The following is a 57,671-nucleotide window of genomic DNA, read 5'->3' as shown; positions in this document are numbered from 1 at the left end:
GACCGAGCAGCCCGAATCCACCGTTCCCGCAGACACCGCCAGCACCGATCCGGAGCTGAGCGCCCACGAGCTCAACGATCAGATGGCCGTGCGCGCCGCCAAGCGCCAGGCAGCGCAGGACGCCGGGATGGCGCCCTATCCCGTGGACGTGCATCGCACCACGACCCTTGCCGCGGTCCGTGAGCAGTTCGGTCAGCTCGAAGCCGGGGAGGAGACCGAGCACGTCGTGACCGTGGCCGGTCGTGTGGTCCACGTGCGCAACACCGGCAAGTTGTGCTTCGCGACCCTCCAGGAGGGGGACGGCACCCGGCTGCAGGCCATGCTCTCCAAGGTCAACGTGGGGGACGAACCCCTCGCGCAGTGGAAGGCCCTCGTGGACCTTGGCGACTTCGTGGCCATCACCGGTCGCGTGATCAGCTCGCGGCGCGGGGAGCTGTCCGTGATGGCGGACTCGTGGACCATGGCCTCCAAGGCCCTGCGCCCCCTGCCCACCATGCATAAGGAACTCAACGAGGAAACCCGGGTGCGCCAGCGCTACCTGGACCTGATCGTGCGCCAGGAGGCCCGCGACGTCGTCCTCACGCGCTCCACGATCACGCGCACCGTACGCCGTGTCATGGAGGAACAGGGGTACGTGGAGATCGAGACCCCCGTGCTCCAGCTCGTGCACGGCGGGGCCGCGGCGCGCCCATTCGGTACGCACCTCAACGCGTTCGACCAGGACATGACGCTGCGTATCGCCACCGAGCTGTATCTCAAGCGCGCGGTCGTGGGCGGTATCGACAGGGTTTTCGAGATCGGCCGGGTCTTCCGTAACGAGGGTGTGGATTCCTCCCACAGCCCGGAATTCACCACGCTCGAGGCGTATGAGGCCTATGCCGATCAATTCGTGATGGCGCAGCGGATCCAGGAGATCATCCAGGAATGCGCCCGCGCGCTCGGTGTGGACGAGGTGGACACCGAGGACGGCCGCATTGATTTGTTCGGGGAGTGGGCATGGGTTTCCGTGTATCCGGGACTGTCCGAGGCCGTGGGACGGGAGGTCACCCCGGACACGGATGTCACGGAACTGCGAAAGATCGCCGCTCAGCGCGATATTCAGGTGAATCCTGCATGGGACGCACAGAAACTCGTCATGGAACTCTTCGAGGAAATCGTGGAGCCCACCCTGATCCAACCCACGTTCGTGTACGACTACCCGCCGGCCGCACAACCGCTCGCCCGGCCCCACCGCGAGAAGCCGGGGTTGATCGAGGCGTGGGACCTGATCATCGGGGGGATGGAGCGTGGCACCGCGTTCTCCGAGCTCGTGGACCCGGTGGTGCAGCGCGACCGGCTCACGGAGCAGTCCCGGCTCGCCGCGGCGGGGGACGACGAGGCCATGCAGTTGGACGAGGACTTCCTGCGGGCCCTCGAATACGGCGCGCCGCCCATGGGCGGGCTCGGCCTGGGGCTGGACCGGCTCATCATGCTGTTCACCAACCTGGGCATCCGGGACACCATCCTCTTCCCACTCATGAAGCCCGAGTGAACCGGCCCGGCGCAGTACCGCGTCCAGCCGCTGTCCAGTCCTGGAGAGGATGATCACCGTCATGGATTACCTGGCCGTCTTCGTACCCTCACTCGGTGTGGGTGTGGTCTTCTACCTCGTGATGCGCTGGTTGCTGCGCGGGGACAGGACCGAGCGCAATGCGCAGGCACAGGCCCGCGACGACGCCGAGCAGTGGTACCGCTCGGTACGCGAACGCGAGGGGGACAAAGTCCCGTTCGGATATCAGGAGGATAAGCCCCGGCAACAACGGGGTCTGGGCTTACGCAACAGCATTCCTATTCGTGAATCCCCGGAAGATCCCAATAGCCCGTGATGACAATTATTCGAATATCTGCCATGATAGGACCGTGAATCCGCGGTTCCTGCATTTCATTCCGGGGACGTTCCCATGGGTGAATCCGAACAGTTTCCATGAGGAATGGAGATCGGAATCACACGGGGGACAAATTCCTGTGTTTCACCCCACAGCATGAATTTGCTAGCGCGAATAATTGATCGACGAGCCCGTAGGGCGTTTGGAGGAGCTGGAGCATGGCTCAGACCGTGAAAATCATTCTTGAAGACGATATCGACGGCGGCGAGGCCAATGAGACCGTGCGTTTCGGTCTGGACGGCGGCCAGTACGAGATCGACCTGAGCTCGGCCAATGCCACCAAGCTGCGCGACGCCCTGCGTCCCTACGTCGCGGCCGGTCGCCGCGCGTCCGCCAAGAGCGGGCGCAGCCAGAACACCACCACGCGCCCGAACCGCTCGGGCAACCCCGAGACCCCCAAGATCCGCGCGTGGGCCAAAAAGCAGGGCCTGCAGGTCTCGGACCGCGGCCGCATCCACCAGGACATCCAGGACAAGTACTACGCCGCTCACAACGACTGAGTTCGTAGCACACCCCGGCATCACGGCCGGAACACGCCGCAACAGGCGTGTTCCGGCCGTTGTCGTCGGTACCGGGGAGCACGGGACGGGGGAGTTGCGGAAAGCCCCGCGGGGGGAATTTTGCTGAGGGCTGGATACCGTGCGCCAGTGGCGAACAGTACCGGAAACGCCGCGGGGGATGCCTAGCATCGTTGGCAGAGATCAATGAAGGAGTATCCATGTTCGAACGCTTCACCGACCGCGCCCGTAGGGTCGTCGTGCTGGCCCAGGAAGAGGCCAGGATGCTCAACCACAACTACATCGGGACCGAGCACCTGCTGCTCGGCCTGATCCACGAGGGTGAGGGCGTCGCCGCCAAGGCCCTCGAGTCCATGGGCATCACCCTGAGCGCCGCCCGCGAGCAGGTCCAGGACATCATCGGCCCGGGCCAGCAAGCGCCCTCGGGCCACATCCCGTTCACGCCCCGCGCCAAGAAGGTGCTCGAGCACTCGCTGCGCGAGGCCCTGCAGTTGGGGCACAACTACATCGGTACCGAGCACATCCTCCTCGGGATCATCCGTGCCGGCGAGGGCGTGGCCTCCCAGGTGCTCGTCAAGCTGGGTGCGGATCCCGGTAAGGTCCGCGCCACGGTGCTGGAACTGATCTCCGGCTACCAGTCCGGCAACGCCGGCGGGGAGAAGGAAGCTGCCGGCGTCGGCACCGGTGGCCGCGCGGAGGGCACTCCCGCGGGGTCGGCCGTGCTGGACCAGTTCGGTCGCAACCTCACCGCCGCCGCGCGCGAGTCCACGCTGGACCCCGTCATCGGGCGCTACCGCGAGATGGAGCGCGTGATGCAGGTGCTCTCCCGGCGCACCAAGAACAACCCGGTGCTGATCGGTGAGCCCGGTGTCGGTAAGACCGCGGTCGTGGAGGGCCTGGCCCAGGCGATCGTGCGCGGGGACGTCCCCGAGACGCTCAAGGACAAGCAGCTCTACACGCTGGACCTGGGATCGCTCGTGGCCGGTTCCCGCTACCGCGGTGACTTCGAGGAACGCCTCAAGAAGGTGCTCAAGGAGATCCGCACGCGCGGGGACATCATCCTGTTCATCGACGAGATCCACACGCTCGTGGGTGCGGGTGCCGCGGAAGGCGCGATCGACGCCGCGTCGATCCTCAAGCCCATGCTGGCGCGCGGCGAGCTGCAGACCATCGGTGCCACCACGCTGGACGAGTACCGCAAGCACATCGAGAAGGACGCCGCCCTCGAACGGCGCTTCCAGCCCATCCAGGTGGACGAGCCCTCCGAGGCCCACGCCGTGGAGATCCTCAAGGGCCTGCGCGACAAGTACGAGGCGCACCACCGCGTGTCCATCTCGGACGACGCGCTGGAGGCCGCGGTGCACATGTCCGCGCGCTACGTCTCGGACCGGTTCCTGCCCGACAAGGCCATCGACCTGATCGACGAGGCCGGTGCACGTCTGCGCATCAAGCGCATGACCGCGCCGCCGGAGATCAAGGCCCTGGACCAGAAGATCGCGGACACCAAGCGTTCCAAGGAAGCCGCGATCGAGGGCCAGGACTACGAGAAGGCCGCGTCCCTGCGCGACACCGAGCAGAAGCTCATCGCCGAGCGTGACGAGAAGGACACCGCGTGGCGCGAGGGCGACGACCAGATCTCGGAGGTGACCCCGGAGGTCATCTCGGACGTCCTGTCCGCCTCCACGGGTGTGCCCGTGTACAAGCTCTCCGAGGAGGAGTCCGGGCGGCTGCTGCACATGGAGGACGAGTTGCACAAGCGCGTCATCGGGCAGAACGAGGCCATCAAGGCCCTGTCCCGCTCCATCCGCCGTACCCGAGCTGGTCTGAAGGACCCGCGCCGCCCGGGTGGCTCGTTCATCTTCGCCGGGCCCACTGGTGTGGGAAAGACCGAGTTGGCCAAGGCGCTCGCGGAGTTCCTGTTCGGTGACGAGGACGCCCTGATCACGCTGGACATGTCCGAGTACCAGGAGAAGCACACCGTCTCTCGGCTCTTCGGTGCCCCTCCGGGCTACGTGGGGTACGAGGAGGGCGGTCAGTTGACCGAGAAGGTCCGCCGCAAGCCGTTCTCCGTGGTGCTGTTCGACGAGGTCGAGAAGGCCCACCAGGACCTCTTCAACTCGCTGCTGCAGATCCTCGAGGACGGTCGCCTGACCGACTCGCAGGGCCGTGTGGTGGACTTCAAGAACACCGTGATCATCATGACCACGAACCTCGGTACCCGGGACATCTCCCGCACGGTTCCCGTGGGCTTCCAGGCCAGCGGGGACGCGGCCACGTCCTACGACCGCATGCAGGCCAAGGTGCAGGAGGAGCTCAAGGAGCACTTCCGTCCCGAGTTCCTCAACCGCGTGGACGAGATCATCGTGTTCCCGCAGCTGAGCGAGAGTGAGATCGTGCAGATCGTGGACCTGTTCGTCGCGCGCCTGCAGCGGCGGTTGCGTGAGCAGGACATGTCCATCTCGCTGTCCGACGCCGCCAAGCAGTTGCTCGCCAAGAAGGGCTACGACCCCGCGATGGGTGCCCGGCCGCTGCGCCGGACCATGCAGCGCGAGATCGAGGACCAGCTCTCCGAGCGGATCCTGTTCGGCGAGATCGCCTCGGGCGAGAAGATCTCGGTGGACGTCGAGGGTGAGGGCGACGACGCCACCTTCACCTTCTCCTCCACGCCCATGTCCGAGCTCTCCGACGACGAGATCCGGGAGATCGAGAACACCCCGGCGTTCTCGGACGACGCCGACAGCCAGTCCGGCAAAGACGTGCCGCGCTCGCCCCACTCGGGGCCCGACAGCGGCGGGGGAGCGGCCCAGGCGCAGGCCTGAGCCACCCCGCGCGGTGCCCGGCACCGCGGCGCCTCCGCGAGCGGACGCGTACAGTCGTGGGCATGGTAGAGATCCGCATCCGCCCCGCCCGGACCTCGGACGTCCATGGCATCAAGGAGCTCGTGGCGCCCATGGCGGCCGAGCGCATCCTGATCACCAAGGACACGGTGACGTACTTCGAGAGTATCCAGGAGTTCGTGGTTGCGGAGGACGACGCCGGGAACCTCGTGGGCTGCGGGGCCTTGCACGTGATGTGGGAGGACCTCGCGGAGGTGCGCACCCTGGCCACGTCCCCCGCGGCGCGCGGTCATGGCGTGGGCGGGCGGATGATCGAGGAACTGCTGGCCCGTGCGGCTCGGCTCGGGGTCGGCCGGGTTTTCTGCCTGACCTTCGAGGTGGCGTTCTTCGCGCGGCACGGATTCGCCGTGATGGAGAACCAGGAGACCATCGAGCCCGAGGTCTTCGCAGAGCTGTTGCGTTCCCACGACGAGGGTGTCGCCGAGTTCCTGGACCTGGCCCGGGTCAAACCCAACACGCTGGGCAACACGCGGATGATCCGCGCGATCACCCCGGAAGGCTGACCGCGCCGTCGTTCGAGGTGGCCAGACCGTCCGCGAGCAGTCCGTTCAACGCACGCTCCCGTTGTTCGGCGGGCGCGGGCAGCCGCCACAGGGCCCCGAGCCGTTCGATCACCACGGCGGGTGGGGCCGCGTGCTCCCCGGCGATCTGTTCCGAGCTCGCGAGGTCCGTGAGCAGCAACTGCGCGGGCACGGGCTCGTCCGCGGCGCGCAGCACTGCCATCATGGCCCCCCGGACCTGGCGGTCCGTGCCGTGCCACAACTGGCCCCTGGGCGTCTCCTGCGCGGGAGGGCTGCCAGCCGCGACCCACGCGCAGTCCCGCCGCACGGGGCACTCGTCGCAGCGCGGGGAACGCGCGGTGCAGATCAGTGCGCCCAGTTCCATCACGGCCTGGTTCCACGCGACCGATTCCGCGACGTCCTGCGGCAGGACGTCCTGCGCCAACCGGGTCTCCGCCGCGGTGAGGGAACGGGACGGCAGGGCCCGCCCGGAGAACACCCGGGCCTCGACCCGGCGGATGTTCGTGTCCACGACCGTGTGGCGCTGACCGAACGCGAACACGGCCACTGCCGCCGCGGTGTACGCGCCGATCCCGGGCAACGCCAACAGCTGTGCGTGGTCCTCGGGCACCCGCCCGTCGTGCTCCGCGGCGATGTTCTGGGCAGCCGCGTGCAGCCGCAGCGCGCGGCGCGGGTAGCCGAGCCTGTCCCACGCGCGCAGGACCTCCGCCGGCGACGCCGCCGCGAGATCGCCCGGTTCCGGCCACTGTTCGAGCCACCGGCGCCACACCGGCAGGACGCGCCCCACCGGGGTCTGCTGCAGCATGATCTCGCTTACGAGCACCTGCCACGGTGTGCGTTCGGGCGCGCGCCACGGCAGGTCGCGGGACGCCCGCCGGTACCACTCGATCACGGCTGCGTGAGTGCCGTGAAGTCGCTCGTCGCGGGCTGGTGTGCGGCTCGAGTTCATAACTGTCCACGGTAGCCTGGAGACCATGGCTTCCGGTTCCGAACAGCACGATCCCCCCACGTCCCCCACGGAACCCGCGGACACCGGGGGCAGGCTCCCGGAGCACGTCTATCGGCGACGCCGCATGGTCGCGCTCGCCGTGATCGTCGTCCTGGCACTGGCCCTGCTGTGGGCAGTGGTCTCGGGCGTGCGCGCACTCACGGCACCGGACGCCGACGACACGAATGCCACGCAGCAGCCCGACGCCGCGGCGCAGCCGAGCACGGATCCCCAGAACAAGTTCGCGGACTTCACTGCCCGGCCCACACCGTCCGGGTCTGGTGCACCCGGTGCGTCCGGCAGCCCGAGTGCCAGCAGGACGGCGGCGCCGGAATGCGGCGCGGATCTGGCGGTGAGTGCCGCGACCGACAAACAGAGCTACGCGGCGGGCCAGAACCCGGTGCTCGAACTGACCCTCGAGAACAAGGGCCAGCACCCGTGCCGCGTGGACGCCGGTAGCAATCACATGGCCTTCGTGGTGACCTCCGGTGCGGACACCGTCTTTGATTCACGGCACTGCGCGGCAGCCGGTGAGGACCGTCAGATCACCCTGGACACGGGGCAGAAGGAGACCGCACGGCTCACGTGGAACCGGGTGCGCACCGCGGAGGGCTGCCCGGCCAGCCAGTCCGAGGCGCTCGCCGGGTACTACAACCTCACGACGTCGCTCGGGGACGTCGCGAGCCAGCAGGCCGTTTTCAGTCTGCAGTGAGTGGGCGACGGGCGGCTCGCGGCTTGCGCAGATCCACCGGCGACGGCGGTCCCGAGCTTCGCGCGGCCGGCTGGCGGCCCTCGAGGTGACCATCGGTGGGCGATGCCCGGGCGGTGCACGGGCCGCGTCCGCGACCGGGCCACCCGGACTGCTACATGAACCGTTCCAGCAGGCTCGTCTCGGCCATACGGGACAAGGACTCGCGTACGGTGCGGGCACGCTGCTCGCCGATGCCCTCCACGGACATCAGGTCCTCGAGGTTCGCGGCCATGAGCGACTGCAGGCCGTCGAACTGGGCCACGAGCCGTTTCGCCACCGCACGCGGCATGGACTTGATGCCCTCGAGCAGCCGGTAACCGTGGGGGTGCAGGTCCACATCCAAGTTGCCCTGCGGCCCGGTGAGACCCGCGGCCACTGCGACCCGCTGCAGATCGATCAGTTCGGTGGACGACAACCGGGCGAGCCGGTCCAGGGACTCCGCGATCACCTCGGGCGTCGTGGCCTCGGGCAGGTAGTCCCGCAGGACTACGCCGGGCCCCGGTCCCGTCCCGGCCGTGAGCTCCTCGAGCTGCAGGGAGATCAGACGCCCGTCCGAGCCGAGTTCCAGGACGTACCACCCGATCTCGTCCGAGATCCTGCGCACCATCTCCATCCGCTGCAGCGTCAGGGCCACGTCGCGGGCGGTCACGGCGGCTTCGATCTCGAGCGCCGAGAGGCTGCCCAGGACCTGCTCGAGGCGGTTGCTGTAGTGCTCCAGGGTCTGCAGGGCCTGGTTCGCGCGGGCCATGATGGCCTGGGAACCGTCGATCGCGTAGCGGTAATCGGCCACGTAGATCGTGATGACGCTCATGGACTGGCTGACCGAGATCACGGGAACACCGGTCTGCTTGGCGGTGCGCTCGGCGGAGCGGTGACGCGTGCCGGACTCCTGGGTGCGGATGGACGCGTCCGGCATGAGCTGGACCCCGGCCTTGAGGATGCGGGTGGCTTCCTTGTCGCACACGATCGCCCCGTCCATCTTGGCGAGTTCGCGCAACTTGGTGGGGGTGAATTCGGTGTCGATGTCGAACCCGCCCGAACACAGCGACTCCACGGAGCGGTCGAATCCGAGCACGATGAGCGCGCCTGTGCGGCCCCGGAGGATGCGCTCCAGCCCCGTCCTCAGTTCGGTACCGGGGGAGACCCTGGCAAGGGTCCGTCTCAGGGCAGTCTCGTGCGATTTCACCACGGCCTCATTCTATGTGCGCTCGCCCCGCCCGAAGGCCAACATGCCCCGCGTGGCATGTGTGTTCGGACTCGGCCCTGCCCCGGCGAACTCGGCCGTACAGCGTCGGATTCAGCCCTGCCGCGGCGGGAAGAGCAGCTCCATGGCCTGTGAGACGGTGGTGACCTCACGCACGGAGAAGCCCGGAGGGATCTTGCCGGGTCCGTTGGGGGATGCCGGGACCACGGCGTGGGTGAAGCCCAGCCGGGCGACCTCCTGGATCCTGCGGTTGATCTCGGGTACGGGGCGGACCTCACCGGCCAGTCCGATCTCCCCGAAGCACACGAGCCGCTGGGGCAGCGGTCGATCCTGGGCGGCGGACGCGAGCGCCATGCACACCGCGAGGTCCGTGGCGGGTTCGGTGAGCCGCACACCGCCCACGGTGGACACGTAGCAGTCCATGGTCGCGAGGGCCACGCCCGCCCGGCGCTGCAACACCGCGAGCAGCATGGCCACCCGGGAACCGTCCAGGCCGGAGGTGGCCCGTCGGGGTTGCGCGGTGCTGGACTTGTCCAGCAGGGCCTGGACCTCCGCGAGCAGCGGCCTGCGCCCCTCCACGGTGACGCTCAGACATGTTCCCGCGACCGGGACGGGGGTGCGGGAGACGAACAGGCCGGACGGGTCCGAGACCGAGCGGATACCGTTCTCCTCGAGATCGAAGCACCCGACCTCGTCCGTGGGGCCGAACCGGTTCTTCACGGCCCGCAGTAGGCGGATGCGCGAGTGTTTGTCCCCCTCGAACTGACACACGACGTCCACGAGGTGTTCGAGCAACCGGGGACCGGCGATCGAACCCTCCTTGGTCACGTGGCCCACGAGCAGGGTGGTCATGTTCCGGGTCTTGGCGGCGTGGATGAGGCTCGCCGCGACCTCCCGCACCTGGCTCACCCCGCCCGCCGAACCCTCGATCTCCGGGCTCGCGAGGGTCTGCACCGAGTCCACGATCAACAGTTCCGGTTTTAAGTCCTTGACCTGCGCGAGCGCCGCGGAGAGGTCGGTCTCCGCGGTGAGGTACAGCTTTTCCGAGAGGGCATCGATGCGCTCGGCCCGCAGTTTGACCTGCGCCGCGGACTCCTCCCCGGTCACGTACAACACGGTGCGGGGATCGGGCCCGCCCGCCACCTTGGCGGCTGCGTCCAGGAGCAGCGTGGACTTACCCACGCCGGGTTCCCCCGCGATCAGGATGACCGCACCGGGCACGAGTCCGCCGCCCAGGACGCGGTCGAACTCGGTGACGCGCGTGGGGGTGAAGCGGGCCACCGAGGAATCCACCTGGCCGATGGGTTGAGCGGGCACCGCCACGCTGGCCGCGGCCCGGGTGCGCCCGTGTTCCAGGTTCGTGGAGATCTCCTGCACGGTGCCCCAGGACTGGCACTCACCGCACCGGCCCACCCATTTGGCCGTGGTCCAGCCGCATTCCGTGCACCGGTAGGAGACGGACGGCTTCCTGGTCTTCGCGCTCATGCTGTCACCGTAGGGGGCGGATCTGACGCGCATAAGCGGCACGGATCCGTGGCTCGGTCACCGACCGCCCAGCGTGGGCAGGTGCCGGATCGCCTCCTCGTGGGTGAGACCGGTGGACTCCAACAGGTCCACGACCAACGGACGGATCAGCAGCACGAGTGCCTCGCCCTCCATGGTCCGCACCCCCATGAGCCCGGGTTCCAGGCGACCGGCCACGGAGATCAGTTCATTGCGCGTCTGGCGCAGGTAGCTTTCACGGGTCTGGGGGTGACTCGCGGAGAACGTGTGATCCAGGCTCAGGATGGCGTCGGAGAGATCGGCGAGGGCCTCGGAGAGGGAGGCCACGGCGTCGTCGGACAGGGAGACGCGGTTGAGGACGGACGCGAGGCGGCGTGCGAACACGCGCGAGTTGCGCACGGCGAGGTCCACGTACCGGATGCTCTCGCTCAGGTCGTCGATCTCGCGGCGGTGCCGGCGGTGCAGAGGGGATGCGTGGGCGATCTCCCGGGAGGCCGTGAGCCCCGAGCGTACCGAGTCCACGAGCGGCTGCGTCTGACGAGCCCGCACGAGGGCGTGCCACGCGAGGCGCGAATCGGTGTCCGAGACCGCACGGGAGCAGTCCGTGAGCACCTGGGTGAACTCCACGATGAGCTTGCTGAGGTCCTGGCGCGGTTCGCGGCGCGGGTCTTGGGGAATCACGTACGCGAGGAGCAGCGCGCACAGGCACCCCACCACGGCGTCGAAGGACCGCGCGAACACGCCGTCCTGCGATGGCGGGAGGAGCACCACCAGCACGGACTGCAGCCCCATCTGCGTGGTGAAGATCGCGCCGTTGTCAAGGAACCGGGCGAGCAAGAGGGACAGGAGCAACACGAGGGCCGCTTGCCACTCACCATGGCCCAGGACCTGGATGAGCAGATCGCCCATCACGATCCCCAGGGTGCACCCGATCGAGACCTCCAGCACCCGGCGGTAGCGCAGCCCGCCCTTGGCGTACCCCAGGGACACGAGCGCGGCGGTCGCGGCGAAGATGGGGCCTTGATGGCCCAGCAGCCGTTCCGCGATCACGTACGCGCCAACGGCCGCCACGGTCATCTGCACGGCCTGGAAGAAACCGGACGTCATGCGTGCCCAGCCGGAGCGCCCGCGCTTGCCCACGACCTCGGGAACACGACGGAATCGGGAGCGGTACGGAGCTGCTTCCGAGGACGTCATGGCTCCCATCCTAGGCGGGCGCCTCGGACGGACGCGTACCGCGCGGGACGCGTGACCGGGCGGCGCCGTGGCCAGGGGTGGCGCCGGTCACAGGGGTTGTTAACCGCCAGTTCACCTTCCCGGCCGCATCTGTCAATATCGCCTGCCTACGGTAATTCCCGGGCGCGCTGCGGACGCAGCGGCGTTGGACTCCAAGATCCGGTTGTCCGCACCCACCGGGCTCTCCGGTTCACGCTTTCGAAGGGAAATACAGTGAAGGTTTCGCATGTCGGCCGTTCGGCCGCAGTCCTGGCCATTGGTGCCCTCGCTCTGACCGCTTGCGGTTCCGACAACGCCACCGGCAACACCAACAGCGGCGGGGGCTCGGGCGAGAGCAGCGGCGTGTCCGGAACGCTGACCGGCATCGGGGCGTCCTCCCAGCAGGCCGCCATGACCGCGTGGCAGAACGGCTTCCAGTCCGCTAACAGCGGCTCCACCGTGCAGTACTCCCCGGACGGCTCCGGCGCCGGGCGCAAGGCGTTCCTGGCGGGCGGCGCGAACTTCGCCGGCTCGGACGCCTACCTCTCCGACGACGAGGTCGAGCAGGCCAAGCAGCAGTGCGGCCCCGACGGCGCCATGGACCTCCCGGTCTACATCTCCCCGATCTCCGTGGCGTTCAACCTGCCCGGTATCGAGTCCCTGAACCTGGACGCCCCCACCATCGCCAAGATCTTCAAGGGTGAGATCAAGCGCTGGAACGCGGAGCAGATCAAGCAGCAGAACCCGGACGCCGATCTCCCGGACACCCCGATCACGGTGGTGCACCGCAGCGATGACTCCGGGACCACCGAGAACTTCACCGACTACCTGCACAAGGCCGCTCCGCAGGAGTGGACCAAGGACCCGGCACAGGCCTGGCCCTCCGAGTACGCGGCGGAGAACAACAAGGGCACCTCCGGCGTGGTCTCCACGACCTCCGGCACCGAGGGCGCCGTGACCTACGCGGACTCCTCCGCCGTGGGCGATCTCGGCACCGCCGCGATCAAGGTGGGCGACCAGTACGTGACCCACTCGCCCGAGGCCGCCGCCAAGGCCGTCGAGGTCTCCGCCCAGGCCGAGGGCCGCGGCGAGCACGACCTCGCGATCAACATCGGGCGCGACACCAAGGAATCCGGTGCGTACCCGCTCGTGCTGATCTCCTACCACATCGTGTGCTCCCAGTACGACTCCCAGGAGACCGCGGACCTGGTCAAGGCCTTCGAGAACTACGTGATCTCCGAGGACGGGCAGAAGGCCGCTGCGGACTCCGCCGGTTCCGCCCCGCTGAGCCAGACCCTGCGCGACCAGGCCAAGGCGGCCGTGGACTCCATCACCGCGAAGGGCTGATCCGCCCCGACGACGTGTGAGTGCGGCGCCGGCGTGTCATCGCGCGTCGGCGCCGCAGCCACGCACGCGGTCATCTCGGACCGCCACGTCCTACGCTGTCCGAATTCACCGCTCAGCTCGTTCCACACCTTGATCGAAGGGACTGGTTCATGTCCACCACCATCAGCGCCCAGAAACCGGGGACCCGGCAGTCCTCGGCCGGACGTGCCGGTGACTCCGTCTTCTCCGGACTCAGCCTGGCCGCCGGCATCCTGATCTTCGCGGTGCTCGCGGCCGTCGCGCTATTCCTGTTGCTGCAGGCGCTGCCCACGTTCGCCGCCCCCGCCGAGGAGATCACCGGTGGGCAGGGCTTCTTCCACTACATTTGGCCGCTCATCGTGGGCACGCTCATCGCCGCGGTGATCGCCCTGCTGATCGCCACACCCGTGGGCATCCTGGTGGCGCTCTACATCTCCCACTACGCACCGGCCAAGATCTCCAAGCCGGTGGGCTACGTGATCGACCTGCTCGCGGCCATTCCCTCCGTGATCTACGGCGCGTGGGGTGCCACGGTGCTCGCGCCGGCGCTCGTACCGCTGTACAACTGGCTCACCGAGCACCTGGGCTTCATCCCCATCTTCGACGGGCCCGCGTCCCAGACGGGTAAGACCATGCTCACCGCAGGCATCGTGCTGGCCATCATGATCCTGCCGATCATCACGTCCATGTCCCGCGAGATCTTCACGCAGACGCCCAAGCTCCACGAGGAGGCCGCGCTGGCACTGGGGGCCACGCGGTGGGAGATGATCCGGATGGCCGTGCTGCCGTTCGCGCGCCCCGGGATCATCTCCTCGATCATGCTGGCCCTGGGCCGCGCGCTCGGCGAGACCATGGCGGTGGCCCTGGTGCTGTCCTCCGGGCCCATGATCGCGTCCCTGATCAAGTCCGGTAACCAGACGATCGCCGCGGAGATCGCGCTGAACTTCCCCGAGGCCTACGGCCTGCGGTTGTCCGAACTGATCGCGGCCGGTCTCGTGCTGTTCCTGATCACCCTCGTGGTCAACATGATCGCCCGCGCCATCATCGCTCGCTACAAGGAATTCTCGGGGGCCAACTGATGACCACGTCCACCCAACCCGGAACCTCACCCGTCCGCCAGTCAAGGCTCACCCGCGGTCAGCGCCCCAAGTGGCTCGTCCCCGTCATCGGCGTGGCCGCGATCGTGGCGGGGGCCGCGCTTGCCGCTCTGGTGGGGTTCAGTATCGCGCTGTGGGCCCTGTTCGCCACCGTGATCTTCCTGGTGGTCGGCCCGCTGGCCGTGGGCATGATCGAGGGTTCCCGCGCCGGGGCCGATTCGCTCATGACCTTCCTGGTCTATGTCGCCTTCATCCTCGCGGTGATCCCGCTGATCTCCGTGATCTGGACGGTGCTCGCCAACGGCATCCCCGGTCTGACCTCCAACATGTTGTTTACCTCCATGAACGGGGTCACGGGCTTCCACGACAACCAGGCCGATGCGCCCAGTCAGGTGATGGGCGGCGCCTACCACGCGATCATCGGTACGGTGTCCATCACGTTCTGGGCCACGCTTATGTCCGTGCCCGTGGGGTTGCTCACCGCGATCTACCTCGTGGAGTACTCCCGGGGCGGCTGGCTCGGCAAGGCCATCACGTTCTTCGTGGACGTCATGACCGGTATCCCGTCCATCGTGGCTGGTCTGTTCGCGGCCGCTCTGTTCGGCATGATCTTCGGCCCCTCGACCCGTACCGGGTTCGTGGCGGCGGTCGCGCTGACCGTGCTGATGATCCCCACGGTGGTCAAGAACACCGAGGAGATGCTGCGGATCGTGCCCAACGAACTGCGCGAGGCGTCCTACGCGCTGGGTGTGCGCAAGTGGCGGACCATCCTCAAGGTGGTCATCCCCACGGCCATCTCGGGTATCGCCTCGGGTGTGACCCTCGCGATCGCCCGTGTGATCGGTGAGACGGCGCCGCTGCTCGTGACCGCGGGCTTCGCCACGGCCATCAACTGGAACTCGTTCTCCGGCTGGATGACCACGCTGCCCACGTTCATCTACTACCAGATCATGACGCCCACCTCGCCCACGAACCCCGATCCGTCCCTGCAGCGGGCCTGGGCCGCGGCGCTGATCCTGATCGTGATCGTGATGCTGCTCAACCTCGTGGCACGCTTGATCGCCAGGGCCTTCGCTCCCAAGACCGCCGGCCGCTGAGTGCTGGCCGACCATTCGATCTAAGGAAACACACCCATGTCGAAACGAATCGACGTCGAAAACCTCAACGTCTACTACGGCGATTTCCTGGCGGTCCAGGACGTCAGCATGAACATCGAACCCCGCTCGGTCACCGCGTTCATCGGTCCCTCCGGTTGCGGCAAGTCCACGTTCCTGCGCACCCTCAACCGCATGCACGAGGTGATCCCGGGTGCTTACGCCCAGGGCAAGGTGCTGCTGGACGGGGACGATCTCTACGGCAAGGGCGTGGACCCCGTGACCGTGCGCTCCATGGTGGGCATGGTGTTCCAGCGCCCCAACCCGTTCCCCACGATGTCCATCCGCGACAACGTGCTCGCGGGCGTGAAGCTCAACAACAAGCGCATCTCGAGCAAGGACGCGGACGAGCTCGTGGAGAGCTCGCTGCGCGGCGCGAACCTCTGGAACGAGGTCAAGGACCGTTTGGACAAGCCCGGTTCCGGTCTCTCCGGTGGTCAGCAGCAGCGGCTGTGTATCGCCCGCGCAATCGCGGTCAAGCCGGACGTGATCCTCATGGACGAGCCGTGCTCCGCGCTGGACCCCATCTCCACGCTCGCGATCGAGGACCTGATCAACGAGATCAAGACCGATTACACCGTGGTGATCGTGACCCACAACATGCAGCAGGCGTCCCGTGTGTCGGACAAGACCGCGTTCTTCAACATCGAGGGCACGGGCAAGCCCGGCCGTCTGATCGAGTACGCGCCCACCACGGACATCTTCAACAACCCGCAGAAGAAGGACACCGAGGACTACGTGTCCGGCCGCTTCGGCTGATCCGCGTCCTCGCGCACGCGAACGGTGCCCTCCGTCTCGGAGGGCACCGTTCGCTGTGCACGCCCGGGGGTACGACGGCGCTCCGGCCGGACCCGGGGGTACGACGACGCACGCACCGGGAGCGCGCAGCGATCCGCACCGTGCGACGTCGTCAGCCTCCGCGTGCCCCGATCGTGACGCGTGCCCCGAGCGAACCGCGGGTGCGGATCAGGCCGCGGGGACCTGGATCAGCGGGGAGGCCGCCAGGAACAGGATGGCGGAGACCACGCCGCACACGGGGACTGTGGCGACCCACGAGGCGACGACCCGCAGCACGGTGGCGTGATACACGGTGCGGAACTTCTGGGCGGAACCCGCGCCCAGGATCGCCGCGGTGGTGGTCTGGGACGTAGAGAGCGGAATGGGGGAGAGGAACCCCCCCACGAACAGCAGGGCGCCGGACACCGTTTGCGCCGCCGCTCCGCGCAGGGGATCCAGCGTCACGATGCGTGCGGAGAGGGTGTAGGAGATCCGCCAGCCGCCCAGCAGGGTACCGAACGCGAGACACGCCCCCACGAGCACCGTGAGCCACACGGGGATGCTGTCCCGGGAGAGGTTGGGGTTCACGATCAGCAGGAGGACCAAGAGGATCCACAGCGTGCGCCGGGCGTGCTGGATCCCGTGTCCGAAGTGAATGGCCGCGGCACCCGTGGCCTGCACGACCCCGGCCCGGAAGTTCACGCGTCCCGGGGTCTCGTGGCGTACCAGGTACACGATGGGCACGACCAGCAGGAACGCGAGCCCGAACACGATCACGGGGGAGATCAGCAGGGGGAGCAGCACGTTCCAGGAGAAGTAGGAGCCCATGGCCAGGTGCTCGTCGTAGAGCCCCGCGGCGCGTGCTCCGAGCAGAGCACCCACCACGGCGCCGCCGATCGCGGCGGTGGAGGACGTGGGCATGCGCCACCACCACGTGAGGAGGTCCCACCCGATGGCCGTAAGCAGGGCGCACAACAGGGCCACCACGCCCGCGTCGTTGAGGGGGATGGGGATCTCGAACGAGATCAACCGGTCCAGGACCAGCCCCACCAGGAGGGCGCCCATGAGGTTGAACACCGCTCCGGTCCACAGGGCCACACGGGGTGTCAGGGCGTTGAACCGTACGGGCAGGGCCACGGCGTTGGAGGCGTCGTGGAAACCGTTGACGACCGTTAAGACCAGGGTCAGGAGGATGCCTACGACGGCCAGTAACTCTGTCACGGCGCGTCAGGACTCTGCCACGAGGATCCGGCCCACCTCTGCGGAGACCTGGCCCAGGGCGCGTGCGGCATCGAAGAGCTGGCGGGCGGCGTCCATGCGGCGGATGGCCTGGGCCGTCTTGAACTGCTCCAGCAAGCTCGCGCGGTACACCCGGTGGGTCCGTTCGGCCTGGCGTGTGAGACGGATCATCTCGAACCAGTAGTCGTCCAGCTCGTTCAAGCTGGTCAGCCGGCCCATGGCCTTGGTGGTCATGAGCGACATGTGCTGGATCACCGCGAGCTGCTCGGTCGCGTGCGAGGTGGGCCGCTCCAGCTTGTACAGCTGGTGGGTCTCGGCACTCGCCACGAGGCACTGGACGGCTCGCAACAGCCACTGCCCCAGGATGTAGACGTCCTGACGCGGGATGGGCACCACGTACGAGGAGCGCGTGGTGGTCATCAGGGAGAAGTAAAGGTTGGTGCAGCGGTCCTCGGTGTCCAGGAGGTCCGTGATGGGGCGCTGCCAGGTCTTGTCGATCTGCCCGATGTGTTCGGCGAGCTGATCCACCGCGGTGCCCACGCACTGGGACATCTGGACCAGGAGCTCGGTTACCCGCTCGTCCTCCGGGAAGATCCGAAAGACCATCCGTTCGTCCTCCCGTCGAACCGTTCACTTTTCGGCCGTCACTGTACCGAACGAAAGTTAACCGGGGAGACATGTGGATCTTGTTGAGGGGGGCGGTGCCGGACCGGGAGCGCCTCTCGGCGGAAGGCCGCTCGTAGCGGCTAAATGATGGAGCCCGGGGCTGCCACGGCCCGACACCTGCCTCCATTATAATCCTCGGCCCCGGGGGCGCCGCAAAGCGGCCCGTCCGGACGAGGACGCCCCGCGGGGGCAGTCCCTTACTCGAGCGCACCCCTGCGCCACGCGGCGGCCGCGGACTCGAGTTCCTCCGCGGTGCGGATCAGGCGGGGGATGCGGCGCCACGGATCGCGCACGCCGAGGCTAGAGATGTCCAGCGTGCGTTCCTGGCCCGTGGCGATCACGCGGCAGAACGCGGCGGAGCGTTCGAGAGCGACGTCGAACTCGCCGTCGAACGCGCCGGAGAGGATGGCGTCCGCGACCTCGCAGATCTCCTCCGCGCCGGGCGGGTCCGCGACGCCCGCGACCACGTTGGACACCTGCGCGGTCTGCTTGCCCGCGGCGAACCAGCGGCCCATGCGGTAGGGGTCCTTGCGGGCGGCGGCGCGCAGCGCGTAGAGCCGCCACAGCGCACCCGGGAGGGACACCGCGGGGGCCTGCGCCCACATCTCTGCGATCCCCTCGAGACCCTGCTCGTCCGTGAGCCGAACGAGGCGATCGTGGACCACCGGATCCGCGGATTCCCGGCCCCGCGACACGAGCGCCTGCGCGGCCAGGTGGGCCGCCTCCGACACTCGGGCGGGGTCCGTGCCGCCCTCGTGGGCGTCGAACTTCTCGGGGGAGAACTTCACGGGCGAATGATGCGTGCGGCGTTCGGACATGCGCCCGAGTGTACGCCGCGCACCTTTCACGGGGCTCGGCGGATCAGTCGACCGTGTGCGTCTCCCCGGCCTGCTGACGCCAGCGTTCCTCGATGCGCAGCAGGGCCTGCTGGGACACCGCGCGCCACCACCGCAGGGCCAGCCGGGGGTCCTCCTCCTCGATCTCCTGGATCGCCTCCGGGGAGAGCCTGCGCGCGGAGACGTCCGTGAGCGCGGTGAAGCTCACCAGGTGGCGCATATTGGTACCCAGGGCGATCTCACCGAAGCTCATCCCCGGGCCGATCACCTCCAGTTCCACGCGGTCACCCTGCGGTGAGCGCCGGGAGACCTCCACGTTGCCGGACGTGACCATGTACACGCCGTTGAACTTCTGGCCCGTGCGCAACACCGTGGTCCCGGCCTTCCAATCCACGGACTCGGTGCGTGAGCGGATGCGCTCCACGTCCTCCTCGCCGAGCGTGCTCAGCAGTTCGGAACGGGTGGAGTGCACCTTGTCCGGGGTGCACTCGGGGCCGCCGAAGCGCTCCAGGATCTGGTCCTCGGCCCACGTGAGGGCCTCGGCGCGCGTGGCGAAGACCGTGAGCGGGTGTTCGAGGTTCCGCGTGTTCTCACCGCTCTTCTCCGCGACGAGCACCATGTGGTGGCCCGTCTTCTCGATCTGTTCGGCGGTGCGGCTGAGCATGGGCAGGACGAAGCGGGCCATATCGTCCACCTGCCGGATGTCCACGAGCACGTAACTGGACCTGCGGGCGGCGTCGCGCACCGTGCGCACCGCGGTCTCGGCCCCGGCGAAGCGCAGATCGCCCTGCAGCTCGATGATCCGAGCGTCCTCGCCGTGCGCGTCGAGCACCTCGGTGGCGGCCTCGTTGCGCCGCACCAACGACGGTGCTTCCGCCAGGGTGTACTCGGAGCGCACCGTGGAGTGCCCGTTGCGTTCCGTGCGGGCGAAGTGCAGGTCCAGGTCCTTGGTGAGCCGTTCGCATGCGGCCACGCCGCGCACGGAGTTGCCGTGGCGGTCCAGGGGCGGGGAGAACACCGCGACTGCGAGCTGCCCCGGGAGCACGGTCATCACGCCGCCGCTGACCCCGGACTTGGCGGGCAGGCCCACGCGGATGGCCCAGCGCCCGGCGTCGTCGTACATCCCGCACGTGCTCATCACGGACAGCACGTCCGAGACGACCTCGGGGTCCAGGACGCGCTCGCCGGTCACGGGGTTGCGCCCGCCGGCCGCGAGCGTGGCACCCATGCGGGCCAGGTCCACGCAGTTGAGCATGATCGAGCACTGGCCGAAGTAGTCCTCGAGCGCGCCGGTGGGATCCCCCTCGATGATCCCCCGGGACGCGAGCAGCCAGCCCAGCGCGCGGTTGCGGTCCCCGGCCTTGTGCTCCTGCGACTGGATGTTCTTGTTGATCCGCAGCTGCCGGCCCGCGCATCGGGAATGCAACCGCAGGATCCGTTCCATGCGCGTGCCGTGGGACGTGTTGCGCACGAGGGACGTCGCCGCGATCGCGCCCGCGTTGATCATGGGGTTCGCGGGGCGTCCCGTCTCCGGCTGCAGTGAGATCTCGTTGAAGGCGTCACCGCTCGGTTCCACGTCGATCTTCTCGAACACACCCTCCGGGCCGCGGTCCGTGAGCGCCTGGGCATACGTGAAGGCCTTGGAGATGGACTGGATGCAGAATTCGAGCTTGGTGTCCCCGGCCTGGTAGAGCGCGCCGTCCACGGTGGCCACGGCGATCCCCACGATGTTCTCGTCCGCGGCCGCGAGCTCCGGGACGGAATTGTTCACCGTGCCGTCCGTCAGCGGGCGCAGGTCCTCCACCACGCGGCGCAGGTACTCGGTGACGGGGGAGGGGCCCAGCTTGGACATCGCGACGGTGCTCATGGGTCATTCCTCGAAGGCTCGGCGGGAACCCCGCGGCGGGCTGCGCACGCCCCGGGTGTCGTCTCCTCCCAGGGTCCCATATTGCGGACGGGCCCGGTCGACGACGACGCCGCGCGCTCGCCCGCGGCGCGGTGGCTCGTCGCGCCGCGCGGTGCGGCCCGCTGGGCCCGCCCGTGGTTGCCGTCGGTGCCGCGCGGGAGGCCGCTTCCCGAACTGGAAATGCGCCCGCGCTGCGGTAGAGTAGCCGTGCTCGGTGGCGGGAACTCGCGGCTGGGCACGCGCCTTTAGCTCAGTTGGTAGAGCAGTGGACTTTTAATCCATGGGTCGTGGGTTCGAGCCCCACAGGGCGCACCACCTCCCGGAACCGGAGACCATGTGCCCCGTGGCGATCACGATCGCGCGGGGCATTTCCGTGTCCGCTCGCATTCGGGGCCCGGGGCGAGCGGCCTTCGGCGCCCCGGACCTGCCCGCGTGCAGCGCCTCTGGCCGAGTCGCGCTCAGTGCGCCGGGCCGACCCGTACGAGGCGCGCGAGCGCCCAGCCCATGAGCGGGCGGTAGGCCAGCAGGACGGGGGCGGGGCCCTGGATCCTGACGTCCGCGCGGGAACCGCCGCGCGGGGTGGGAGCGACATCGTGCGTGAGCTCCAGTGTCATGGGACCCACGCGCACGCGCCAGGACCACGAATGCAGGTTGGCGCGGACGCTCATCACACGGAACGCCGCGGGCACCACGCCCAGGGCCGTGACCACGCCCGAGGTGCCGGGGGCCAGGGTGGCGGAATCGGCGCGGACGTTCGTGAGGTGGGGAGCCCACACGGTCCACAGATCGAGGCGCTCGTAGTGCTGCCACACGTCCGCCGGGCGAGCGGGGCCGGTGCGGGTCACGGTCATGTCCATGGCACCAGTGTGCCCGGGATCCGCACGGACGGGGGCGTCACGCAACGGTAAGTCCACTGTCGATTGTGGGGCGAGCCGGCGGGCTGGGATCATGGGGCGCATGGACCCGGCCTATCACGTAGACGTCTTCACCGATCCCGGGCTGTGCTCCGCGATCTTTAGTCGATTGCAGCACCGCCACGGCGGGGACGGCTCCGGGGACTACCAGCTCGTGCGCCGGGACAGGACCATCCCCCTGCGCCCCGACAACAGCCTGGACGTGGACGCCGTGCGCGCGTGGTCCCGCGAGGGTGAGGCCGATTTCCAGGTCGTGATCACGGAGATCCCCCGGCGGGCGGGCAAGCTGCCCAAGATGGCGGAGCTGCACTTCGAGGACGGGCTCGTGATCATCTCGCTGCCCGCGCTGGGCTGGCGGGGGCTCACGACTAAACTGGAACGCGCCATCTTCGACCCCCTGGACACCCTGGCCCATCAGGACCTCCCGGACGTCCAGGACCGGCGTGTGCGCTTCGGAGTGGTCCACGAGCAGGACGTGGACACCGGGCGTTCCGTGTTCATTGCGTCGCCGTGGTGGTGGCCAGGTCGCATCCGCCTGGTCCTGGGCATGGTGCGCACCAACCAGCCGTTCCAGGACGTCACCAAGCTCAAGCGCATGTGGGCAGCGGCCTCGGCCACCGGCGCGTTCGGCGTGTTCTACTCCTCCATCTGGCAGATGTCCCTGGCGTTGCCCCCGTGGCGGCTCGCCCTGATCTCGCTCCTGGCGGTTGGGGCCATGGTGGGGTGGCTGATGTTCAGCAACCGCCTGTGGGACCCGCCCCGGCGGCTCGGCAGTCGCGTGGAGGCCGCGATGTACAACGCCTCCACGATCGCCACGCTGCTCGTGACGGTTCTCACGTTCTACACCGTGCTCATGGCGGGGATCCTCGTGGCCGCTCTGGTGGTGATCGAAGTCGGATACATGCAATCCGTGATCGGAGTCTCTCCCTCGCTGAGCAACTACGTGGACATCGCGTGGCTCTCTGCCTCGCTCGGCACGATCGCCGGTGCTCTCGGGTCGAACTTCGACAGCCACGCGGACATCGAGCGGTTGACGCACGGTCAGCGGAACGCCGAGCGGGTCGAGAAGGACGACGACCGCTGACACGGGTCCCCATGACGGGCATTCGGGGCGTCCGAGCTGTCCCCATTTTGCGCTACGAATCAGCGCCGCCGTCCGGTCGATTGCGCGCAATGGAAGCGGGGAATCGGCCTCCGACATGGGAGAACATGCGCTTGAGTTGATTTGTCCACAAAACAGCGATGCGCGATGCGCGTCCCGATGGGCGCTGGAAATCCCCGTGCCGGTGTGCCAGCATGAACGTATCGCACCACGGGCCAATGAGTGATGCGCGGTCATGACCGGGGGGAATACGGGCCGCACATCCACCATAGATTCGTACGCGTTCCACGCTGGGGGGCGTGGTGTGTCCGGGTCACCCGTGAGGCGACGGTACGAGGTTCATGCCGGGGGGCATGTGCTTCGAGCGGACCTGATCCGCGCCGGTTCTCCGGCATATGCGTCCGCTGCGCCGCATGGACTCCTTCGGGGGAATGAGTCCTGGCGCAGCGGACGCAACGCGTTAAGGGGTCGTACGCCCGGCCCGGCGCGTCACGGGGCCTGATGCAGAGGGCCGCACCTCGCGCCGTGGTAGGCGCTCCGGTCGCTTCTGCGTGTCCGAACCTGCTGGGACACTCGAGTCATGACCGCGCCCGCGAACACCGCACCCCTCCGGGACCGAGCCCTGCACCACCTCCGTGAGCTCACGGGGAACCCGCACGCCGATTTCCACCCCGGTCAGTTCGAGGCCATCTCCGCACTCGTCCAGGAGCACCGGCGGGCACTCGTGGTGCAGCGCACCGGGTGGGGGAAATCGGCGGTGTACTTCCTGTCCGCGCTGTTGATGCGGGCCCAGGGCTACGGCCCCACGCTGATCATCTCCCCGCTGCTCGCACTCATGCGGGACCAGGTCGCGGCGGCCCAGCGCGCGGGTGTCCGCGCCGCGGCCATCTCGTCCGCCAACCCCACCGAGTGGGCGGAGATCTCCGCGGCACTGGATCGCGGTGAGATCGACGTCCTGTTGGTGTCCCCGGAACGCCTCAACAATCCCCGTTTCCGGGACGAGCAACTCCCACAGCTCGTCTCCCGGCTCGGACTGCTCGTCGTGGACGAGGCCCACTGCATCTCGGACTGGGGTCACGACTTCCGCCCGGACTACCGGCGAATCAAGGACCTGCTCGCGGACCTCTCGGACTCGGTGGCCGTACTGGCCACCACGGCCACCGCCAACGAACGCGTGATCAGGGACGTCCGGGAGCAGCTCGGGGTGGGCTCCGGGTACCGCGGCGAGGTGTTCACCCTGCGCGGTCCGCTGTCCCGCGCGTCCCTGCGGCTCGGCGTGCTGCGACTGCCCTCCACCGCCACACGGCTCGCCTGGTTGCTCGAACACCTGGACCAGCTTCCGGGCAGCGGGATCATCTACGCGTTGACCATCGGGGCGGCGGAGGACACTGCCCGAGCGCTGACGGAGGCGGGCCATCCCGTGGCGGCCTACACCGGTCGCACGGACGCGGCGGAACGCGAGGAACTCGAGGTCGCCCTGAAGGAGAACCGGGTCAAGGCCCTTGTGGCCACGTCCGCGCTGGGCATGGGCTTCGACAAACCGGACCTGGGTTTCGTGGTGCACCTGGGAGCGCCGTCGTCCCCGGTGGCGTACTACCAGCAGGTGGGGCGCGCGGGGCGCGCGACCGACACCGCGGACGTCCTGCTGCTACCGGGCGGCGAGGACCGGGAGATCTGGGAGTACTTCGCCACCGCGTCCATGCCCACCGAGGAGAAGGCCACCGCGGTGCTCACCGCGCTCGCGGAGAACGGCGGCCCGTTGTCGGTGGCGGCTCTCGAGCCGCGGGTCAACATCAAACGCACCCCGCTCGAGCTGTTGCTCAAGGTGCTCGCGGTGGACGGCGCGGTGGAACGGGTCTCCGGCGGCTGGCAGAGCACGGGCCGGCCCTGGACCTACGACGCCCCGCGTTATGAGCGGGTGCGCAAGGCCAGGATCGCGGAACAGCAGGCCATGATGGATTACCAGTTCACGAGCGAGTGCCGCATGCGCTTCCTCACCCGCCAGCTCGACGATGCCACCGCGGAACCGTGCGGTCGGTGCGACGTGTGCGCCGGGCCGTGGTACCCCACCACCGTGCATTCCGACGCCTCCGCCGCCGCGGACGCCGCCCTGCACCGGGCCGGTGTCCCCGTGGAACCGCGCGCGCAGTGGCCCACCGGCATGGATCGATTGGGGTTGCAGGCCAAGGGGAAAATCCCGGAAACGGAACGCGCCGAACGCGGCCGCGCCCTGGCCCGGCTCACCGATCTCGGGTGGGGGCAGCGGTTGCGGGAGATCTTCCGCTCGGACGAGCACGGCGATCCCGTGGATTCGGTGGTCACGGCGGACCTGGGACGCGCGAGCATCACCGTCCTGGCGCAGTGGGACTGGCAGGAACGGCCCACCGCGGTCGTGGCCATGCCGTCACTGTCCCGCCCACAGCTCGTGGACTCTCTGGCCCGCGGGCTGGCCTCCGCGGGGCACCTGCCGTTCTGGGGCTCGCTCGAACTGAACCCGGACGTCCCCCGCGGCTCCCACGGCGGCAACAGCGCCTACCGGCTCGCCGAGGTGTGGGACCGGTTCCTGGTCCCGGAGCCCCTCGCGGAACAGTTGGCGCGGGCGCCGCGGGCGAGCGTGCTGCTCGTGGACGACCTCGTGGACAGCCGGTGGAGCCTCACGGTCGCGGCCCGGCAGTTGCGCCTCGCCGGGGCGGACGCGGTGCTGCCGTTCGTACTCGCCGCCCAGGGGTGAATCGGGCCGCCGTGGGATGGATCGGGCACTCTTAAGGGGACACCCAGGCGACGGGACACGTGTGTAAATTATCCTTGCGACATGGTCAAACACCCGCAACCGCCGCTCGTGGACATCGTGATCCCGGTCCACTCCACCTCGCGGCCTTTGCACCGGGCCGTGTCCTCGGCATTGCGTGCGGCTCCCGGTGCGGCCCCCGGTCAGTGCCGGGTGACGGCGGTCGCGCATCACCTCACCGCCGAGCAGGTGCATTCCATGTTGAGCGTCGAGCAACGCGCCGTGGTGGACGTCATCGAGTCCGAGGACCGGGGGAGTACCGCGGCCGTGCCGCGCAACGAGGCGCTGCGACGGACCAGCGCGCGCTACATCAGTTTCCTGGACAGCGACGACACCCTCGATCCCGGCGCGGTGACCCGGTGGCTCAGGATCGCCGAACGGCGCGGTAGCGACCTGGTCATGCCCTTCCAGCACCACGAGAACCCGAGGGTGGACATCACCCCCATCGTCAGGCCGTTGCGCCGTTCGGATCTGGATCCCGTGAAGGACCGCCTGGGGTACCGCAGCTCGGCGTTCGGCCTCGTCCGGGTCGACGCCGCTCGGCAGATGGGCGCCCGGTTCGACGAGTCCGTGCGCACCGGGGAGGACCAGTCCTTCGTCATGGCCCTCTACGCGGGTTCCCGCCGGATCGACTCCGCGCCGGGCACGCCCGGTTACCTCGTCCACGCCGATGCCGACGCGCGTGTCTCCCGGCAGTCCCTCCCAGTACGCGACGAGGTGGCCGCCGCGCTGGACCTGACACGCGAACCCTGGTTCCCAGGGGTCCCGGACGAACTGAAGCGGTCCTACATCCTCAAGTACATCCGCGTGAACTTCTTCCCCGCTCTGGAACACGCCGTGCGCTCGGGGACCTGGGACGCCAACTACGCGCGGTCGGCGAACGCCGTGTTCGGCGAACTGACGCAGTACGCGCCGCACGTGACGGACCAGCTCTCGCTCGCGGACCTGCGGGTCGCGCAGTTGTTGTCCCCGGGCGCGGGGGAGCGGGAGTTGCTTGCGGCCCTGGCCGAGCGACGTCGTTACACCACGCCGGGGGCGCTGCTCACCGAGCGCTGGACCCGGGTGCTGGGCCGGCAGGCACCCCTGCGGGTGGTCGCCGCGAGCGCCGTCCAGATGCTGCGTTACCGCTGGGCGCTCGCCGCGGGGTCGCGGAACTGAACCGACCGCCGTCGTGATGGGTCAGCCGCGACGGAACCTGCGCATGACCATGGCCACATGCGGTGCGAGATCACGCCATGAGATCGCACACCACAGCGCCAGGAAACCCACGGTCGCCAGGACGGTCACGAGCACGCCCTGGTGCGTGAACACGAGCCACAGCCCGGACAGGATCAGCACGTACCCCAGCACCACCCGGAACATGAGACCGGACCATTTCATGCGGTCGTGGACCCACACAATGATCAGCGGCCCCACCGCACTGATGAGGCAGCCAACCAGGTACCCCATGGCCGCGGCCATGACACCGAGCCGCGGACCCCACCACAGGACGGTGGCGACGCCCAGGATCAGCCCGAGCGCGTTGCACGCCGCGAGCGCGCGGACCCCCCAGCTCTCCCCGCCGTTGAGCCGCGAGTTGGAGGCGTTGAAGCTCGTGGCGGAGACCGCGAAGAACAGGACGATGAGCAGGGGGACGGCCCCGGTGAACTCCTCGGCGCGGGCGTTGTAGAGCCCGTGAATCACGTATGGCGCCCAGAGGATGCCCACGCCGAACACGGGTAGGAACATGAGCACCATGACCCGCAGGATGGAATCGAGCTGCTGTTTCATGCCGGTCATGTCCCCGGCGGTGAACATGCGGGCCACGGCCGGCGCGAGGGCCACGAGCATGGAGGAGGAGAGCATGCTGGCCGGCGTCGCGATGCTCACCGCGGCGGAGTACTGACCCACCGCGGCGGGGGTGTCGTAGTGCTTGCCGAGCATCATGGACAGTTGCAGCAGACCCGAAGCGGTGAGGATGTTGATGGACGCCCACGCCGTGAACGAGTTGATCTGCCGTTTGAGGGATGTGGGCAGCGGGCCGCCGGAACGGTGCGGCCAGCCCGGGATCGCGTAGATCAGGTAGCCCAGGCTCAGCGGCACCAGCAGCAGCGGTGTGAAACCACCCAGCAGCACCACGAGCAGGAGGGTCAGGGTGATCCCCGAGCTGATGCAGTCCCACACGGCCGTGGTCACGAACTGGTTGTTGCCGGTGCGCACACCGCGTACGAAGTTATAGGCGGACAGCGCGATCACCAGCAGGCCCGCGGACAGCGCGTAGCTTGGGGGCAGGTGCAGGAAGTACGTGGCCACCACGACCGCCACCACGGCCAGCACCGCCGAGGCCAGGGCCGCGGTGCGTGACGCGTAGACCGCCACGGACAACTGCTCCTCGCGGTGTTGCTGACCGCGTGCCATGGCAATGAACTTGGCCGCCGCGTTGCCCGAGGCCTGCGGCCACAGCAGGACCAGGAACAGGGCCAGGGAGATGGCCAGGTTGACCCGCCCCAGGATCTCACTGCCCAGGATGTTGCCCACCAGCAGGCTGTACCCGAAACGGGAGAGTCCCTGCACGAACACGGCGATCACGGTTAACGCGAACGACGAACCGATGGGGTTGTCCCGGTTCTCGTGATTCGGCGGGGGGAAGAGGATTCCCCGCCACCGCCGAGAGGGGGAGCCTGAGGTGGGGGAGGATGTCACATCCTGGAGTTTATCGACTCGCGTGTCGACCGGACGCATCCCGCGTCACGGCACGGTAGAGCCGGGAGAACTGCGCACCGATCTCCGCGCGGGAGAACCGGGAGCGCACGGTGGCGGCGATGGCGGCCGGATCGGCCTCACGGAAGCGGTCCCGCGCGGTCTCGATCGCGTCCGCGAGCACGGGGACGTCCCAGCTGTGGGTGAGCACCGAGTTCTCGGGGGTGCAGTAGTCGTCGAACCCACCGCTCAGGGGGACCGCGGCGGGCCGTCCGGCCGCGATCGCCTCGGCAACCGCGGTGAAGAAGTTCTCCTGGGCGCTCGGGAGGAAGAAGATGTGCGCGTCGGAGAGCCGCTGGGCGATCTCCGCCGGGGGGACCGCCCCGGTCAGCTCGACCCGGTCCTCGATGCCCAGCTCACGGGCGGTCTGCGGGAGGGACTCCATGAGGGGGCCCTTGCCCACCAGGGTGTAGTGCACGTCCACTCCGCGGCGCACCAGTTCCGCGACGGTCTCCAACGCCAGGACGGGGCGTTTGCGATCGATGAGTGCCCCCACGCCCACCAGTCGCAGGGGCGGGCTCGCCGGGAACTCGGCGGCCGGGTGAGGGTTCTCCACGACGCACGGCACCACGTGGGTCGCCCCGGGGCGGGAGAAGCGCGCCATCTCGGTGCACAGTTCGGCGGTCACGCCCGTGACCACGTGAGGCAATCGCAAGGCATGCCGCAGCCACGCCAACCGCTGCCACAGCGGATTCACACTCGCGGGATTGACCACTCCGTTCCAGTGCTCGGTGTGTACCCAGGGCAGCCGTCGCACGGCCCAGGCCGGTGCGCTCAGCAGGACCGCGGAGAACGCCATCGTGTGCAGCACGTCCGCGCCGCGCAGCCCGGCGGAGAGAACGCGGGTCACGTGCGCGTAGGACCGCGGATCCGTCACGTCGAGCCACACGCGGGTGACAGGGATGCGCTGGTAGACCTCTTGCTCCGTGGTGTGCGCGCGTCGACCGATGTTCACGTGCACCACCGCGACGTCGTGGCCCGCTTCCTGCAGCGCCCAGCAGTGCTCCACGATGAAGGGGGTGCGGCTGGGGGTTTCCGCGTCGGGGAACCACGCGGTGACGACGAGTGATCGCACGGGACGAAGACCTTTCGGGAGGAAGCGGACGGAGCACAACGCCCCGCACCATGACTACCACGCCGGGGTGTGCTGCCGCTGCATCCCGGCGGGAACGACGCGCCCGCCGCTTTGACCGCTCGCGCACCGTGCCGATAAGCTGACGTCCGTTGTTTTGGGATGAGCCTGTTCTCATGGAACTGGAGCATCACGAACGACACGGAGACGTGCCAGAGCGGCCGAATGGACTTCACTGCTAATGAAGGGTCCGGGTTAAACCGGACCGGGGGTTCAAATCCCCCCGTCTCCGCGAAATGTCGAGGGCCCCACACGTCATGTGGGGCCCTCGTTCGTGTCGGGGGTACCCTCGCGATATTTACATTGGTAAAGTCCGTGGCACTCGCAGTCCGGTGCTCCCGCCCACGGGCGTCAGCCACCTCGATCCGGTGCTGATCCCGCCTCCGCGAGCTGATTCCCGAGGGGGAAATCATGCCACGACGCTCCGCACGAACACTTCTCACGTTGTCCGTCTCCGCGCTGTTGCTGGCCACGGCCGCACCCGCGGCGGCCGCACCCCCGGAGGGACCCACCCCGGAACAACAGGCTCAGACGAAACCCCCGACCGTGGGCGGCGTCGAATCCCTCGGAAGAGGAACGGGCGCCCAGGGCAAGGTCCTGGCGGAAACCGACCGGGTCGTGGTGAAGTTCAAGGACCACGTCCCCGAGGCGCAGAAGGAAGAGGTCCTGACCGAGGTGGAGACGGCCACCGAGATCGAGGACCCGGAGATCGTCAAGACCACGGGCAACGCCGAGCAGGTGGTGGAATCCGACACGATGCTCGACAAGGCGGAGCAGCAAGCGGTGGTCGAGACCCTCGAGAAGGACCCCGCCGTGGAATCGGCGGAACCGGACCTGATCGTGGTCAACGGGCTCGCGGCGCACGCGGCGTCCGCCCCGAACGACCGCTACTGGAACTACCAGTGGGGTCCCCGCAACATCGGCGTGCCCTCCGCGTGGTCCCACGGCACGGGCAATGGTGTGGTGATCGGAATCGCGGACACGGGCCAGATCAACCACCCGGACCTCAATCAGCGCACGGTGCGCGGGTACGACTTCCTCTCGGACCTGTACCACTCGCGGGACGGCAACGGGCGGGACGGCAACCCCCAGGACGAGGGCGACTGGAGCCCCGGACGGCCCAACTGGTGGCACGGTTCGCACGTGGCCGGGATCGCCGCGGCCCACACCAACAACCGCACGGGTATCGCCGGGGTGGCCCCGGACGCCCGGATCCAGCACGCCCGCGTCCTGGGAGCGGACGGCCGCGGGTACGTCTCGGACATCGCGGACGGTGTGATGTGGTCCGCGGGCATCGCCATCCCCGGGGTCCCGCGCAACACGACCCCCGCCAAGGTCGTGAACCTCTCCGAGGCGTGGGACGCTCCCACGTGCGCACCCGTCATGCAGAACGCGGTCAACCGCATGCACAAGATCGGGGTCCCGCTCGTGGTCGCGGCCGGGAACGCGGGCAAGAGCGCCAATCTCGCCGCCCCCGCCAACTGTGGCGGCGCGATCGTGGTCGCCGCGACGTCGTCCCAGAACCGGATTACCGGCTACTCCAACTGGGGGCCCATGGTGGACGTCGCAGCCCCGGGCGGGGACACCAACGCGCCGATCTGGTCCACGGTCAACACGGGGGCGTTCAGCCTGGGCGCTCCCTCGTACGGGGACCTGAGCGGGACGTCCATGGCGGCGCCGCACGTGTCCGGGGTGATCGCGCTCATGAAGGAACGCAACCCGAACATCGGCGTGGAGGCCATCCGCAAGACCCTGCGGGACACCGGCGTGAACGTGAACGGTTACCGCAAGGTGGACGCGGTGCGCGCCGCCCGCGCGGTGGCGCCCACCACGCGCGGGGCGATCGCCACGTACTACAAGTCCCACGGCGGGGCGGGCGTCTACGGCAATCCGACCACCGGGGAGCGGGACACGGGCGTGGGCGGCGTCGTGCAGCACTTCGTGAAGAACGGGCGCACCACCAAGCTCTACTGGTCCTCCCGCACCGGGGTGCGCGAGGTCCGCACGTGGACGGGCATCGGCTCGCGCCACGAGGGCCTGGGCGGTGCCCGCGCGGTGGGCATCCCGTTCAACAACGAGCAGCGCACCGCCACGGGAGGCTACTACCAGAGCTTCGTGGACCCGCGTTCGGGCAAGACCACCAAGATCCTGTGGAGCGCTCGCACGGGTGCGCAACCGATCGTCGAGAGCTCGGGCATCGGCCGAGTCTGGGTCCGCAAGGGGTACGAGACCAAGGCGGGGTACCCGATCTCCCCGGAGGTCCGCACGTCCACCGGCGCCTACCAGCGGTTCCAGAACATCAAGACGGGCGAGCGCACGCAGTACACCTGGACCCCGCGCGGGGGTGTCAAGGTCACCCGCATCAAGTGACCGCCCCGCGGTGATCCACCCGCTGCATTCCTGGCCCGAAAGGGCACGCCACCGATTGGCAGCGTGCCTTTTCGGGCCTCGGATGTTCTCGAGCGGTTCGTGGGCGGGGTACGACAGCGCTGCGGCATCCGCGCGCGAACATTACCGAGCGGCGTCGTCCCCCACGCGGGTCAGTTCCGTGGGGGTGGAGCGGCGCATGAAGCACGTGAGCACGAGGACGGTCGCCGCGATCACCGTGGCGGTGACGAATGCCGCGTGGACGCCGGGGATGGAATCGGTCACGGTGGTGCCGTCGGCCTGTCCATGAATCACGGTGCCGGCCTGCAGGACGCCCACGAGCAACGCCGTGCCCGCGCCGCCGGCCACCTGTTGCAACGTGGACAGCGTCGCGGAACCGTGCGAGTACAACTGCGGCGGCAGCGGGTTCAGCCCGGAGGTGAACGCGGGCGTGAAGATCAGCGCGAGCCCCACGGACATGGAGATCTGCAGGGTCACGATCCACCACACGGGGGTGTCGGACTGCAACCGGGAGAAGCCGAACATCACGAGGGTCAGCAGTGCGGCGCCGGGAACAGCCAGGGGGCGGGGGCCGAACGCGTCGAACAACCGACCCACGAGCGGTCCCAGCAGACCCATGATGAGCCCACCGGGCAGCAGGATCAGGCCGGTCTGCAGGGTGTCCAGCCCGCGGCCCGTCTGCAGGTAGAGGGGCAACACGATCACCCCGCCGAACAACGCCATCATGCCGAGCGCGAGCACCGCCACGGAGACCGTGAAGTCCCGGTGCCGGAACGTGCGCAGGTCCAGGAACGGTTGGTCCTTGCGCTGCAACCGGATCTGCCGCCACACGAACAGGGCCACGAGGACCACGCCCAGCGCGAGCACGGTGGCACCGCCGGCGGTCGTGGAAAGCCAGCCGGACTCGGCGCCGGCGTGGGAACCGGCGGCCCCCACCACGGACAGGCCCTGGACCAGGGAACCGAAGCCCAGCACGGACAGCACCACGGACAGCAGGTCCAGTGTGAGGCTCCCGCGTTCGCTCACGTCCCGCAACCGCAGCAGGCCGATCACCAGGGCTAGCAGGACGATGGGCAACACGAACCAGAACACCGTGCGCCACGGAAAGTGCGCCAGGATCAACCCGGACAGCGTGGGACCCAGGGCGGGGGCCACCGAGATCACGATGGACACGTTGCCCATCACCACCCCGCGGCGCTGCTGGGGGACGAGCATGAGGATGGTGGTCATCAGCAGCGGGAGCATGATCGCCGAGCCGAAGGCCTGAATCACGCGCGCGGCGATCAGCACCCCGAAACTCGGGGACAGCGCGGCCAGCAGGGTCCCGGCCGCGAAACTGCCCATGGCCAGGGCGAAGACCGCGCGGGTACTGAAGCGTTGTAGCAGGAACCCGGTGGTGGGGATCACCACGGCCATCGTGAGCATGAAGGACGTGGTCACCCACTGCACCGTGGCGGCGTCCACGTGCAGGTCTCCCATGATGTGGGGCAGCGCCACGTTCAGGACGGTCTCGTTGAGGATCACCACGAACGCGGCCACGAGCAGCACCGCAATGGTCCCGGTGGTGCCCTGGGGGGCGAACGTGCGTGGTTCGGCCGGAGCGGCAGAGGACATGGAGAGGTTCCCAGCGTTGGAGCGGACGGGGTCGGGCGGGCCTTCCGGGGCCGGGCCCCTGTAAGGGTAACGGTCACAGACGAGCGCGTGCACATGCGCATCGGGAGCGGTCTGCCAGGCCCGCGGCACGCCCGCGGGTGGTGTGCTGGTCGGTCCGTCGAGCACTCGAGCGCGACACCGGCCGGACGTCCACGTCGGATTCATGCCCGGCCCGAACGGGGGTCACCCTTCGTTATCCTGAAGGACGTGGTGATTCAGCAACGCGTGGTGGTGGTGGGAGCGGGCCCCAGAGGCCTGTCCGTGGTGGAACGGCTCGCGGCGCACTCCGCGGCCCACGGGATCCGCGTCCACGTGGACCTGGTGGATCCTTTTCCTCCCGGACCGGGGCACGTGTGGCGCACCGACCAGTCGGAGCTGTTCCTCATGAACACCCCTTCTCTTTTCCCCACCGTGATCGCCGCCGACGGCGCATTGGCAGTCCCCGCGCTGGAGCCCCTGCGGGGGGTGAGCTTCGAACGGTGGCGCCGCGGCGTCGTCGCCGGGGAGATCACCCCGGTGAGCCCGCTCACGGACGAGCAACGCGACCAACTCGCGCGGCTGACCCCGCAGGGGTACCCGCCGCGCGCCACGTACGGGCGCTACCTCGCGTGGGTCTTCGCGACCCTGCGGGAGAACCTGCCGCGCACCGTGGAGCTCGCGGTGCACCGCGCCGAGGCCGTGGACGCGTGGGTCAGGACGGACGGGCGTCATCGCTACTCCGTGGAACTCGCGGGCGGTGTGGTGCTGCCCGCGGACGCTGTCGTGCTCGCGCTGGGCCACCTGGACGCGCACCTGCGTCCGTCCCAGAAGGAACTCGTGGACGGCGCCGCCGAACACGGGCTGACGTACTGGCCGCCCACCGTGCCCGCGGACGCCGCGTGGCCCGATCTACCGCACGGCGAGACGGTGCTCGTGCGGGGCATGGGCCTGAACTTCTGCGACGCGCTCGCCCAGCTCACCGAGGGGCGGGGAGGCCGCTTTACGACCGATCTGGACAACCCCGAACGGTTGGTGTACCACCCCTCCGGACGGGAACCGAAGATCGTGGCGGGCTCGCGTCGCGGAACGCCGTACCGGGCGAAGCCGCGGCTCCGGGGGTACTACGCGGCGTCGTTGCAGACCCGCTTCTTCACCGTGGACGCGGTGCGCCACGTTGCGGCCTCGAGCCCCGGCGAGCTGTCCTTCGACCGGCAACTCGGACCCCTGATCCGCAAGGACGCCGTGTGGAACTACTACGTGGTGCTCGCGCGCACGGCACCGGACGCGTTCCTGGGGGACCCCCGGGCGTTCCTGGACCGGCTGGATGAAATCCTCACGGATCGCACGGACGTGAACTGGGCGCGCAAGAGCGATGCGCTGATCTCGGACTCGGTGGTCCCCGGGCGGCAACTGCAGCAGGCCCGGCTCGCTCGGCCCTTCGAGGACGTGAGCTTCGCGAGCCACGACGAGTACGCGGCCGCCGTGGTGCACTACCTGGACCGGGACGTCCACGGGTCCCTGCAGGGTGAGGACGATCCCGTCAAGATGGCGATCGCGTCCCTCAATGCCGCGCGCAGCGTGCTCAAGTGCGTCCTTGCGGAGATCGGCATCTCGGACTCGTCCTGGGTCCACGAGCTGCAGCGCGAGTTCGAACCCTTCGTGGAGGGGCTGGCCTCCGGACCGCCCGTGCTGCGGATCCAGCAGCTCGCCGCGCTGACCCGCGCGGGGATCGTGCGGTTCCTGGGCCCCGAACCGCGCTTCGTCGTGGACCGCTCCGAGGGTTACTTCGTGGCCGCGTCCCCGTGGGTCGAGGCGGCACCCGTGCGCTCACGGTGGATGATCGAGGCCATGTCCCCGAGCAACGACGTCCACCGCAACATCTCCCCGCTGCTCACGCACATGCACGAGCGCGGCCTGGTGCGCGCGAAACTCATGGAGACGCGCGACGGCGCGAGCCCCGAGACAAGCACGGGTCTGGACGTCTCGCGCGAGCGTCCGCGGGGTGCCCACGACGACGACGCCGCGGCCGGCTCGTTCGTCTACCGCGCCGTGGGGGACAAAGACGCGGTGGAACCGGGCATCCACGTGATCGGTCTACAACTGTCCTCGGTGCAGTGGGGTGTGTCGATCGCGGCCGAGGCCGGTGCACCGGCCCACCTGGGTGCCCGGACCATCGCGGACGCGGACGCCATCGCCCGGGAGATCCTGGGGGAGCCGCGCGCCCGGCAGTGATCCGGTCCGGGCGGCGTCATACGGGGAGTGACCGTGCGCGGAGCAACCGCGCGCCATGGGACCGGGACGGGTGGGCTCGGGCCGGCGCCGCCGGGATCACGTCGACCCGGCCGGGATCGCGCCGAACCATGCGGGTCCCACCACAACCGCGCCGTCGGCTCAGCCCAGGAGGGTGCGGGCGGTGCGTTCGTCGGTGACGAGGTGGGACACGTACCCGGCCCGCAGTGCCGCGCGCAGGACCGGGGTCTTCGCTGTTCCGCCGGCCACGCAGATCCGGATCTCCTTGTGCCGCAGGGAGTCCAGGGGGATGGCCACGGTGCGGGCGTCGAGCTCGGGCACGGCGGGGTTGCCGGCGTCGTCAATGAAATGCGAACACAGGTCACCCACCGCGCGCTGCGCGACCCCTTCCCGCTCCTCGGTGGTCAGGTAGTCGCGTGCGAGCAGGGGTGCGTCCCGTCCGGCGGAGCCCACGGTGAACACCGCCACCCGGGCGCTGCGGCCCAGGTCCAGGACGTACTCGATGTGCCGGTCCTGCGCCACGAGGCGTTTGACCTCGGGGCTGTCGAAGAGCGCCGGGAGGGGCAGCGTGTGGGGGTAGGCGTTGAACGCGGTGCAGAACATCCGCACGGTCTCGAAGTGCCCCGCCGCCGGTGAGGCCAGGCTGCTGCCGCCTTTGAGCTGGACCATGTGCACGCCGCTACGCGGTTGGGGGGTCAGCGCCTGGGCCACGGCGCGCATGGTGCGACCCCACGTGATGCCCACGAGATCGCCGTCGGCCACATTCTCCTCGAGCATGCGCGCCCCGGCGGCACCCAGGTTGTGCAGCAACTCGTGCTCGGTCTCCGCATCGGCCACCACGGTGGCCTGGGCGAGCCCGAACGCGGAGCACAGCTCGCGCCCCACGTCCGTGGACACCGTGCGGGGGTCCCGGATCTCGATGCTCACGAAACCGCGCTCGCGCGCGTGCTGCAGCAGTTTGGACACCGTGGGGCGGGACATGGCCAGTGTCCGGGCCACCTCCGCCTGGGACAGGCCGCGTTCGTGGTAGAGCCGGGCCGCCTCCAGGGACTGGACGTCCCGCGCGGTCAGCTCCACGACGGCGCTCCGGTCACCGGAAGTGCCGTCACCGTCACAGCCCGATGATCACGCCGACGAGCGCGGCGTTGAGCATGTTCGTGAGGAACCCGCCGAACAGGGCGAACAAGCCCATCTGGGCCACGTCCGCGCGCCGGTCCGGGGCCAGCCCGCCGATGGAACCGATCTGGATCGCGATCGAGGACAGGTTGGCGAAGCCCGCGAGCGCGAACGTGGTGATCAGCACGGACTGGGGATCCAGGTTGGGGATCTCCGGGCCGAACGCGGTGTAGCCCACGAACTCGTTGAGGATGGTCTTCTGGCCGATGAAGTTGCCCACCTGTGCGGCGTCCTGCCACGGCACGCCCAGGGCCCACGCGAGCGGCGCGAAGATGATCCCGAACAGCCCCTCGAGGGACCAGCCCTCGAAACCGAAGAGTGAGCCGACCCAGCCGAGCACGGCGGAGACCAAGGCGATCAGCGCGATGAACGCGATCAGCAGGCAGCCCACGATCACGGCGATCCGGCCGCCGCTGATGGCGCCGTTGCCGATCGCGTCGATCAGGTTCTTGGACTCGGTGTCCCGGACCTTCAGCGTGTTCACGGAGGCCACGGAGGTCTCGGTCTCGGGCATGAGGGCCTTGGCCACGAGCAGGGAACCGGGGGCGTTCATCACAGACGCGGCGAGCAAATAGGGCAGCGGTGCGCCCAGCAGGGAGTACCCCACGAGGGTCGATCCGGCCACGGCGGCGAACCCACCGGTCATACACGCGAACAGTTCGGAGCGGGTGAGCTTGCTCAGGTACGGCTTGATCATGAGCGGTGCCTCGCTCTGGCCCAGGAAGATCACGGTGGACGCGAACACGGACTCGATCTTGGACGTGCCCATGACCTTGTTCAGCGTCGTGCCCAACACGTGCACGAAGACCTGGATGACCCGCAGGTAGTACAACGCACCGATCACGGCACCCAGGAAGATGATCACGGGCAGCACACTGAGCGCGAACACGAACCCGTTGTTGTCACTGAGCAGCCCGCCGAAGACGAACTGCGTGCCCTCGTTCGTGAACCCGATCAGTCCCTGGACCAGGCCGGAGAACCATTTCAGGGCCTCGTAGCCCGGACCCCACTTGAGGATCAGCAGCGCCACACCCACCTGCAACAGCAGTCCCACCGCCAGAGTGCGCCACTTGATCGCGGTGCGGTGGCGGGATAGGAGAATGATGATGCCCAGGATGAGGACGATCCCCACCAGGCCCTGGAAACGGTCCACGGTGACCCCAGCTTTCGACTTCCGGCGCCGCGACGGGATCCGCCGCGGCGCGAACATTTGTCAAAACTATAATTGACAAATTTTCCGATACGCCGCCTAGGATTGCAGGACAGGTCGTGTCCTGGGACGCCCGGCGCCGACACGACACCGTGCCGCAGCTACACGAGGGAGTGATCACGGTGGTTGAAGCGTTCGACGCCGTCGACGTCATCCGCATGAAACGGGACCGCGAGACGCTGTCTCCCGAGGCCATCGACTGGGTGATCGACGCCTACACGCGCGGCGTGGTCGCGGACGAGCAGATGTCCGCGCTGGCCATGGCGATCTTCCTCAACGGGATGGACCGAGCGGAGATCTCGCACTGGACCCAGGCCATGATCGATTCGGGCGAGCGCATGAATTTCGGGGAGCTGTCCCGCCCCACGGCGGACAAGCACTCTACGGGTGGCGTGGGGGACAAGATCACGCTGCCGCTCGCCCCGCTCGTCGCGAGCTTCGGGGTGGCCGTCCCGCAGCTGTCCGGGCGGGGGCTCGGGCACACCGGTGGGACCCTGGACAAGATGGAGGCCATCCCCGGGTGGCGTGCGGATCTGAGCAACGCCGAGATGATGGACATCCTGGACACCGTGGGCGCGGTGATCTGCGCCGCCGGAACCGGCCTGGCCCCCGCGGACAAGAAGCTCTACGCGCTGCGTGACACCACCTCCACGGTGGAGTGCATCCCGCTGATCGCCTCCTCGATCATGTCCAAGAAGATCGCCGAGGGCACCGGAGCCCTGGTCCTGGACGTCAAGACCGGCCCGGGCGCGTTCATGAAGGCGGAGGAGGACGCCCGCGAACTCGCGCGCACCATGGTCGAGCTCGGCAAGGACCACGGCGTGGACACCGTGGCCCTGCTCACCGACATGTCCCGCCCGCTGGGGCGCACCGTGGGCAACGCCCTGGAGGTGCGCGAATCGGTCGAGGTGCTGGCCGGGGGTGGCCCGAGCGACGTCGTGCGCCTGACCGTGGCGTTGGCCCGCGAGATGCTCGCGGCGGCCGGCGTGCACGACGCGGACGTCGAGGAGGCCCTGCGCGACGGCCGCGCGATGGACACGTGGAAGCGCATGGTCGCCGCCCAGGGCGGGGACCCGGACGCCCAGCTGCCGCAGGCGGAGCACACGCAGGACGTGCTGGCCGAGACCTCGGGCGTGCTCATCGAGATGGACGCGATGTCCGTGGGCGTGGCGTCCTGGCGACTGGGTGCTGGCCGCGCCCGGCAGGGCGACCCCGTCCAGGCCGGCGCCGGCGTGGAGATCCACGCGGTGCCCGGTGAGCGCGTGAGTAAGGGCCAGAAGCTGTTCACCCTGCACACCGACACCCCCGACCGCTTCGAGCGCGCGCTCGAGTCCCTCCACGGCGGCGCCACGATCGACCCAGATGCCGCCGAGGGCACCGGGGCGCGCGACGACGTCGTGCTGGATCGCATCGCCTGACCCACCGTCCGACCGCAACGACGACGCTCGGGGACCGGGCGTCGTCGCCCCACCGTGGTGCATTGTCACCGCGCCGCACCACCCCCGCGAGGAGAACCGCATGATCACCCGTGAAGAACTGGCCGCCATGGTCGACCACACCCTGCTCAAGCCCGAGTCCACCGCCGATCAGGTCGCCGAGCTCGCCCGGGAGGCGGGTGGACTCGGGACGTACTCCATCTGTGTCTCCCCGTCCCGGCTGGACGTGGACCTGCCCGAGGGGGTCAAGCTCGCGACCGTGTGCGGCTTCCCGTCCGGCGCGCACCCCGCCCAGGTCAAGGCCGCGGAGGCAGCCGTGTCCGTGGCGAACGGCGCGGACGAGGTGGACATGGTCATCAACCTGGGCCTCGCCGTCGCGGGGGACTGGGACGGCGTGCGCGACGACATCGAGGCCGTGCGCGCGGCGTGCCCCGCGCCCGCGGTGCTCAAGGTGATCATCGAGTCCGCGACCCTGACCGACGATCAGATCGTGGCCGCGTGCCGCGAGGCCGAGGCCGCCGGCGCGGACTTCGTCAAGACGTCCACGGGCTTCCACCCCGCGGGCGGGGCGTCGGTCGAGGCGGTGCGCCTCATGGCCGAGACCGTGGGCGGGCGCCTGGGCGTGAAGGCCTCCGGCGGGATCCGCACGACCGAGGCCGCGCTGGCCATGATCGACGCCGGCGCCACGCGCCTCGGGCTGTCCGGGACCCGCGCGGTGCTCGAGGGGCTCGATTCCTGATGAGCGACCAGCTGCTCGAGCGGGTGCGGCAGTGGGTCGAGCACGACCCCGATCCCGCGACCCGCGACGAACTCACCGAGCTGTCGAACGCCGCCGCCTCCGGTGACGAGCCCGCGCTCGCCGAGCTCGACTTGCGCTTCTCCGGACCGCTCGTGTTCGGCACCGCCGGGCTGCGCGCGGCCGTGGGCGCGGGGGAATCGCGGATGAACCGCGCGGTCGTGATCCGCGCGAGCGCCGGGCTCGCCTCCTTCCTCACGGAGCGCTCGGGGCCCGCGCCCCTGGTCGTGGTCGGGTGCGATGCGCGCCACGGTTCCGAGGACTTCGCCGCCGACGCCGCTGCGGTCTTCTCCGCCGCCGGATGCCGGGCCGTGCGGTTGCCGTCCCGGCTGCCCACCCCGCTCGTGGCCTACGCCGTACGCCAACTGGGCGCGGACGCCGGCGTCATGGTCACCGCGTCCCACAATCCGCCCGCGGACAACGGGTACAAGGTCTACCTGGGCGGTCGCGCGGTGGGCTCCGACGACGAGCGCGGCGTGCAGATCGTGCCCCCGGACGACGCCCTGATCGCTGAGCACATGGCCGCCGCCCCTCCCGCGGATCGCGTTCCCCGGGACTCCTCGCGTGTTTCAGCCGCCGACGCCGATCTGGTCGCCGGCTACATCGAACGCGCCGGGTGCCTGCGCGACCCCGAGGCCCGTTCCGAGATCTCCATCGCGCTGACCCCCATGCACGGCGTGGGCCTGGACACCGCGCTCGCCGTACTGCGTGGCGCCGGTTTCGAGCGGGTCTCCGTGGTGGCCGAACAGGCCGAGCCGGATCCCGACTTCCCGACTGTGACCTTTCCCAATCCGGAGGAACCCGGGGCCATGGACCTGCTCGTGGCACTCGCAGCGGACCAGGACGCGGACGTCGCGATCGCCCTGGACCCGGACGCGGACCGCTGCGCCGTCGCCATCCCCACGGGCGCGGGCACGGGCGATCCCGCACGTGACTGGCGGCGACTGAGCGGCGACGAGCTCGGCGCGTTGCTGGGGGAGAACGCCGCAGCGGATCCCGATCGCGCGGGGGACACCCTCGCGTGCTCGATCGTCTCCGGGCGGTTGCTCGGGCGGATCGCCGAGCACCACGGGCTCTCGTTCCGTCAGACCCTCACGGGGTTCAAGTGGATCGCCCGCACCCCCGGGCTGCGTTTCGGGTACGAGGAAGCCATCGGCTATTGCACCGATCCCAGCGCCGTGCGTGACAAGGACGGGATCTCCACGGCCGTGCGGGTGGCCTCCTACGTGGCCGCTCTCAAGGACCGGGGCGCCACGGTGCAGCAGGAACTGGACCGGCTCGCCACGCTCCACGGGCTCTACGCGACCGCGCCGTTGACGTTCCGGGTGGCGGATCTCTCGCTCATCACCCGCGGGCTGGACCGGTTGCGGGGGAACCCGCCGCGGGAGATCGCGGGCTCGTCCGTGGTCGAGTACACGGATCTGTCCAAGGGCGGGCCCGAAATGCTGCCCACCGAGGGGATCCTCATCCGCACCGAGGCCGATGACCGCGTGATCGTGCGGCCCTCCGGGACCGAGCCCAAGCTCAAGTGTTACCTCGAGGTCGTCCTCCCGGTTCCCGAGGGCGGTGCCGTTCCCCGCGAGGAGGCCGCGGCGCGGCTCGAGCGGATCAGTGAACAGCTGCGGGAGGTCGTGGGGCTCTGAGCTCCGCGCCCGGACTGCACTTCGGGAACCGCTGGGTGCTTCCCCTGGTGACGAGGGTCGCGTAGGCCACGAGATTCTCGTCGAAGGTGCCGGTGGCGGGGTCGTAGCGGTCGCACGTGATGAGCCGCAGTTGCGGGTCCGCCGTGTTCCCGTAGACGCGCATCGTGGGGAAGGCGTCCTTGGCGTAGCGTTCCGCGTGCGTGACCCGGAACTGGGCTTGCGTGCCATCTGCACGTTGCACGCGGATCTCGTCCCCCGGCGTCAGGACGGGCAGGTCCGCGAAGACGCCTGGCCCACCGCCCGTGGCGTTCACGTGGCCCAGCACCACGGCCGGTCCCGTCTGCCCCGGTGTCGGCGGGGCCTCCGGGCATCGCCATGTGCGAGGACACGAACTGGCCGCACGCGATGGGCACGTCCGTGGCCAGGGGCAGCGCGGGGTTCATCGGGTTCACGGCACCCGCGGCCGCGGGTGTGAGCGCCAGAGCCCCCAGGGTGAGAGTGGGAAGGGCGAGGAGAGCGGACCTCTTCTTGACGATGGCCTTTTGGCGGATGGGTGGGGGCCGCATTGTGAGGCAAATCACAGGCTGCTGTCTATTTCGGAGGCGGCCAGAATCCATGCAAACGACAAACTTTTTCTGACGTGGGGCGACCTTGGTGGACCGCCGTGTGCTCCGCCGCGCGCCCCATGAACCCGAGGGCTGGTGGGGCGACTGATCCGTGCCAGTAGGGCCGGACATACGAAGGCCCCGGATTCCTGACGGAACAGGAATCCGGGGCTTTCGAACTGGGCGGAAGGTAAGGGATTTGAACCCTTGGTACGGGGTTACCGCACACTGGTTTTCAAGACCAGCTCCTTAGGCCGCTCGGACAACCTTCCAGTGTCGCGCGCTCCCGCGGCGGCGCGGGCGAACGAATCGCCATTATTCCATGCGCCGCGCCCGGGGGGCCAATGCCCTCGGCGCGGTGCAGGGAGGGAGGGGTGCGGTGGTGCGCCCCTGGCGCGGGTGATGCCGCTGCGGGAGAATGGGGTACAACGCCGTCGTCAGAGAAGGAAGTGCCATGCGAGCAGTACGCGATGTCCGATCGGGGGGGCCGGAGGTCCTCGAGGCCGCGGAGACCGCCGAGCCACAGCTGATCCCAGAGGGGGTCCTGATCGCCGTGACCGCCGCGGGGCTCAATCGCGCGGACGTCATGCAGCGCAACGGCAACTACCCCGTCCCGCCGGACGCCACGGACATCTTCGGCCTGGAGGTGTCGGGCACGGTCGTGGAACTCGGGGCGGACGTCCCGGAGGCGGCGGGGCTCGCGGTGGGCGACAGCGTCGTCGCCCTGGTGGACTCGGGCGGCTACGCCGAACGCGTGGTCGCGCCGTGGCGGCAGGTCCTCCCGCTGCCCGACGGTGTGGACCCGGTCGCCGCGGCGGGGCTGCCCGAGGTGGCAGCGACCGTGTACTCCAACGTGTTCATGGCCGCCGCGGCCCGGGAGGGGGAAACCCTGCTCGTCCACGGCGGAGCGGGCGGGATCGGGACGCACGCGATCCAGGTGGCCCGCGCCCTGGGGCTCACGGTGCTGGCGACCGTGGGCAGTGACGAGAAGATGCGCGTCGTGAGCGAGCTCGGCGCCACGCCCATCAACTACAAGGACGAGGACTTCGTGGAGCGGGTCCACGAACTCACGGACGGCCACGGCGCGGACGTGATCCTGGACGTCGTCGGCGCCAAGTACCTCGAGCCCAACCTCCGGGCCGCGGCGACGAACGGGCGCATCGTGATCATCGGGACGCAGGGCGGGATCAAGGGCGAACTCAACGTGGGACGGTTGCTCAACAAGCGGGCCGCGGTGATCGGTACGACCCTGCGGGCACGCCCGGCGGACGAGAAGGCGCGGATCATGGCGGCGGTGGGCGAATACGTGTGGCCGCTCGTGGCGTCCGGACAGGTGCGCCCCCTGGTCGCGCGCACGTTCCCGCTCGACCAGGTGCGTGAAGCGCACGAGTACTTCGACAGCGGATCGCACGTGGGCAAGGTGCTGCTGACCGTGTGATCGGGGTGCCCGAGACAGGGTGCCAATGCCGGGACAATGTGGTCCCGCTCGCATACACTCGTGCCAACAGTCTCACGCTTCTGCCAGCGTGTTGGCACGAGATCCGGAGCCTTCCCCATGAGCACCACACATCAGCAATCGGCGGGCGCACCCCGGCCCGCGGGCGAGGGTCGCACCGACCTTCCCCCCAATCACGTGGACCCCGAGGTCCTGGAACACGAGCAGACTCGCTGGACCCCGCTGCGGATCGTGATCTGGGTGGGCATCGCCCTGCTGGGCGCGATCGCATGGGCCATGATCGCGTTCGCGCGTGGTGAGTCCATCAACGCCATCTGGTTTGTCTTCGCGGCGGTGTGCAGCTACTTCATCGCGTACCGCTTCTACTCCAAGTTCATCGAACGGAAGCTGACCCGCCCGGACGACCGTCGCGCTACGCCGGCGGAGTACAACGCCAACGGTAAGGACTTCATGCCCACCGACCGGCGGGTGCTCTACGGCCACCACTTCGCGGCCATCGCCGGCGCGGGCCCGCTCGTGGGACCGGTGTTGGCCGCCCAGATGGGCTACCTCCCCGGGACCATCTGGATCATCGTGGGCGTGATCCTGGCCGGTGCGGTCCAGGACTACCTGGTGCTCTTCTTCTCCATGCGCCGCGGTGGCCGTTCCCTGGGTCAGATGGCCCGTGAGGAGCTCGGCGTGGTGGGCGGGTACGCCGCCATCATCGCGACCTTGGCGATCATGATCATCATCGTGGCCATCCTCGCGCTCGTGGTGGTCAATGCCCTGGGCGAGTCGCCGTGGGGTGTGTTCTCCGTGGGGATGACGATCCCCATCGCGCTGTTCATGGGTGTCTACCTGCGGTACTTGCGCCCGGGCAAGGTCATGGAGGTCTCGATCATCGGGTTCGTCCTGCTCATGGCCGCGATCGTTGCCGGTGGCTGGGTCGCGGGCACGGACCTCGGCGCCCAATTGTTCACCCTGGACCGCGTGACCCTCGCGTGGTGCGTGATCGTCTACGGTTTCATCGCGGCCGTGCTACCCGTGTGGTTGCTGCTGTCCCCGCGCGACTACCTCTCCACGTTCATGAAGGTGGGCACCATCGTGCTGCTCGCGGCCGCCATCGTGGTGGTGCGCCCGGAGATCACAGTCCCCGCGGTCAGCGAGTTCGCGGGCCGTTCGGACGGGCCCGTGTTCTCCGGTTCTCTGTTCCCGTTCCTGTTTGTGACCATCGCATGCGGTGCGCTCTCCGGGTTCCACGCTCTGATCGCATCCGGGACCACGCCCAAGATGATCGAGAAGGAACGCCAGACCCGGTTCATCGGGTACGGCGGCATGCTCATGGAGTCCTTCGTGGCCATCATGGCGCTCGTGGCGGCGGTGTCGATCGACCGCGGCATCTACTTCGCGATGAACTCCTCCCCGGCGGCCACCATGGGCACCGTGGAGGGCGCCGCGGCGTTCGTGAACTCGCTGGGTCTCTCCGGCGTGCACGTGACCCCGGAACTGCTGCAGGGCACCGCGGACGCCGTGGGCGAAGAGACCATCATCTCCCGCACGGGTGGCGCACCCACCCTCGCGCTCGGGCTGTCGCACATCATGCACCAGTGGCTCGGCGGGGCCTCCATGATGAGCTTCTGGTACCACTTCGCGATCATGTTCGAGGCCCTGTTCATCCTCACCGCGGTGGACGCCGGCACGCGCGTGGCCCGCTTCATGCTCACCGACACCCTGGGCAACTTCATCCCCAAGTTCCGCGACGCCGATTGGCGCGCGGGTGCGTGGCTCACCACGGCCATCATGGTCGCCGGCTGGGGATCCATCCTGATCCTGGGCGTCACGGACCCGCTGGGCGGTATCAACACGTTCTTCCCGCTGTTCGGCATCGCCAACCAGCTGCTCGCGGCCATCGCGCTCGCGGTGTGTCTGGCCATAGCGGCCAACCTGCACCGCTTCAAGTACCTGTGGATCATCCTGCTGCCGCTCGCATTCGACGTCCTGGTTACCGTCACGGGGTCCTGGCAGAAGATCTTCTCCCCGGACCCCAAGGTGGGCTACTGGGCCAACCACTTCGCGTTCAAGGACGCACTGGCCCAGGGACAGACGAGCTTCGGGACCGCCAAGAACGTGGAGGCCATGGAAGCGGTCGTGCGCAACACGTTCGTGCAGGGCACCCTGTCCATCCTCTTCGTGGTGCTCACGATCATCGTGGTGATCATGGCCGTCGTGGAGGCCGTCAAGGCGTTGCGCGGGCACGAGCGCCGCACGCACGAGGACCCCTACGTGGAGTCCCGCTTCTACGCGCCGTCGGGCCTGGGAGCCACACCGTCCGAGAAGGCCTTGGCCAAGCAATGGGACGCGCTGCCGATCGAGCAGCGCACCCCCACCGGCGGAGGACACCACTGATGTCGGGCGCGGCGCAGATCCCGGTGCTCGCCCGCGTCGGCTCGTGGTGGCGCGGCGCGTTGCGCTTCGGCAACGGGGTGCTCGGTGCGGACAAGTACGAGCACTACGTGCAGTACCACCGGGCCTCGGGGTGCGGGACGCCGCTCATGACGGAACGCGAATTCTGGCGGGACTACCAGGACTGGCAGGAGGCGCACCCCGAGGGCCGGTGCTGCTGAAGCGGTACCATTGACTGCTGCCCGCGGGTGGCGGATCGGAAAGGGGTATCGGTGGGTTTCTTCAGCGACTACAGGGCCACGCGCCGCGACGAACGTGAACTGGGCGAGGGCGTCTGGCGCCGGGCCCACGACCGCTTCAAGCGCGGCCTGGACCGCTACCACCAGATCCTGGAATCCGTGCGCGACCCCGAACTGCGCGCCGCCGCCGTGCCGGTGGCCAACGACCTCGCGGACCTGTTGCCCAGGGTGCGCGCCGTGTGCATGGAGGCGCACGTGCGCGCCCCATCGCGCTCGCAGGACATCCCGCACTCCACGGACGGTTACCTCTCGGACGTGCACCGGCAGCTCTCCCGGGCCGGCAATTCCATGGCCCAGGCCGCGGAGGCGCTCACCATGGCGCGGTTCGCCGCGGGTTCCCATGCCCATTCGTTCGCGTCGGGTATGGCGGGGGAGGGGACGTCGGGTCTCGTGGGTGAGCCAGGTTCCGGGGGCGACGCCGCTGGGTCCCCCGAGCAGCTCTCGGCACCATCGCAGGGTGTGAGCGCCATCCAACGCCGCTCAACGGTCGTGACGGAGTACGTAACTGCGGCGGAGCGGCTGCTCGGTGAGCATGCGGAGCACTCGCCGGAGGATTGAGGGTCCCACCGGGTAACGGGTGTGTGATCGGATCCGTTACGTCTCTCGGGATGGTTGACGTTCCCCTGGGTGGTTGACGTTCACATCGGATGAGCGGTGTCTCAGAGGTATTGCACCCTCAGCGCACCCGATGCCCGCAGGCAACAAATGTGGGTGTGGACGGTGGCGTCTCAGGCTCGGGAGGGGCTCCGGGGGTTCCCCTTGCCCGTCGGTCGTGGATCTCGGCCGATTGAAGGAACCCCCGGGGCGCCATGGTGTCCCCTGTCCTGGATCATTGGGCAGCCAGAGCCACAACGTCCTGACACATATGTTATGGAACAGCGTTGTGTTTAGGAAGTGTTGCGCGAAATCGTTGCCAATATGTCACCGGCGTAAGGACCCACAGGCCTGAAACCACAGATGCCGGCCGACGGAGGGCGGGTGGCAGGGGCCAGCCGCACTAAACAGGGAGCAGGCGCGGAAATGACGATCCCCGCCCTCCGCGCAGCAGGTCCTGCCGGGGAGAACGGGGATGGTCCATGGAGCCGCCTGCCGGAATCGAACCGGCGACCTATTCATTACGAGTGAATCGCTCTACCGACTGAGCTAAGGCGGCGTGACCGGGACCATTGCGGCCCAGATGCACCCGGAAACAGTATCAGATCGGGCCGGAACACCACCAATCACGGATCACCCGGGTACAGGGGCCGGTGGCCGCGTGGATGGCACCCGGCGGCGGGCCTCAGTCACCGCACGTGGCACCCTCGTCCGGCAGGGTGCCGTCCAGGAGGTAGTCGTCCACGGCGCGGGTCACGCAGGGGTTGCCGGAGGTGTAGGCGGTGTGCCCGTATCCCTCGTGGGTGAGCAGACGGGCGTCGCCCATCTGCTGCTGCAGGGAATGGGCCCACGGATACGGGGTGGCGGGATCGTGGGTCGTGCCGATCACCAGGGTGGGAGTCTCCAGATCCGCCCGATACGTGTCCAAGGGCTTGACGGGCTTGTCCGGCCAGCCCTGGCACGCGGCCGCACCATAACCCAGGTAGGGACCGAACGTGGGGGCCTGCTGGGTCATCTCACGGGCCGCCCGGGCCATCTGTTCGTCCGTGACGTCGTTGGACACCGTGTCCAGGCAGGAGACCGCCGTGAACGCCATGGACACGTTGGACGTGTACTTCCCGGAGGGTTCACGCCCGTGGTTGGAGTCGGAGAACGCCATGAGCGCGTCCAGGTTGCCGTCCAGGGCCTGCTGCAGGGCGGAGTTCAGCTGCGGGTACGAGGCGGTCGAGTAGAGGGGGACCAGGATCCCCTCGATCGCATTGGTCGGCGTCACGGAGCGTCCGTCCGAGACCGTGGGGCGGTCCTGGGCCACCGAGCGCAACATGCGCTGGATGGTGGCCATCCCCGCGTCCACGTCCGCGCCGGCCACGGCGCAGTCGTTGTTCGTCTCCTGGCAGTCGGCCACGAAGTGGCGCAGGTTGTCCTCGAAGCCCTTGGCCTGCGCGAGCGTGGTGGCGCGATCGTCCAGGGTGGGGTCCACGGCGCCGTCCAACACCATGCGCCCGGCACGCTGGGGGAACAGGTGCGCGTACGTGGCGCCGATCTCGGTGCCGTAGGAGAACCCCAGGTAGTGGGTCGCGGGCTGGTCCAGGACGGCGCGCAGGACGTCCAGGTCCCGGGCCACGCTCTGGGTGTCCATGTGGGAGACCACGGCCGAGGAGTGCTCGTGGCACTTCTCACCGATCTCCCGGGAGCTCTGCCGCACCTCGTCCAGGGACTGCCGGCGCGGGTCGAAGGCCGGTTCGGAACGCCACTGGTCCATCTCCGGATCCGTGAGACAGCGGATCCCGTCCGAACGGTCCACACCGCGGGGGTCGAACCCCACGAGGTCGTACTTCCTGCGCACCTCCTTGGCCGTGAAGTAGTCTGCGGAGCCCATCATGTCCACGCCGGATCCGCCCGGCCCGCCGGGGTTGAGGAACAGGGCACCCGCGGGGGAGGAGCCGGTGGCCTTCAACCGGGCGATCTCCACGGTGGTGTCACCTGCGGAGGGGTTCGCGTAGTCCACGGGGACCGTGATGCTCGCGCACTCCAGACCGCTCGGGAACTGTTGCCGTTCGGAGGTCTTGGTGCACTCCCGCCACTGCGGCGTCTGGGTGTAGTAGGACGTCAGCGCGGAGTCCACGCCGGAGGTGACGTCCGGGTCCGCGCTGCCCCGGGCGCCGGACTCCCGGGAGGGATCGGCGCACGCGGTCAAGGCCAGCGCGGCGGTGCACAGCAGGACGGCCAGGCGGCGGGGGAGGGAACGGTTCACGGGGTCCTCTCGGCTCAGACGATGGCCACCATCATGGCCTCGAAAGCGAGTTGTGCGCTGACGTTGGTGCGGATGCGGCGCCGGGTCTCGCTGATCACGTCGATCTTGTGCAAGGTGTGCTCGGCGGTGGTGTTGGTCGCGTACCCGTGGATCTGCTCACCCAGGTGCTGGTTGATCAGGGCCGTCCCGGTGTCGAGCTGAACGCTCAGCACGTCCCGGTAGAACGTGGTGAGGTCGATCAGGAAGCGGTCCAGGGTGTCGGTCTGGATGCGCCGGGAGCGTCGCTTCTGATCGGCTTCGAGCCGGTTGAGGGCACCCCGGATGGCGGGTGGCACACGGCCGGTTTCGGGGGCACCCATGGCCGCGAGCAACTGCGCGCGTTCCTCGTTGTTGCGGGCCTCGGCGTCCGCGGTGGACTCGTCCACGGCGAGGCGGTGCAAGCGGTCCGCGGCCTTGACCGCCCGGGTCACCCCGTGCATGGACAGTGGCAGGGAGACGACCTCCTGGCGGCGGGTGCGGGCGTCGTCGTACAGGGCGAGTCGCGTGGCCACGCCCACGTGGCACTGGGACAACCGCGCGCACTCGATGGCGCGCTGCTCCGGGACCCCGTGCCGGGCCACGAGCAACCGGGCGACGTCCTCGGGGGACGGGACCTTGAGGGTCACGGGGCGGCAGCGGGAACGGATGGTCACGAGCACGTCCATGGGGGAGGGGGCGCACAACAACCAGATGGTGTGCGGAGGGGGTTCCTCGATGCTCTTGAGCATCACGTTGGAGGTGCGCTCGGTCATCCGGTCGGCGTCCTCGACGATCATGATCCGCCACGAGCCCACGGAGGGCCGGTCCTGCGCCTTGACCACGAGCTCGCGGGCTTCCTCGATGCTGATCTGCGGGTTCTCCGTGACGAAATGGGTCACGTCCGCGTGGGTCCCGGCGAACGCCGTGCGACACGCGTGGCACGTGCCGCAGCCCGTGCCGTGCTCGCACAACAGCGCTGCGGCCAGGGCGCGCGCGGCCGTGGAGCGACCGGAGCCCGGGGGCCCGGTGAACAGCCACGCGTGGGTCGGGTCGTTGTCGCGGGCCGCGCGTTGTAACTGCTCCACCACGCGGGGCTGACCGACGACCTCGTCCCACACGCTCACGCGGAGACCTCTGTGCGCTCGGCGAGGATCCCGGTGACCCGGTCCACGATCGCGTCCGTGAGCTCGGCCGCGGGCGCGGACGCGTCCAGGACCAGGTAGCGGGAGGGTGCATGCGCGGCGAGCTCGCGGAAGGCCGCGTTGACGGCGTCGTGGAACGCCCGCGCCTCGGACTCCATGCGGTCCGTGGCCAGGGCGCGCTCGCGGCGTCGGGCCTCGGCGGTGGTCTGGTCCACGTCCAACAGCACGGTGAGCTCCGGGACGAGACCCTGCACGGCCCACCGGTTCAGTTCGAGCACGCGTTCGGTGCCCAGCCCGCGTCCCGCCCCCTGGTACGCCACGGAGGAGTCCACGAACCGGTCGCAGATCACGACCTCCCCGCGCTCGAGGGCGGGGCGGATCCTGCGCGCCACGTGGTCCGCGCGCGCGGACGCGAACAACAGTGCCTCGGTCACCGCGGACACCGGCGCGTGGGAGGGATCGAGCACGAGCGCGCGCACAGATTCCGCGAGGGGTGTGCCCCCGGGCTCGCGCGTGGGCGTCACGGTACGACCGTCGCGGCGCAGGGCGGCCACGAGCGCCGCAGCCTGGGTGGACTTCCCGGCGCCGTCACCGCCTTCGAACACGATGAGGGCCCCGCGCGCTGATTGCTTCACGCCCCCACTGTAGCGATCGCACCCGACAGCTACAGCGGTGCCGTGGGCGTCCACAGGACGGGCCGCACGGCGCCGCGGGATTAGGCTGGAGCAATGCGTAAAGACACCGTGGTGGTCGCCGGCGGCCGCCCCGACCACGAACACGACGCGCCCGTGAACCCGCCCGTGGTGCTGACCTCCACCTACCGGGGCACCGGGGAGCTCGACCCCGCGGACCGCACCTACGCTCGGCTGACCAACCCCACGTGGGAGGCGTTCGAGGACGTCCTGGCCCAGCTCGAGGAGGCCCCGTGCCCCGCGCTGTCCTACGCGTCCGGGCTCGCCGCGATCACCGCGGTGCTCACCCTCGTGCCCGTGGGCGGCACGCTCGTGCTGCCGCGCCACAGCTACCAGGGCAGCGTGGCGCTCGCGCACACATGGCAGGAGCGCGGCATCTTCACGGTGCGCACCGTGGACATCACGGACACCGAGGCCACCTCCGCGGCACTCGACGGCGCGGACATGCTCTGGGTCGAGAGCCCCACCAACCCCATGCTCGAGATCGCGGACGTGCCCGCACTCGTGCGCGCCGCACGGGAAAAGGGGGTGCTCACGTGCGTGGACAACACGTTCGCCACGCCCCTGCTGCAGCGTCCCCTGGGCGTGGGGGCGGATCTGGTGGTGCATTCCGCGACCAAGTACATCGCCGGTCACTCGGACGTGTTGATGGGTGCGGTGCTGTGCGCCACGCCCGAGCTGCGGCAACGCCTGCATTCCCAGCGATCTCTCGAGGGCGGGATCCCCGGCCCCTTCGAAGCGTGGCTCGCGCTGCGCGGCGTGCGTACCCTCGCGGTGCGCGTGGAACGTTCCATGGCCACCGCCGCGGAACTGGCCCGCCGGCTCGAGGCCCACCCCGCCGTGGCCCACGTGCGCTACCCGGGCCTCGCGTCCGATCCCGGCCACGAGCGCGCCACCGCGCAATTGCAGGGCGGTTTCGGTTCGGTGATCTCGGTGGTCCCCCACGGCGACGTCGCTGCGGCCGAACGTCTCCTGACGGACCTTCGCGTGTGGACCCCCGCCACGTCCCTGGGCGGGGTGGAGTCCTTGATCGAGCGGCGTCGTCGCCACCACGACGAACCGGAGACCGTCCCCGAGAACCTGCTGCGCCTGTCCGTGGGGATCGAGAACGTGGAGGACCTCTGGGAGGACCTCCGGGCCGGACTCGACGCGCTCGCGGATCGATAGACTGACCCCGTGACTTCCATTCCTTGGGCCATCGTTCTGGCGAACTACCTGGACTACGCCATCACCCTGGTGGTGGCCGTCCTCGCGCTGCTCGCGGTGTTCGACTGCTTGCGGCGTTCGGCGGTGCAGTTCGAACGCGCGTGGAAGCGGACCAAGACGTTCTGGCTCGCCCTGACAGGTGGCGCCGCGGTGGTGTCCGTGTTCAGTGCAGTGTTCTCCACCCTCACGCTGCTGGCCGTGGGTGTCCCGGGGACCGGCTCGTTGATCCTCATGCTGATCGCCGCGACGATCACCGGGGTGTACCTCGCGGACGTGCGCCCCGCTGTCTCGGGCGAGTCCAAGAACCCCGGGTACTAGTAGTAGGCATTTACCGTTCGAGGTCTCTCCCGGAGCGCATGTCGAGCCACCGTGGGGTCGACCTCCCACGGGCTCGGTGGGTCAGCCCTCGACGCGCCATCCCGGTTCGTCCGGCGCGACCGCGGACCACGGCACCGTGAGTTCCCCGAGCCGCCACCGGTGGGGCCCGTGCAGTACGGGCCACCCGGCGGCGCGCAGGTCCCGGCACATCGCCGTCCAGCGCTGTCGATGACCGAATGGTGACAGGGCCGCGTTGGCCAGCCACGCGGCGTCGGCGGCCGCGAGGAATGCGTGGACCCGCTCGCCCGGGACGTTACGGTGGATCAACGCCTTGGGCAGTCGTGCGGCCACGTCCGAGGGCACGGTGAACGCACCTGGACGCATACTCACGGTGAAGGTGCGGGGGCCCTCCACGGTGCAACATAACCACGTGGCCAGGCGCCCGATCTCGTCGCACGTGCCGTCCATCAGGACCCCGTTCGGCGCGAGCCGCCCGCACGCGAGGTGCCACGCGGCGGGGACCTCTTCCACCGGGTACTGCCGCAGCACGTTGAACGCGCGTACGAAGACCGGGGAGCGTGACCCCGAGGGGATCTCGAAGCCCCCACACCGGAAGGACAGCCCCGGGCGGGTGTGGGGTTGGGCCGCGGCCACCCGGTCCGGGTCGATCTCGATGCCCATGACCTCCACGTCCGGGCGCACCGTGCGCGCCCGCTGCCACAGCTCGACCGCGGTGATCGGGGCCGCCCCGAACCCCAGGTCCACGAGCAGGGGGTCGTATGCCCGGCGCACGAGCGGGGCCAGGACCCCGGTGAGGTACCGGTCCGCGCGCCGGAGGCGGTTCGGGTTCGTGGTCCCGCGGGTGATCGATCCCACGGGGCGGGGCTGGGTTGGCACATCCACACTGTAGTGCGCACGTCACGACACGCGTTCCCTCGGTGGCCCCGGGGTGGGACAATGGCCCCATGGCTAACGATTCCGCTACCCACAAGCTCATCCTGCTGCGCCACGGTCAGTCCGACTGGAACGAGAAGAACCTGTTCACGGGCTGGGTGGACGTCCCGCTCACGGACAGGGGCCGCGCCGAGGCCACCCGCGGCGGTGAACTGATCGCCGAGAACCAGCTGCTGCCGGACGTGGTGCACACGTCCCTGTTGCGCCGCGCCATGAACACCGCCAACCTCGCGCTCGACGCCGCGGACCGCCTCTGGATCCCCGTCAAGCGGTCGTGGCGGCTCAACGAGCGCCACTACGGTGCCCTGCAGGGCAAGAACAAGGCGGAGATCCGCGAGCAGTACGGCGAGGAACAGTTCATGGTCTGGCGCCGTTCCTACGACACCCCGCCGCCCGCCCTGGACGATTCCTCCGAGTGGTCGCAGGCCGGGGATCCCCGCTACGCGGACGTCGCCGACCTGCCCCGCACCGAGTGCCTCAAGGACGTCCTGGAGCGGTTCCTGCCGTACTGGGAGGAGCAGATCGTCCCCGATCTCAAGAGTGGCAGGACGGTCCTCGTGGCCGCGCACGGCAACTCGCTGCGCGCACTCGTCAAGCACCTGGACGGCATCTCGGACGACGACATCGCCGGGCTGAACATCCCCACGGGCATCCCGCTGTACTACGAGCTGGATCAGAACCTCAAGCCCGTGACCCCCGGTGGGCGCTACCTGGACCCGGACGCCGCCGCCGAGTCCATCAAGGCCGTGGCCAACCAGGGCAAGAAGTAACCCTTCTGGCACCGTGAAGAATCCCCGGCACACTTCGGTGCCGGGGATTCTCATTGTCGCCGTGTCTCGCGGGGCCGCGTGTACGCCGCCGTTCGGAGCGATCGGACGACGCCGCTCGGGCCGGTCCCCGGATGATCCCACCCGGGGCGCGCCGTCACGGGTTCCGGCGGCTCACGCCACCGGGACCCGCACCGCTCACTCGCCGGCGTCGGCGCCGATGTGTCCGTGGCCGGTGGGGTGGCTGTCGGTCGCGGGGGCCCAGTCGCCGGTCACGAGGTAGGAGACCTTGCGGGCCACGGAGACGCCGTGGTCACCGATGCGTTCGAGGTAGCGGGAAGCGAGCGTGACGTCCACCGCGGTGGGCACGGAGGAATCCCAGTCGGGATCCGCGAGCATCTCGAACACCTGCTGGTGCTTGAGGTTCAGCTCGGACTTCAGGGCGAAGATCTGGTCCGCCTCGGAGATGTCCCGGTCCTCGAGCACGGAGATCACGCGCTCGACCAGACGCGCGTCGATGTCGAACATCTCCTCGAAGTGCCCGCGCATGGCCTCGGGCAGGACGGGCTCGGGGAAGCGCAACCGGGCCAGCTGGGCCAGGTGGCGGGCCAGGTCGCCCATGCGCTCGAGCGAGGCACTCATACGCAACGCGCCCACGATCATGCGCAGGTCGGAGGCCACGGGGGACTGCAGGGCCAGGATGTCGATGGAACGCTCATCGAGATCGTTCTGCAGGAAGTCGATGCGAGCGTCGTTGGAGATGACCTCTTCGGCCACCTGGATGTCGGCGTCGAGGAATGCGGTGCGGGCGCTGCCCAATGCCTGCTGCACGAGCGTGGCGATCTGAATCAGCTCCTCACCGACCTGGTGGAGCTCAGCCTGGAAAACCTTACGCACAGGGGGCGTCCTTTCGTTCATGGCAAGTCCTGGTCCGTAGCCTACGCGGGTTGAGTGGGCCGGGTGCCATCGGGATGTCATCGGGGGAGCGGCACGACGAATTCGCACGCGCCCGACCAGGTTCACAGGCTGCCGTGAACGAATCGTCATCCCCAGGTGAACGTTCGTTGAACCGGCCCCCACGGGGCGCGGATCACCGGGGTGCGTCCGGGCGGGCCGTCTAAGCTGACACCGTGAGCGATACGTCGATTGCCCTGCTGGCCGGTTTCATCGGCTTCTTGCTCGGCATCAGCGGGGTGATCGCCGTGCGGGTGAGCCAGCGGCGTCGCCATTCGCTGGCGGACGTCCAGGAGCCCACGCTGCCCGAGGGCACCGCGGAGATCCTCGCGGCACTGGGCCTCGCGTACGTCGTGGTCGACGGCGTGGACGGCGTCGTGCGCGCGTCCCCCGCGTCCTACGCGTACGGGATTGTGCGCGGGCACACGGTGGTGCACCAGGACCTGCTGGAGATGATCCGCAATACGCGCCGCAACGGCGTCGTGGAGGAGAAGCGCCTGGAGCTGACCCGCGGGCAGTTCCAACACGGGTCGATCGTGCTGGACGTGCGGGTCGTGACCATCGCGGACGAGTACATCCTGTTGCTCGCGGACGACCAGACCGAGATCGTGCGCGCCCAGTCCATCCGCACCGACTTCGTGGCCAACGTCTCCCACGAGTTGAAGACGCCCGTGGGCGCCATCAGCCTGTTGTCCGAGGCCATCGAGGACGCCGCGGAGGACCAGGACGCGGTCCGCCACTTCGCCGCGAGCCTGCAACGCGAGTCCATGAGGCTGAGTGCGCTCGTGCAGGACATCATCGAACTGTCCCGGTTGCAGGCCACGGACGTGGTGGCCAAAGGCACTGCCGTGGATCTCAACCGCGCGGTGCGTGAGGCCGTGGACCGGAACAAACTGGCCGCGGAGGCCAAGAACATCAGCATCAAGGTGGGCGGGCGGATCGAGACCCCCGTGTTCGGGGACCCGGACATGCTCGTGACCGCGGTGCGCAACCTGATCGACAACGCCGTGCGGTACTCCCCGGAGAACACCCGCGTGGGCATCGGCCTGCGGGAGCGGGAGGGGATGGCGCACATCACCGTCACGGATCAGGGCCCCGGCATCACGGAGACCGAGCAGGACAGGATCTTCGAACGTTTCTACCGGGTGGACAGCGCTCGGTCCCGCCAGACCGGGGGTACCGGTCTGGGATTGAGCATCGTCAAACACGTCATGGCGCAGCACGGCGGGGAGGTCTCCGTGTGGTCCCAGCCGGGCCGGGGGTCCACGTTCACCCTCGTGCTGCCGCCCATGGAGGAACCCGAGGACCAGGCGGAGCCCCCGCGCGGAGGGCTGCGTAAACAGCGAGTGGAGGAGCGCGCGTGACCCAGATTCTCATGATCGAGGACGAGGAATCCCTGAGCGACCCGTTGGCGTACCTGCTGGGCCGTGAGGGGTTCGAGGTCACCGTGGTCGCGGACGGGCTCGAGGCCGTGGCGCAGTTCGACCGCACCGGCGCGGACCTCGTCCTGTTGGACCTCATGCTGCCCGGCCAGTCGGGGACCGAGGTCTGCAAACAGATCCGGCAGCGCTCCACGGTCCCGATTATCATGCTCACCGCCAAGGACGCGGAGATCGACAAGGTGCTCGGGTTGGAGCTCGGCGCGGACGACTACGTGACCAAGCCGTATTCGTCGCGCGAACTCGTGGCGCGGATCCGGGCGGTGCTGCGGCGGCGTTCCGAACCGGAGGAACTGATCACGGCCACGGTCGCCGCGGGTCCCGTGCGGATGGATGTCGAGCGTCACGTGGTCCACGTGGGCGGGGAGCCGGTGGCCATGCCGCTCAAGGAGTTCGAACTGCTGGAGATGCTGCTGCGCAACGCGGGCCGCGTGCTCACCCGGGGCCAGCTCATCGACCGGGTGTGGGGTTCCGACTACGTGGGGGACACCAAGACCCTGGACGTGCACATCAAGCGGCTGCGTTCCAAGGTGGAACCGGAGCCGTCCGCGCCGCAGCACATCGTGACCGTGCGCGGTCTCGGGTACAAGTTCGAGCCCTGATCCCGACGCCTCCACGGAGCGGCACCCGTATGACGGAAGAACCGCACCCTTAGCAGGGTGCGGTTCTTCCGTCTGTACACCGGTCGGAGAAAGCGAGCGCCCCGCCCCGCGTGTTGGGGGCCCGGGCGCTCGCTCGATCGCGCCGGTCGGCGCGGGTGGTGTGAGGGGTCAGTGCCCGCCGTGCGCCTCGCCCGCCGGGGCCGGGGTGTTGGAGGGGTTTG

General features: G+C 69.1%; 46 protein-coding genes, 4 tRNA genes and 1 pseudogene. 29 read left to right on the top strand and 22 right to left on the bottom strand.

From position 1 onward, the window contains the following. The first annotated feature begins 82 nt into the window (after positions 1-82). From lysS to A5728_RS06730, 5 genes are all read left to right on the top strand, one after another. The gene (gene lysS, locus A5728_RS06750) at positions 83-1,531 is read left to right on the top strand and encodes a lysine--tRNA ligase (protein ID WP_369795618.1); all 1,449 of its coding nucleotides are present in this window, start codon (positions 83-85) and stop codon (positions 1,529-1,531) included. Positions 1,532-1,592: 61 nt separating this feature from the next. Next, a complete protein-coding gene (locus tag A5728_RS06745; RefSeq protein ID WP_231885545.1) occupies positions 1,593-1,865 on the top strand; it encodes a hypothetical protein in 273 nt (90 codons plus the stop codon). Between the two features lie 218 nt (positions 1,866-2,083). Continuing rightward, a complete protein-coding gene (locus tag A5728_RS06740; protein WP_035959173.1) occupies positions 2,084-2,425 on the top strand; it encodes an Lsr2 family protein in 342 nt (113 codons plus the stop codon). Between the two features lie 218 nt (positions 2,426-2,643). Next, the gene (locus tag A5728_RS06735; protein ID WP_064846313.1) at positions 2,644-5,262 is read left to right on the top strand and encodes an ATP-dependent Clp protease ATP-binding subunit; all 2,619 of its coding nucleotides are present in this window, start codon (positions 2,644-2,646) and stop codon (positions 5,260-5,262) included. Positions 5,263-5,324: 62 nt separating this feature from the next. Beyond that, entirely contained in the window at positions 5,325-5,843 is a 519-nt protein-coding gene (locus A5728_RS06730; RefSeq protein WP_179861259.1) for an amino-acid N-acetyltransferase, read from the top strand. Here A5728_RS06730 and A5728_RS06725 read toward each other — a convergent pair. Next, positions 5,827-6,837, bottom strand: coding sequence for an A/G-specific adenine glycosylase (locus A5728_RS06725; RefSeq protein ID WP_156523404.1), 1,011 nt, complete (start codon positions 6,835-6,837; stop codon positions 5,827-5,829). The two genes, A5728_RS06730 and A5728_RS06725, sit on opposite strands and share 17 nt — an antisense overlap. Between A5728_RS06725 and A5728_RS06720 the strand changes: the two genes are divergently transcribed. Next, the gene (locus A5728_RS06720) at positions 6,836-7,561 is read left to right on the top strand and encodes a hypothetical protein (protein WP_064846310.1); all 726 of its coding nucleotides are present in this window, start codon (positions 6,836-6,838) and stop codon (positions 7,559-7,561) included. The genes A5728_RS06725 and A5728_RS06720 overlap by 2 nt on opposite strands. Positions 7,562-7,712: 151 nt before the next feature. Here the strand turns inward: A5728_RS06720 and disA are convergent, their stop codons facing one another. From disA to A5728_RS06705, 3 genes are all read right to left on the bottom strand, one after another. Beyond that, entirely contained in the window at positions 7,713-8,789 is a 1,077-nt protein-coding gene (gene disA / locus A5728_RS06715; protein WP_064846309.1) for a DNA integrity scanning diadenylate cyclase DisA, read from the bottom strand. 108 nt (positions 8,790-8,897) lie between these two features. Then, positions 8,898-10,289, bottom strand: a complete 1,392-nt coding sequence (gene radA / locus A5728_RS06710) for a DNA repair protein RadA (RefSeq protein ID WP_064846324.1) — start codon at positions 10,287-10,289, stop codon at positions 8,898-8,900. Between the two features lie 57 nt (positions 10,290-10,346). Beyond that, positions 10,347-11,504 (bottom strand): aromatic acid exporter family protein, encoded by a 1,158-nt coding sequence (locus A5728_RS06705; RefSeq protein WP_082943294.1) that lies wholly within the window; start codon positions 11,502-11,504, stop codon positions 10,347-10,349. Positions 11,505-11,756: 252 nt separating this feature from the next. Here A5728_RS06705 and pstS point away from each other — a divergent pair, with 252 nt between their 5' ends. The 4 genes from pstS to pstB all read left to right on the top strand — a co-directional run bounded on the left by pstS (position 11,757) and on the right by pstB (position 15,897). Next, on the top strand, positions 11,757-12,869 hold the full coding sequence (gene pstS / locus A5728_RS06700; RefSeq protein WP_064846308.1) for a phosphate ABC transporter substrate-binding protein PstS: 1,113 nt from the start codon (positions 11,757-11,759) through the stop codon (positions 12,867-12,869). 149 nt (positions 12,870-13,018) lie between these two features. Then, entirely contained in the window at positions 13,019-13,966 is a 948-nt protein-coding gene (pstC, locus tag A5728_RS06695; protein ID WP_064846307.1) for a phosphate ABC transporter permease subunit PstC, read from the top strand. Beyond that, the gene (gene pstA / locus A5728_RS06690) at positions 13,966-15,081 is read left to right on the top strand and encodes a phosphate ABC transporter permease PstA (protein ID WP_064846306.1); all 1,116 of its coding nucleotides are present in this window, start codon (positions 13,966-13,968) and stop codon (positions 15,079-15,081) included. The genes pstC and pstA overlap by 1 nt, the downstream gene beginning before the upstream one ends. 36 nt (positions 15,082-15,117) lie before the next feature. Then, positions 15,118-15,897, top strand: a complete 780-nt coding sequence (gene pstB, locus A5728_RS06685) for a phosphate ABC transporter ATP-binding protein PstB (protein WP_064846305.1) — start codon at positions 15,118-15,120, stop codon at positions 15,895-15,897. Positions 15,898-16,104: 207 nt separating this feature from the next. Here the strand turns inward: pstB and A5728_RS06680 are convergent, their stop codons facing one another. The 4 genes from A5728_RS06680 to glsA form a co-directional block, all read right to left on the bottom strand. Further along, positions 16,105-17,136 (bottom strand): inorganic phosphate transporter, encoded by a 1,032-nt coding sequence (locus A5728_RS06680; RefSeq protein ID WP_064846304.1) that lies wholly within the window; start codon positions 17,134-17,136, stop codon positions 16,105-16,107. Positions 17,137-17,142: 6 nt separating this feature from the next. Beyond that, positions 17,143-17,760, bottom strand: a complete 618-nt coding sequence (locus A5728_RS06675; protein ID WP_064846303.1) for a hypothetical protein — start codon at positions 17,758-17,760, stop codon at positions 17,143-17,145. Between the two features lie 257 nt (positions 17,761-18,017). Beyond that, entirely contained in the window at positions 18,018-18,638 is a 621-nt protein-coding gene (locus tag A5728_RS06670) for a hypothetical protein (RefSeq protein ID WP_035959140.1), read from the bottom strand. Positions 18,639-18,681: 43 nt separating this feature from the next. Continuing rightward, the gene (gene glsA / locus A5728_RS06665; RefSeq protein WP_064846302.1) at positions 18,682-20,523 is read right to left on the bottom strand and encodes a glutaminase A; all 1,842 of its coding nucleotides are present in this window, start codon (positions 20,521-20,523) and stop codon (positions 18,682-18,684) included. 278 nt (positions 20,524-20,801) lie between these two features. Here glsA and A5728_RS06660 point away from each other — a divergent pair. Further along, a tRNA-Lys gene (locus tag A5728_RS06660) sits at positions 20,802-20,877 on the top strand. A 143-nt stretch (positions 20,878-21,020) separates the two neighbouring features. On the opposite strand, the gene A5728_RS06655 is transcribed toward A5728_RS06660, so the two are convergent. Then, positions 21,021-21,419 (bottom strand): SRPBCC family protein, encoded by a 399-nt coding sequence (locus tag A5728_RS06655; protein ID WP_064846301.1) that lies wholly within the window; start codon positions 21,417-21,419, stop codon positions 21,021-21,023. 100 nt (positions 21,420-21,519) lie between these two features. Here A5728_RS06655 and A5728_RS06650 point away from each other — a divergent pair, with 100 nt between their 5' ends. The 3 genes from A5728_RS06650 (at position 21,520) to A5728_RS06640 (ending at position 26,524) form a co-directional block, all read left to right on the top strand. Next, positions 21,520-22,560 carry a hypothetical protein gene (locus A5728_RS06650; protein ID WP_156523403.1) on the top strand — a complete coding sequence of 347 codons (1,041 nt, stop codon included), beginning with the start codon at positions 21,520-21,522 and terminating at the stop codon, positions 22,558-22,560. Positions 22,561-23,158: 598 nt separating this feature from the next. Then, complete coding sequence (locus A5728_RS06645; RefSeq protein ID WP_064846299.1) at positions 23,159-25,309, top strand: ATP-dependent DNA helicase RecQ; 2,151 nt, start codon at positions 23,159-23,161, stop codon at positions 25,307-25,309. Between the two features lie 81 nt (positions 25,310-25,390). After that, the gene (locus A5728_RS06640; RefSeq protein ID WP_082943293.1) at positions 25,391-26,524 is read left to right on the top strand and encodes a glycosyltransferase; all 1,134 of its coding nucleotides are present in this window, start codon (positions 25,391-25,393) and stop codon (positions 26,522-26,524) included. Between the two features lie 21 nt (positions 26,525-26,545). Here A5728_RS06640 and A5728_RS06635 read toward each other — a convergent pair whose 3' ends face one another. Both A5728_RS06635 and A5728_RS06630 read right to left on the bottom strand, forming a co-directional pair. Then, the gene (locus tag A5728_RS06635) at positions 26,546-28,048 is read right to left on the bottom strand and encodes a lipopolysaccharide biosynthesis protein (RefSeq protein WP_064846298.1); all 1,503 of its coding nucleotides are present in this window, start codon (positions 28,046-28,048) and stop codon (positions 26,546-26,548) included. 10 nt (positions 28,049-28,058) lie between these two features. Beyond that, positions 28,059-29,180, bottom strand: coding sequence for a glycosyltransferase (locus A5728_RS06630; protein WP_064846297.1), 1,122 nt, complete (start codon positions 29,178-29,180; stop codon positions 28,059-28,061). Between the two features lie 200 nt (positions 29,181-29,380). On the opposite strand from A5728_RS06630, the gene A5728_RS06625 reads away from it, so the two are divergent. Together A5728_RS06625 and A5728_RS06620 are read left to right on the top strand one after the other, a co-directional pair. Beyond that, positions 29,381-29,469, top strand: a tRNA-Ser gene (locus tag A5728_RS06625). A 179-nt stretch (positions 29,470-29,648) separates the two neighbouring features. Further along, positions 29,649-31,607, top strand: coding sequence for a S8 family serine peptidase (locus A5728_RS06620; protein WP_064846296.1), 1,959 nt, complete (start codon positions 29,649-29,651; stop codon positions 31,605-31,607). 141 nt (positions 31,608-31,748) lie between these two features. On the opposite strand, the gene A5728_RS06615 is transcribed toward A5728_RS06620, so the two are convergent. Next, on the bottom strand, positions 31,749-33,239 hold the full coding sequence (locus A5728_RS06615; RefSeq protein ID WP_064846295.1) for an MDR family MFS transporter: 1,491 nt from the start codon (positions 33,237-33,239) through the stop codon (positions 31,749-31,751). A gap of 246 nt (positions 33,240-33,485) precedes the next feature. Between A5728_RS06615 and A5728_RS06610 the strand changes: the two genes are divergently transcribed. Beyond that, positions 33,486-35,489, top strand: a complete 2,004-nt coding sequence (locus A5728_RS06610) for an FAD/NAD(P)-binding protein (RefSeq protein WP_064846294.1) — start codon at positions 33,486-33,488, stop codon at positions 35,487-35,489. 159 nt (positions 35,490-35,648) lie between these two features. On the opposite strand, the gene A5728_RS06605 is transcribed toward A5728_RS06610, so the two are convergent. Both A5728_RS06605 and A5728_RS06600 read right to left on the bottom strand, forming a co-directional pair. Next, positions 35,649-36,584, bottom strand: a complete 936-nt coding sequence (locus A5728_RS06605) for a sugar-binding transcriptional regulator (protein WP_064846293.1) — start codon at positions 36,582-36,584, stop codon at positions 35,649-35,651. A gap of 34 nt (positions 36,585-36,618) precedes the next feature. Beyond that, a complete protein-coding gene (locus tag A5728_RS06600) occupies positions 36,619-37,836 on the bottom strand; it encodes a NupC/NupG family nucleoside CNT transporter (RefSeq protein ID WP_064846321.1) in 1,218 nt (405 codons plus the stop codon). A gap of 179 nt (positions 37,837-38,015) precedes the next feature. Between A5728_RS06600 and A5728_RS06595 the strand changes: the two genes are divergently transcribed. From A5728_RS06595 to A5728_RS06585, 3 genes are all read left to right on the top strand, one after another. Next, the gene (locus A5728_RS06595) at positions 38,016-39,311 is read left to right on the top strand and encodes a thymidine phosphorylase (RefSeq protein ID WP_064846320.1); all 1,296 of its coding nucleotides are present in this window, start codon (positions 38,016-38,018) and stop codon (positions 39,309-39,311) included. A gap of 100 nt (positions 39,312-39,411) precedes the next feature. Beyond that, complete coding sequence (deoC, locus tag A5728_RS06590) at positions 39,412-40,068, top strand: deoxyribose-phosphate aldolase (protein WP_064846292.1); 657 nt, start codon at positions 39,412-39,414, stop codon at positions 40,066-40,068. Next, positions 40,068-41,768 (top strand): phospho-sugar mutase, encoded by a 1,701-nt coding sequence (locus A5728_RS06585; protein ID WP_064846291.1) that lies wholly within the window; start codon positions 40,068-40,070, stop codon positions 41,766-41,768. Before deoC ends, A5728_RS06585 begins: the two co-directional genes overlap by 1 nt. Here the strand turns inward: A5728_RS06585 and A5728_RS06580 are convergent. Both A5728_RS06580 and A5728_RS06575 read right to left on the bottom strand, forming a co-directional pair. Next, positions 41,734-42,114, bottom strand: a pseudogene (locus A5728_RS06580) (sortase domain-bontaining protein); the annotation flags it as partial. The gene A5728_RS06585 and the pseudogene A5728_RS06580 overlap by 35 nt on opposite strands. Positions 42,115-42,557: 443 nt before the next feature. Then, positions 42,558-42,645 (bottom strand) — tRNA-Ser (locus tag A5728_RS06575). 182 nt (positions 42,646-42,827) lie between these two features. Here A5728_RS06575 and A5728_RS06570 point away from each other — a divergent pair. The 4 genes from A5728_RS06570 (at position 42,828) to A5728_RS06555 (ending at position 47,068) form a co-directional block, all read left to right on the top strand. Continuing rightward, positions 42,828-43,811 (top strand): NAD(P)H-quinone oxidoreductase, encoded by a 984-nt coding sequence (locus tag A5728_RS06570; protein ID WP_064846289.1) that lies wholly within the window; start codon positions 42,828-42,830, stop codon positions 43,809-43,811. A 117-nt stretch (positions 43,812-43,928) separates the two neighbouring features. Then, a complete protein-coding gene (locus A5728_RS06565) occupies positions 43,929-46,214 on the top strand; it encodes a carbon starvation CstA family protein (protein WP_064846288.1) in 2,286 nt (761 codons plus the stop codon). Continuing rightward, positions 46,214-46,432, top strand: coding sequence for a YbdD/YjiX family protein (locus A5728_RS06560; RefSeq protein WP_064846287.1), 219 nt, complete (start codon positions 46,214-46,216; stop codon positions 46,430-46,432). Before A5728_RS06565 ends, A5728_RS06560 begins: the two co-directional genes overlap by 1 nt. 51 nt (positions 46,433-46,483) lie before the next feature. Then, positions 46,484-47,068: a hypothetical protein gene (locus A5728_RS06555; RefSeq protein ID WP_064846286.1), complete on the top strand. Its 585-nt coding sequence runs from the start codon at positions 46,484-46,486 to the stop codon at positions 47,066-47,068. Between the two features lie 519 nt (positions 47,069-47,587). Here A5728_RS06555 and A5728_RS06550 read toward each other — a convergent pair. The 4 genes from A5728_RS06550 to tmk form a co-directional block, all read right to left on the bottom strand. Continuing rightward, positions 47,588-47,663 (bottom strand) — tRNA-Thr (locus A5728_RS06550). Between the two features lie 126 nt (positions 47,664-47,789). Beyond that, a complete protein-coding gene (locus A5728_RS06545) occupies positions 47,790-49,358 on the bottom strand; it encodes an alpha/beta hydrolase (protein WP_064846285.1) in 1,569 nt (522 codons plus the stop codon). Positions 49,359-49,372: 14 nt separating this feature from the next. Continuing rightward, positions 49,373-50,500, bottom strand: coding sequence for a DNA polymerase III subunit delta' (locus A5728_RS06540; RefSeq protein WP_064846284.1), 1,128 nt, complete (start codon positions 50,498-50,500; stop codon positions 49,373-49,375). After that, complete coding sequence (gene tmk, locus A5728_RS06535) at positions 50,497-51,153, bottom strand: dTMP kinase (RefSeq protein WP_064846283.1); 657 nt, start codon at positions 51,151-51,153, stop codon at positions 50,497-50,499. The genes A5728_RS06540 and tmk overlap by 4 nt, the downstream gene beginning before the upstream one ends. 93 nt (positions 51,154-51,246) lie before the next feature. Here tmk and A5728_RS06530 point away from each other — a divergent pair, with 93 nt between their 5' ends. After that, positions 51,247-52,377 (top strand): PLP-dependent aspartate aminotransferase family protein, encoded by a 1,131-nt coding sequence (locus A5728_RS06530; protein ID WP_064846282.1) that lies wholly within the window; start codon positions 51,247-51,249, stop codon positions 52,375-52,377. Positions 52,378-52,386: 9 nt separating this feature from the next. After that, positions 52,387-52,734 (top strand): DUF2516 family protein, encoded by a 348-nt coding sequence (locus A5728_RS06525; RefSeq protein ID WP_064846281.1) that lies wholly within the window; start codon positions 52,387-52,389, stop codon positions 52,732-52,734. Positions 52,735-52,815: 81 nt separating this feature from the next. On the opposite strand, the gene A5728_RS06520 is transcribed toward A5728_RS06525, so the two are convergent. Continuing rightward, positions 52,816-53,631: a hypothetical protein gene (locus tag A5728_RS06520; RefSeq protein ID WP_064846280.1), complete on the bottom strand. Its 816-nt coding sequence runs from the start codon at positions 53,629-53,631 to the stop codon at positions 52,816-52,818. A gap of 68 nt (positions 53,632-53,699) precedes the next feature. On the opposite strand from A5728_RS06520, the gene A5728_RS06515 reads away from it, so the two are divergent. Beyond that, complete coding sequence (locus A5728_RS06515; protein ID WP_064846279.1) at positions 53,700-54,458, top strand: phosphoglyceromutase; 759 nt, start codon at positions 53,700-53,702, stop codon at positions 54,456-54,458. 195 nt (positions 54,459-54,653) lie between these two features. Here the strand turns inward: A5728_RS06515 and phoU are convergent, their stop codons facing one another. After that, positions 54,654-55,352 (bottom strand): phosphate signaling complex protein PhoU, encoded by a 699-nt coding sequence (gene phoU / locus A5728_RS06510; protein ID WP_064846278.1) that lies wholly within the window; start codon positions 55,350-55,352, stop codon positions 54,654-54,656. A 233-nt stretch (positions 55,353-55,585) separates the two neighbouring features. Here phoU and A5728_RS06505 point away from each other — a divergent pair, with 233 nt between their 5' ends. Continuing rightward, a complete protein-coding gene (locus A5728_RS06505; protein ID WP_064846277.1) occupies positions 55,586-56,773 on the top strand; it encodes a cell wall metabolism sensor histidine kinase WalK in 1,188 nt (395 codons plus the stop codon). A gap of 11 nt (positions 56,774-56,784) precedes the next feature. Beyond that, positions 56,785-57,450, top strand: coding sequence for a response regulator transcription factor (locus A5728_RS06500; RefSeq protein WP_241181152.1), 666 nt, complete (start codon positions 56,785-56,787; stop codon positions 57,448-57,450). Positions 57,451-57,671: the final 221 nt, after the last annotated feature.

Source organism: Kocuria sp. ICS0012 (genome assembly GCF_001665945.1).
Lineage (GTDB): Bacteria > Actinomycetota > Actinomycetes > Actinomycetales > Micrococcaceae > Kocuria > Kocuria marina.
This window is presented reverse-complemented; position numbering and strand designations above follow the sequence as displayed.

Excerpts from the sequence above, each read along its gene's own strand:
- A5728_RS06745 (WP_231885545.1), top strand. The coding sequence starts at position 1,593 with ATGGATTACCTGGCCGTCTTCGTACCCTCACTCGGTGTGGGTGTGGTC.
- A5728_RS06530 (WP_064846282.1), top strand. The coding sequence starts at position 51,247 with ATGCGTAAAGACACCGTGGTGGTCGCCGGCGGCCGCCCCGACCACGAA.
- A5728_RS06730 (WP_179861259.1), top strand. The coding sequence starts at position 5,325 with ATGGTAGAGATCCGCATCCGCCCCGCCCGGACCTCGGACGTCCATGGC.
- A5728_RS06675 (WP_064846303.1), bottom strand. The coding sequence starts at position 17,760 with ATGGTCTTTCGGATCTTCCCGGAGGACGAGCGGGTAACCGAGCTCCTG.
- A5728_RS06570 (WP_064846289.1), top strand. The coding sequence starts at position 42,828 with ATGCGAGCAGTACGCGATGTCCGATCGGGGGGGCCGGAGGTCCTCGAG.
- A5728_RS06650 (WP_156523403.1), top strand. The coding sequence starts at position 21,520 with ATGGACCCGGCCTATCACGTAGACGTCTTCACCGATCCCGGGCTGTGC.
- A5728_RS06720 (WP_064846310.1), top strand. The coding sequence starts at position 6,836 with ATGGCTTCCGGTTCCGAACAGCACGATCCCCCCACGTCCCCCACGGAA.
- A5728_RS06615 (WP_064846295.1), bottom strand. The coding sequence starts at position 33,239 with ATGTCCTCTGCCGCTCCGGCCGAACCACGCACGTTCGCCCCCCAGGGC.
- A5728_RS06515 (WP_064846279.1), top strand. The coding sequence starts at position 53,700 with ATGGCTAACGATTCCGCTACCCACAAGCTCATCCTGCTGCGCCACGGT.
- A5728_RS06500 (WP_241181152.1), top strand. The coding sequence starts at position 56,785 with ATGATCGAGGACGAGGAATCCCTGAGCGACCCGTTGGCGTACCTGCTG.
- A5728_RS06620 (WP_064846296.1), top strand. The coding sequence starts at position 29,649 with ATGCCACGACGCTCCGCACGAACACTTCTCACGTTGTCCGTCTCCGCG.
- lysS (WP_369795618.1), top strand. The coding sequence starts at position 83 with ATGGCCGTGCGCGCCGCCAAGCGCCAGGCAGCGCAGGACGCCGGGATG.
- A5728_RS06725 (WP_156523404.1), bottom strand. The coding sequence starts at position 6,837 with ATGGTCTCCAGGCTACCGTGGACAGTTATGAACTCGAGCCGCACACCA.
- A5728_RS06740 (WP_035959173.1), top strand. The coding sequence starts at position 2,084 with ATGGCTCAGACCGTGAAAATCATTCTTGAAGACGATATCGACGGCGGC.
- A5728_RS06735 (WP_064846313.1), top strand. The coding sequence starts at position 2,644 with ATGTTCGAACGCTTCACCGACCGCGCCCGTAGGGTCGTCGTGCTGGCC.
- glsA (WP_064846302.1), bottom strand. The coding sequence starts at position 20,523 with ATGAGCACCGTCGCGATGTCCAAGCTGGGCCCCTCCCCCGTCACCGAG.
- A5728_RS06705 (WP_082943294.1), bottom strand. The coding sequence starts at position 11,504 with ATGACGTCCTCGGAAGCAGCTCCGTACCGCTCCCGATTCCGTCGTGTT.
- deoC (WP_064846292.1), top strand. The coding sequence starts at position 39,412 with ATGATCACCCGTGAAGAACTGGCCGCCATGGTCGACCACACCCTGCTC.
- A5728_RS06585 (WP_064846291.1), top strand. The coding sequence starts at position 40,068 with ATGAGCGACCAGCTGCTCGAGCGGGTGCGGCAGTGGGTCGAGCACGAC.
- A5728_RS06645 (WP_064846299.1), top strand. The coding sequence starts at position 23,159 with ATGACCGCGCCCGCGAACACCGCACCCCTCCGGGACCGAGCCCTGCAC.
- A5728_RS06655 (WP_064846301.1), bottom strand. The coding sequence starts at position 21,419 with ATGGACATGACCGTGACCCGCACCGGCCCCGCTCGCCCGGCGGACGTG.
- radA (WP_064846324.1), bottom strand. The coding sequence starts at position 10,289 with ATGAGCGCGAAGACCAGGAAGCCGTCCGTCTCCTACCGGTGCACGGAA.
- pstC (WP_064846307.1), top strand. The coding sequence starts at position 13,019 with ATGTCCACCACCATCAGCGCCCAGAAACCGGGGACCCGGCAGTCCTCG.
- A5728_RS06565 (WP_064846288.1), top strand. The coding sequence starts at position 43,929 with ATGAGCACCACACATCAGCAATCGGCGGGCGCACCCCGGCCCGCGGGC.
- A5728_RS06670 (WP_035959140.1), bottom strand. The coding sequence starts at position 18,638 with ATGTCCGAACGCCGCACGCATCATTCGCCCGTGAAGTTCTCCCCCGAG.
- pstA (WP_064846306.1), top strand. The coding sequence starts at position 13,966 with ATGACCACGTCCACCCAACCCGGAACCTCACCCGTCCGCCAGTCAAGG.
- A5728_RS06560 (WP_064846287.1), top strand. The coding sequence starts at position 46,214 with ATGTCGGGCGCGGCGCAGATCCCGGTGCTCGCCCGCGTCGGCTCGTGG.
- A5728_RS06640 (WP_082943293.1), top strand. The coding sequence starts at position 25,391 with ATGGTCAAACACCCGCAACCGCCGCTCGTGGACATCGTGATCCCGGTC.
- pstB (WP_064846305.1), top strand. The coding sequence starts at position 15,118 with ATGTCGAAACGAATCGACGTCGAAAACCTCAACGTCTACTACGGCGAT.